Consider the following 57,671-nt stretch of genomic DNA (forward strand, 5'->3'; position numbering starts at 1 on the left):
CGTCAGCGTCCGCCCCCCACACCGCGAGCGCCCGCACCGCGCCAATCTTCGATCACCTATAAGACGGCAGCGTCCGACCACAGACACCGCGCCCGACCCCATCCCGCCCGATCCGCAAAGCCCTGACAAAAACGACCGAAAACCACAAACCGCGCTTCAGGCCACTGTCGCCCGCCTGAAGCGCAGACAAACGACGCTCACAAGCCAATGGGCGCGCGCCCCGTGCGCAGACGGCGCGTTATTTGCTGAGGACCTGCACCGCGTCAAAGCATTCCAACACCGGCGCGCCGAGATACATATGGTCGGAGCCCTTGGCCCCGGAATGCGCGGCCCGAAACGCTTCGGATTTGGTCCAGTCCTTGAACGCGGCCTCGCTCTCCCAGATCGTGTGAGAGGCGTAAAGGACGTGATCGCCGGCCTCCGGCCCCTTGAGCAGGGAGAATTGCACGAACCCTGGCACGGACTTGAGATGGCTGTCGCGGGTTTTCCAGAGCGCCTCGAAAGCCTCTGCCTCGCCGGGGGCGACCTTGAAACGGTTCATCGTCAGATACATGGGCTCTCCCTTGTCACGGTGCTGCGCTATGCCCTATCTGAGCTGTGGCAGGGCAACCAGGCGTTTGGAGGAAAGCCATGCAGATTTTCGCAGGTCTCGGCAATCCCGGATCGCAATATGCCGGCAATCGGCACAACATTGGTTTCATGGTGCTGGACCGGATCGCGGAAGATCACGGCTTTGGTCCATGGCGGTCAAAATTCCAAGGCCAGGTCAGCGAGGGACGGCTTGGCCGTGAGAAGGTCCTCCTGCTCAAACCGGAAACCTTCATGAATCGCTCCGGCCAGTCCGTCGGTGAGGCGCTGCGCTTCTACAAGCTCGATGTGGGCGCGTTGACCGTCTTCCATGACGAGCTGGACCTCGTCCCTGGCAAGGTGCGGGTCAAAAAGGGGGGCGGTCATGCGGGTCACAACGGATTGCGGTCGATTCACCAACACGCAGGGCCGGATTATGCGCGCGTCCGGCTCGGCATCGGGCATCCGGGACGCAAGGAGCTTGTTGCGGGCTATGTGCTGCATGATTTTGCGCGCGGTGATCAGGATTGGCTCGACGATGTCCTGCGCGGCTGCTCGGACGGCGCGGCGGCGCTCGCGGCTGGCGATGCGGGCGGATTTCAGAATGCCGTTGCCTTGCGCGTGAACCCGCCCCGCTCCGGGGGTGGCGCGCAGGGCAGGCCCGGCGCTGCCCAGACGGCGCAAGCCAAAGAGCAGGCGGCAAAGGCGACGCCACAGGCCAAGGACACCAAAACGCCCGACACGGACACAAAACCTCAAGAGGCGGCCGCGTCTGACGCGCGCTCGGCGCTGCAGCGGCTTGCGGACAAGTTCCGTTGAAAGACGCGTGTCCCAGACAAAGGCGACAAAGAGACGGGTGGGCCAGATGCTGAGAAAGATCCTTGCGGCCGCGCTCGTGCTTGGCCTCGGTCTCGGCGGGCTGGCGGTGTGGCAACAGGAAAGGCTTCTGCGGCTTCTGGCGGTCACGACGCTTTTTGACGAAGACCGGATCGTCGGAAATTTCAGCGCCATGGGCACGCTGTTCGAGACCGTGCCGATCCCGGTATCCGGTCCGGTCACGCGGTTGCCGGAGGGGACCCCACGCCCCATGCCGCCGGATTGGCCGGCCTTTGTTGAACGGCGCGCGGTGACCGGAGCGATTGTGCTACGCGACGGGCGGGTGGTTCATGAAAGCTATCATCTGGGGACCAACCCGGAGGATCTCCGGATTTCGTGGTCCATTGCGAAAAGCTATCTGTCCGCGCTGATTGGCGTGCTGCTCGAAACCGGGGCAATCACGAGCCTCGACGACCCGGTAACGGCCTATGCACCCGCGCTCGAAGGCAGCGCCTATGACGGGGTCAGCATCCGCAACGTTCTCCAGATGGCGTCGGGTGTGGTATTCGACGAGGATTATCTCGACTTTTGGAGTGACATCAACAAGATGGGCCGCATTCTTGCACTTGGCGGCTCGATGGATGCATTTGCCGCCGGGCTGGACGATCGATTCACCGAAGCCGGGACGGAATGGAAATACGTGTCCATCGACACCCATGTGCTGAGCATGGTGGTTCGCGGCGGGACCGGCCAGACATTGGCCGATCTTCTGGGCGCCCATATCCTCGGTCCTCTCGGGACTTACGGAACGCCCTATTATGTGTCCGACGGGTATGGTGTCGCCTTTGCGCTTGGCGGTTTGAACCTGACGCTGCGCGACTATGCCCGTATGGGTGAGATGTTCCGGCTGGGCGGGATGTTTCAGGGCCGCCGGATCGTGCCGGAAACATGGGTTGCCGTTTCGACCGTGCCCCAGGCACCAACCGCGCCGGGAAAGATCCGCTACGGGTATCAATGGTGGATTCCCCATGATGCAAGGGATGGAGAATTCCTTGCGCGCGGGGTCTATGGGCAATACGTCTATATTGATCAACAAAGCGCCACGGTCGTCGCGCTGACCGGGGCAGATCGGGCCTTCCGCGCCGAGGGAGCTTTTGACGATGCCGTGGAGATGATGCGCAAATTGGCTCGATCGGAGTAATCGCATGATGGAAAAGGACAAACCGGTCAATGCCTTGGGCGGCGCTCTTCAACCGTGCTCAAGCGACCCTGTAACCGGGTTTTTCCGGGATGGATTCTGCAACACCTGTGATGCCGACCGCGGCAGTCATACGGTCTGCGCCGTCATGACCAAGGAGTTTCTGGCCTATTCCAAATATGTCGGGAACGACCTGTCGACGCCGCGCCCCGAGTTTCGGTTCCCCGGCCTCAAACCCGGCGACAAATGGTGCCTGTGTGCATCGCGCTTCCTGCAGGCACACGACGAGGGCTGCGCCCCTTTGGTTGACCTGACCGCCACCCATGAGCGCGCGTTGGAAATCGTGCCGCGCCGGGTTCTGGACTTGTACAAGGCCGACTAATCGCGCCCAAGCGCACGCGATCAACACCTGCCGTTACATGTCTTCAACGCTGTGATGCACGGCGCCCTTATCGGTGACACGCCGAGAGGATTCAGTGCGAAAAAATTCGCGGATGCTTACACTTTCTCAATCTCTTGAGACATATTGTGTGGTCATCAAAGCATTGAAGCAAAGTGTTCGACCAAGGCCACTTTTGTCTTTGTTCTCATGATTTTGAGGACCGAATGTCATAGAATGTGATCCGCCGCGACCCTTGAGGTCGCGGCAATTCACCAATTATCGCTTGTCTTTTTACAACATTGCAGCACCAAAACGATGCTGACTGGATTTGGACCATGAGCCTTAAGCCGCATGAGCCGCAGCTCAGTTCCGGTGCGATCAGTGCGCGCCCAGACTTGCCATGAAACCGTTGACGGAACGTTAGCCCTCTTGTGGCCCTACCCCACCTTGCCGTTTGCGGCTCCACCACCCGGCAGCGCGGCGCGATGGCCGGAACGCGGTGCCTGAATGCCGGGAAACCGCCCCCTATCAGCGCGGGACCATGCGACCATCGTTGATGGCGCGCCTCTCCCATGGCGCGACCTCGCATCGACCTGCTTGGGCGCTTGAGGCAAGCTAGCGTCATTTCCTTGCCGAACCGTCAACACCTGGCGCAGCGCGCGCGGGCTGTCGGCATCGGTCTGGCCAGATCCGCGCCCGGTTGCGTGAGGCCGCATGGCACAATCTGCGCCAACAAGCCGAATACGAACCTCGCTCCGTCAAGGCACAGATCAGACCGGCATGCGCATCACGCGCAGGACCGGCCTGTGATGTCACCCCATCTCCACGCCAAGATGTTTGGCCACGGTGAAGATGTCCTTGTCTCCCCGTCCGCACATGTTCATGCAAATGATGTGATCACGGGGCAGATCCGGCGCAATTTTCATGACGTGGGCCAAGGCGTGGGACGGCTCCAGCGCAGGGATGATGCCTTCGAGGCGGCAGCATTCCTGGAACGCGGCCAGCGCTTCGCGATCGGTGATGGCGACATATTGCGCGCGCCCGATATCGTGCAGCCAAGCGTGCTCCGGACCAATGCCGGGATAGTCCAGCCCGGCAGAGATCGAGAAGCCTTCAAGGATCTGCCCGTCCTCGTCCTGCAAGAGATAGGTCCGGTTGCCATGCAGCACGCCCGGGCGCCCGCCGGTGAGCGACGCGCAATGCTCCATCTTGTCGTTGACACCCTTGCCGCCCGCCTCGACCCCGATGATGTTGACTTCCTTGTCGTCGAGGAACGGATAGAAGAGACCCATCGCGTTGGAGCCTCCGCCGATTGCGGCGATGATCGTGTCAGGGTTGCGGCCCTCGGCCTCGTGCATCTGTTCACGGGTTTCCTTGCCGATGATCGCCTGGAAATCGCGAACCATGGCGGGATAGGGGTGCGGGCCGGCGACGGTGCCAATGCAGTAGAACGTATCGCGCACATTGGTGACCCAGTCGCGCAGCGCGTCGTTCATCGCATCCTTGAGCGTGCCGCGCCCGGAGGTGACGGGCACGACCTCGGCCCCGAGTAGCTTCATGCGAAACACATTGGGCTGCTGACGTTCGACATCATGCGCGCCCATGTAGACCACGCATTTCAGGCCGAATTTCGCACAAACCGTCGCGGTGGCAACGCCATGCTGGCCCGCGCCGGTTTCCGCGATGATGCGGGTCTTGCCCATGCGCCGCGCGAGGATGATCTGCCCGAGCACATTGTTGATCTTGTGCGCGCCGGTATGGTTCAGCTCGTCGCGCTTCATGTACACCTTGGCACCGCCAAGCTCTTCGGTCAGGCGCTCGGCAAAATAGAGCGGCGAAGGCCGACCCACATAGTGCTTCCACAGGAAGTCCATTTCCTTCCAGAAGCTCTCGTCCGTCTTGGCATGCTCGTATTGCTGTTCGAGCTCCAGGATCAGCGGCATCAACGTCTCGGACACAAAGCGCCCGCCATGGATGCCAAACCGGCCTTTTTCATCCGGGCCGTTCATGAAGGAATTGAAGAGATCGTCGGCCATGGTGCCCCCCGTGTGGATCGGTTCAACCGGGTTAGCGGAGCGGCGCGGCTGGGGCAAGGGGGCCACGCGCCGATCCGGCGCATCCCGCGAACAAACCGGCGTTATCCGAGCCGCATCACCGCTGCCCCACCGCGGCGCGTTCCAGAGCAGGATAACGCGCGAGGAGCGTTACCCCCCGCGCCACATTGCAGACCATGAGCGAAAGCCAAAGCCCGTGATTGCCGAACGGCTCAAGAAAGAGCCACAGACAGGCGAGGTAGATCAGCGCCGACAATGCCATCATGTTGCGCATGTCCGCGGTGCGCGTGGCCCCGATGAAGATCCCGTCGAGCATCACAAGCCCGAGGATCAGCACCGGCATCGCGATCATCCACGGCAAATAGTCGCGCGCCGCCTGCTGCACCTCCGGGTCCTTTGAGATGATGTCCACAAGCCATGGACCAAAGAGCGCGAAACCCGCCGCCATGACCAGACCCGTCACAAGCGCCCAGAACGTTGTCATGAGTGCCGCGCGACGCAGACGCGCCACCGCTCCCGCGCCGAACGCCTTGCCAACGAGGGCTTCGGCCGCAAAGGCGAACCCGTCCATGGCATAGCCAACGATATGCACAAATTGCAAAAGCACCTGATTGGCCGCAAGGGTCACGTCGCCAAAGCGTCCGCCGACCAGAAGGAAAGAGACAAAGATCACCTGCAACAAGGCGGAGCGGATCAGGATGTCGGTGTTCACAACGGCCATGCGCTGCAACCGCGCGCCATCAAAGACACGCGCCCAGTCCCGCCACGCCGGGGTGCGGAACGCTGCCCGGCACAGCCACAGCCCCATGACCAGCCCGGACCATTCGGCAATGAACGTGGCAAAGGCGACGCCGTCCACGCCCCAGCCGAATTCCAGCACAAAGAGCAGGTCCAGCGCCACATTCATGCCGTTCATGAAAAGCTGAAGCACAAACACGTCCCGCGTGCGCTCCAACGCCACAAGCCAGCCGGTAATGGCATAGACGGCAATGGCCGCCGGTGCCGACCAGATCCGGATCTGCATATAAGCCCGGGCAAGGCTTTCAACCTCGTCAGAAGCCGGGGACACCGCAAACGCCCCGAGAAAGATCGGCATCTGCAGCACGATAAGGGCCAATCCCCCGGCCACGCCAATCATCAGGGATCGGGTGAGCAGAGCGGACACTTCTGCATCGTCCCCCTGCCCCGCTGCCTGCGCGGTCAACCCCGCGGTGCCCATGCGCAAGAACCCGAAAATCCAGTAGATCGCGGTCAGCACGATTGCACCGACGCCCACAGCGGCGATGGGTTCGGGCGCGGGGATCTGGCCGACAACGGCCGTGTCCACCGCTCCGAGCAGCGGAACCGTCATGTTGGCCAGCAGGATCGGCATGGCCACACGGAGCACCCGCGCATGGGTGACGGGGTCGACGGTGTCGCGCCCGGCGAGATCTTGCTCGGAGGGGTTCATCGGCGCGATTGCCCCCACCGGTCGCAAGCACACGCGACAAAGAGGAGCGGAACGAGTCTCACGATTTGAGCGGCATCAGGAAATGCGCCTTGGCCTGTGCGAAGGGGCGGTCGCGGTTGTCCTGCCACGCTTCCGCCTGCACGGAGGCGTATCGCCGCCCCGAGCGGGTCACGCGCGCCCGTGCATAGGCATCGCGCGGCAGCCCCGAGCGCAGGTAATCCACGGTAAAGTCAATGGTCTTGGGCAAGCGCGGCAGATCGCCCGCCGCCAGCCGTTCCAGATCGAGCACGCCGGTTTCGATATCTTCCCACAGCCAGAACCAGTTGAGAGACATGATCGCCGTCATTTCCAGAAAGGCGGCCGTCACCCCGCCGTGGATCGCGGGCAAAATCGGATTGCCGATGAGCTTGTCGTCAAACGGCAGGATCGCCGTCAGCTCATCCCCGCGCCGGTCGAACTGCACCCCGAGATACTGCATATACGGCACGCTTGACACCAACGCATTGAGCGCGGCATCGCGGCGCTGCTTGACAACCTGCACGGGTTCGGGGCGTTTGCGGACCATCCGATCAGCCTCCTTCCACCGTAAACGCACCTGTGGCGGTCGCCACGGGACGGCTTTCATCTTCGTCGAAGGCGGTCGCGCGCACAAAGGCCACGGAACGCGTGATGTGGTAACATTCCGCGCGCGCGGTGATTGTCTGCCCCGGTTCGGCCGCGCGCATGTAGTCGATCCGAAGATCGATCGTGGCAGTGCCCGCTGGCGAGCGCGGGTGGCTCATCACCGCTGCGCCACCGCAGGTATCCATGAGGGCCGAAACCGCGCCACCATGTATCACCTTCGTTTCCGGGTCACCGACAAACCGTTCGTCATAGGGCATGCTGATCACCGCGACCCCGTCCCCTATTTCGGAGACGCGCATGCCAAGCGCCTTCGAATGCGGGATGGTTTCGATGAATTGCCGGGCGATGCGGGCCTTGTCGGGGGTCATGGGCGTGCCTTGGTTGTCGAAAACGGAGCGCGATGCTGATCCGGACAGCGTGACCGCAGTCTTGCGTCACAATTCAGCCTACGGCAAGCGCCGAGCGCCGCTTGCCCTTGCGGAATGCCGTGCTACGATCTGGGCAAGCGGGGGGAACCGATGAGCGAAACACGTCTGAGCTTCAAGGAAATGTGCACGCGGTTCGACGTGACGCCACGGACATTGCGGTATTATGAATATATCGAGTTGCTACACCCCGAAAAGCAAGGCCGCTCACGGTTTTACGGGCCGAGAGAGATCGCGCGCATGACGCTGATCCTGCGCGGTCGGAAATTCGGATTTCAGCTCGAAGACATCCGGCAATGGCTCCTGATCTATGAAAAGGAAGGGAGCGAGGCGCAGATGCGCGCGTGGGTGGAACTGGCCGATCGTCAGCTTTCCGAGTTGGCCGAGCAGCGTCGACAGATCGATGAGGCCATGGACGAGCTCCGCGGTTTGCGCGACGAAACGGCCCGCGCCCTCGAACTGGGCTGATTGCTCCAAAAGTGCAGCCCAGCCTCGATTTTTTGCTGCCGCTGCAGACTGATGGTCGATGCCCTTTGGCCTGCGGGATCGCCGGCAACACCCGAGACGAGGGACGCGCGGCGCAGAGCCCAGCGCGTGAACGACCGGACAGGCCGCGCTCGCGTTTGAACCGATTCCCCATGTGATGATGTCCACACCGCCCGCCCTTGGGTCAGGAAAACCAGACCCGACACGCGCGGCGGGCTCAAAGCGCTTCGAAAGAAAATATCACCCGAGCCCGGGTTACCTTGATTGATCTTACGTCAACATGAAAGTGACGTGACGTATGAGTTACGTCAACGGAAATTCCCATTGTAAGACTGGCACATTCACCGCAACTCACATGCACCAAGACGGATGTGAGGAACCGAACATGAAAGACGATCAAGTGATGACGATCCGGGAAATGTGTGACGCCTATGACGTCACGCCGCGCACCTTGCGCTTCTACGAGCAGAAGGAACTGCTCTTCCCGGTCCGAGAGGGACAGAAGCGATTGTTCACGCGCCGCGACCGTGCGCGTCTCAAGCTGATCCTGCGTGGCAAGCGGTTTGGCTTCAGCCTCGAAGAGATCCGCCAGCTGCTCGACCTGTATCACGTGGGCGATCAGCAACAGACGCAGCTTGCCCAGACCTACGAGATCGCACAGCAGCGGCTGAACGACATGGAGCGTCAGCGCGATGAGCTCATCATCGCCATCGACGAGCTCAAGGAACAGATGAAATGGGGCGAGAAAATGATCGCCTCGATGAACCAGAAACAGGCTCAGGCTTCCTGAAACGCTTGAGCCCCCACCACGACAGAAGACGTTTGGGAGGCCTTTGATGCCCAGCTACACCGCCCCGGTCAAAGATCAGATCTTTGTTTTGCACGATGTTCTCAAGATCGCCGAGCAGCAGGACGTGCCCGGTTACGACGAGCTCGACCGCGAGACCACCGAAGCGATCCTTGAAGAAGCCGCCAAACTTGCCGAGAACGTGCTGGCGCCGCTCAACGCGGTTGGCGACGAGCAGGGCTGCACGCTGGAAAACGGCGTTGTGCGCACGCCGAAGGGTTTCAAGGACGCTTTTGACCAGGTGCGCGATGGCGGCTGGACGGCGCTGGATTGTGATCCGGAATATGGCGGCCAGGGCCTGCCCTACCTGATTTCCACGGCCGTGGGTGAATATTTCTCGGCCGCCAACATGGCTTTCAACATGTATCAGGGCCTGACGCATGGCGCCTATAATGCAATCCACGCGCACGGGTCGGACGAGCAGAAGGCGACCTACCTGCCCAAGATGGTGACCTGTGAGTGGGGCGGGACGATGAACCTCACCGAGCCCCATTGCGGCACCGATCTGGGGCTGATCCGGACCAAGGCCGTCCCGCAGGAAGACGGCAGCTACCAGATCACGGGCAACAAGATCTGGATCTCGGCCGGTGAGCACGACATGTGCGAAAACATCATTCATCTCGTGCTGGCGAAACTGCCCGACGCGCCGGAAGGCGTGAAGGGGATCTCTCTTTTCATCGTGCCGAAATTCCTTGTCAACGAGGACGGATCGCTCGGCGCGCGCAACAGCCTGTCCTGTGGCGGGCTGGAAAAGAAGATGGGCATCCACGGCAACGCGACCTGCGTGATGAATTATGACGGCGCGACCGGCTATCTGGTCGGAGAGCCGCACAAAGGCATGCGCGCGATGTTCACCATGATGAACGAGGCGCGGCTCGGCGTTGGCCTTCAGGGCTATGCGCAGGGTGAGGTCGCCTATCAGAACGCGCTCGGCTTCGCGCAAGAGCGGCTCCAGGGCCGGGACGTGACGGGTGTGGCCGCGCCGGACAAGCCCGCCGACCCGATCATCGTGCACCCCGATGTCCGTCGCAACCTGATGGACCAGAAGTCGATCACCGAGGGCGCGCGCGCTTTCACGTTCTGGGGCGCGTCGCTCATCGATCGCTCGCACCGCGCCGGTGACGATGCCGCAGAAGGCCTGATTTCCCTGCTGACGCCGGTCATCAAGGGCTTCCTGACCGACAAGGGCTTCGAAACCGCGGTTCTTGCCCAACAAACGCTGGGCGGGTCGGGCTTCACCCGCGAGTGGGGCATGGAGCAATTTGTGCGTGATGCGCGGATCACCATGATTTACGAGGGCACCAACGGCATCCAGTCTCTCGATCTGGTCGGGCGCAAGCTTGGTCAGGACGGCGGCAAGCACGTGATGGCCTTCTTTGAGCTGGTGAAGGGCTTCATCGCCGAGACCAAGGGCAAGGATGCGCAATTCGATGCGCAATTCATCGAACCGCTCAAGGCTGCGTCGAAGGATCTTCAGGCCGCCGGGATGTATTTCATGCAGAACGGCATGAAGAACCCCAACAACGCGCTTTCTGGGTCGTATGACTTCATGCATCTCTTTGGCCATGTCTGTCTTGGGCTGATGTGGGCGCGGATGGCGCTTGCGGCGCAGACCTGTCTGGACGAAGGTGCCTCTGACGTGGCGTTCTATCAGACCAAGATCGCGACGGGGCGGTATTACATGGCCCGGCAATTGCCGATGACCGCGACACATCTGGCGCGGATCCAATCGGGCGCGGAGCCGGTCATGGCCTTGGATGCCGCCAATTTCTAGGAACGGGCGCAACCGTTCCCTGCCCATGGCGGCGCCGGCGCTCAGAAACCGGCTCTGCACGACAGCTCAAAAGGACCGTGATGCCGAAACGATTCCGTCTGACCCGCCGCTTTCCCGTTGCAATGACCGAGGACGGCTATCGCGTCTTGCGGCGGTTCGCCCATGAGGCAGGGTTGGACGAGGGCGAGGCACTCTCGTTCCTGTTCGAACATTTCGACAGCGTGACGGATCAGGAAACGCTGGCGGTGAAGTTGAGACAGTTCAACAGCGATCTCGACGCCCGCAAACGCTAAGACCGGGGAGGCATGCCATGCCAAGAGACTGGATGACGGATGAGCATACGATGCTCGCCGAGATGACAGCCAAATTCATTGAGACCGAATGGGCGCCCCATTTCGAAACCTGGCGAAAGCAGGGTGAAATGGACCGCAGCATCTGGGCACAGGCCGGGGCGCTTGGGCTGCTCTGCCCGTCCGTGCCCGAAGAATTCGGTGGAGCGGGCGGCGATTTTGGGCATGAGGCGGTGATCTTGCTCGAAGCGTCGCGCGCGAATCTCGCCTCCTGGGGCCACGGCATCCATTCGGGGATCGTCGCGCATTACGTGCTGGCTTACGGCACCGAAGAGCAAAAGGCGCGGTGGTTGCCGAAAATGGTGTCGGGCGACCTCGTCGGCGCGCTTGCGATGACGGAGCCGGCCGCTGGGTCCGATGTGCAGGGGATCAAGACCCGCGCGATCCGGGACGGCAATGTCTACCGCTTGTCCGGGCAGAAAACCTTTATCACCAACGGGCAACACGCCAACCTGATCATCGTGGCCGCCAAGACCGACCCGGCCCAGGGCGCAAAAGGCACCTCGCTTGTGGTTGTCGAGACCGAGGGCGCCGAAGGCTTCACGCGCGGTCGCAATCTCGACAAGATCGGCATGCACGCGTCCGATACGTCGGAGCTCTTTTTCGACAATGTGCCGATTCCGCCGGAGAACATCCTTGGCGGCGAAGAAGGCCGTGGCTTTTACCAGATGATGCAGCAATTGCCGCAGGAACGCCTGATCATCGGGTGTGGCGCTGTGGGCGCGATGGAAGGCGCGGTTGCGCGCACCATTGCCTATTGCAAGGAGCGCGAGGCGTTCGGTGGCCCGCTGACGCAGTTTCAGAACACCCGCTTCCAGCTAGCGGAATGCCAGACCAAGACCACGGTGGCACGGGCCTTCCTTGATGCCTGCATCGCGGAACATCTCGCGGGTGCCCTGACGGTGGAAAAGGCCGCAATGGCGAAATACTGGCTGACCGACACGCAGGGAGAGGTGCTCGATGCCTGCCTGCAATTGCACGGCGGGTATGGGTATATGCAGGAATACGCCATCGGCGAAATGTGGACGGATGCGCGTGTGCAACGAATATATGGCGGCACCAACGAGATCATGAAGGAACTGATCGCGCGCGCGCTCTGATAGGCGACCGGACCTGTCTGGACGGCCGCAAGGCTTCTTCAGGAGTTGACTTGGCAAGATGAAGGGACCGCATATCGAACCCTTGAAAGGCAGCACGGGCAGCAATCGGTCCACCCTCCAGACCTGCGATCCGATCCCATGCGGCCACAGGCAGAAGGAGGGGCTTCACCTTGCACGCCGCGCGGCACTCCAGTCGACGACGCAGAACCAGATTAAGACGAGGTCGGTAAATGACAGGTAAAGGGCACATGAGCGCGTCCACAAAGCCATCAAACAAAGATTTGCGCCCCGGCACGCCGGCCTTTTACCCCCAAGCGGCGCGGATGCTCGGATTGCCCCTCCGCTGCCGCGGATGATGACCGTCCCGGCACATGCCGGAAACACGCAACAAGGAAAGATCAATCGCGATGACCATGACACTCTACTGCTTTGGTGAATCCGGAAACGCTTACAAGGCCGCGTTGCCGCTGAGCCTGTCCGGCCTCGGATGGCGCGCGCAAAAGGTCGACTTCTTCGGCGGCGAAACCCGGTCGGATGCATACCGCTCGGAAGTCAACGAGATGGGCGAAGCCCCGGTGCTTGTGGACGGGGAGACGCGTCTGACCCAATCCGGCGTCATCCAGATGTATATCAGCGAAAAATCCGGAAAGTTCGGCGGCACCACCCCGGAGGAAGCGCGCGAGATCATGCGTTGGGTCTTCTGGGACAACCACAAACTGTCGAGCCAGGCGGGGATGCTGCGGTTCCTGATGAACTTCCTGCCCGAAGACAAGCGCCCACAAGAAGTGATCGCGTTCACCCAAGGCCGGCTCAAGGCCGCGTATACGGTTCTGAACGCACATCTTCAGGGGCGTGACTGGATCGTCGGCACCGGGCCGAGCAATGCCGATTTCTCCTGCTGCGGCTATCTCTTCTATCTCGAGCCCTTTGGGTTCGATCGCGCCGAATGGCCGGAGATCGACCGCTGGCTGGGCAATATCCAGAGCCTCGATGGCTGGAAACACCCCTATGACCTGATGCCCGGATCCCCCGCTGATCGGGCCTGACAGAGGAAATGACGATGACCGAAGCCTATATTTACGACGCCGTGCGCACACCGCGTGGCAAAGGCCGCAAGGATGGCAGCCTGCATGAGGTGACAAGCCTGCGCCTGTCCGCGCTCACCATGAACGCCCTCAAGGACCGCAACGGGCTCGAAGGCCACGCGGTCGAGGACGTGATCTGGGGCAATGTCACCCAAGTGGGCGAACAGGGCGGATGCCTTGCGCGCTCGGCCGTGCTGGCCTCCGATCTCGACGAGTCGATCCCCGGCCTGGCGATCAACCGCTTTTGCGCCTCAGGCATGGAGGCGGTGAACCTGGCGGCCAACCAGGTGCGTGGTGGCGCGGGCGCGGCCTATATCGCAGGTGGGGTCGAGATGATGGGGCGCGTTGCCATGGGCAGCGACGGCGCCGCCATTGCCGTCGACCCGAGCCTTGCGATGGAGAGCTATTTTGTTCCGCAGGGTATTTCGGCCGACATCATCGCCACCGAATACGGCTTCTCGCGTGATGACGCCGACATGCTTGCCGTGGCCTCCCAACAGCGTGCCGCAGCAGCATGGGCGGACAAGCGGTTCGAGAAATCGGTGGTCCCGGTCACGGATCGCAACGGCCTGACCATCCTCGACACGGACGAATACATGCGCCCGGGCACCGACATGCAGAGCCTTGGCGGGCTGAAGCCGGCTTTCAAGGACATGGGCGAGACCATGCCCGGTTTCGACAACATCGCGTTGATGAAATACCCGCATCTCGAGCGGATCAACCACATCCACCACGCCGGCAATTCATCGGGCATCGTCGATGGAGCGGCGGGGGTGCTGATCGGCAACGAAGCGTTCGGACAGGCCTATGGCCTCACGCCGCGCGCGCGCATCAAGGCCACCGCCAAGATCGGGACCGACCCGACCATCATGCTCACCGGGCCGGTGCCGGTCACCGAGAAAATTCTCGCGGAAGCGGGCATGAGCATTTCCGACATCGACCTGTTCGAGGTCAATGAGGCCTTCGCCTCGGTCGTTCTGCGTTTCATGCAGGCCTTTGACGTCGATCATGACAAGGTCAACGTCAATGGCGGCTCCATCGCGATGGGCCACCCGCTCGGGGCCACCGGCGCAATCATCATCGGCACGCTTCTCGATGAGCTTGAACGCACCGGCAAGGGCACCGGCCTTGCCACCCTGTGCATCGCATCGGGCATGGGGGCGGCCACCATCATCGAACGGGTCTGAGCCCACATGACAACGGCAGAGCAAAATGCTGAAGCGTTCAGGATCGCGAAACGCATCCTCGACTCCACCACCGCCTGTTTCCTGTCAGGCGATGCGGAGCAGTTCGCGGATCATTTTGCCCTGCCCCAGCTTCTCGGCACGGTCGAGGGCTCGCGGCTCGTGAGGACGCGCGACGATCTGATCGAAACCTTCGGAAAAGCGCGCGAATACTTTGCCAACCACAGCATCGTGCGCATCGAGCGCGAGGTCGAGACCGCGCTTTTTGACGGGCCCGATCTGATCCGGCAGTCTTATCTCAGCCGCTACTTGAGCGGCAGCGACAGCGTGGAACAGAGGTTTTCCAGCTACTCGGTGCTGCAACGGCTCGGAGGTCAATGGAAAGTCGTGTCCAACCTGTTGGCGATGCAAGACCGCCCTGCCCATCAGCAGGTGATCTTGGGTGCGAAAAAGCCCGATGCTGTGACCTTTGACAACACCACCAAGCCGCCATCTCACGTTGCCGAGATCTTTCAAAACCTGCTCGACGGGTTGACCGAAGCCTATATGGAAGGCGATTTTGACAAGCTGTGCGCGCGGGTCCAGTTCCCGCTGTTCATGCAGATGCCGGAATACTCCATGGTGATGCCGGACCGGCGGGCCATGCGTGAGGACTTCGAGCGCTATCGCTCCGAAATTGCCATGCTCGGCGTGACCGACATCATTCGCACGGTCAAATCCGCCGACATGCTCGGAGATGGCTGCATTCACGGCGTTTTCCGCAGTTACGTGCTGTCGGACACGGTGCTGGCACGGCCGTCCTATGTCTCGGCGATGACATTGCATCAAGGAGACGACAAGCGCTGGCGCGCCGCGACGATCCTGCACCCGATGGGTCATTTTCTGCGCGACCACGCCGGCCCCACGGGCCGGCCAAGGGCAGGGAGGACAGACAAGCATGACGTTTGACGAGACCGAATTTGCAGCCTTCCTTGACGATATCAGCAGGCCCTTCCTCGAGCGTGACATCACGCGCTGGCGCGCCCGGATGATCCTGCCGTTTTCGATGGTCACGGCAACAGGGCCGGTTCTGCTCGAGACCGAGGCCGATGTGGAGCGCAACTTCAATCTCTACCTCACGGCCAGTGACGTGATGCACCTGACGAATGTCGTCCGCGCACCGCTCTCGGCGGAGCTGTGTTTCGACGGCACCGTGATCGCGACCTACAAGACCGAACTCATCAGCAATTCGCAACGTGTGACGGCGCCCTATACGGCGTCGGCGCTGATGCATCCAACATCGGACGGCTGGAAAATGTCGTCCATCCTCAATGCAAGAGGCCACCATGACTGGACCGGCCAGCACCCACAAATGACGGGAGACAAGACATGACCGATTTCACAATGGAAACCGGCAGCGACGGCGTAGCGGTGATCACGTGGGACGTGGACGGCAAATCCATGAACGTGCTCAGCCTGGAAGGCCTGGAAACGCTGGACCGGCTGATCGACGACGCGCTGGCCGACGAGGCCGTCAAGGGCATCGTGCTCACCTCGGGCAAAGACAGCTTTGCCGCTGGCATGGATCTCAACATCATCGCCAAGATGAAAGACATGGCCGGAGACGACCCCGCACGCGGCGTGTTCGAGGGCGTGATGGACATGCATCGTGTCCTGCGCAAGATCGAGCGCGCGGGCATGGACCCCAAGACGAACAAGGGCGGCAAGCCGATCGCTTCCGCCCTGCCGGGCACGGCGCTTGGCATCGGGCTGGAACTGCCGCTTGCAACGCATCGTATCTTTGTCGCCGACAACGCCAAGGCCAAGATCGGCCTGCCGGAGATCATGGTCGGGATCTTCCCCGGTGCCGGCGGCACGACCCGGCTCGTCCGCAAGATGGGCGCGATGGCGGCCTCTCCCTTCCTGCTGGAAGGCAAGACGGTGGAGCCCGCCAAGGCCAAGGCTGCCGGGATCGTGGACGAGGTCGTGTCCGATCCTCTGGCTGCGGCGAAGGCGTGGGTGCTTGACGCCAAGGACGCCGATTTGCTCAAGCCGTGGGATGCCAAGGGCTACAAGATGCCCGGTGGCGCCCCCTATCACCCGGCCGGTTTCATGACCTTTGTCGGGGCTTCCGCCATGGTCAACAGCAAGACCAAGGGCGTCTATCCGGCCGCCAAGGCGCTCTTGTCCGCCGTCTACGAGGGCGCGCTGGTGCCGTTCGATACCGCTCTCAAGATCGAAGCGCGCTGGTTTACCTCCGTTCTGATGAACCCGTCCTCCGGCGCGATGATCCGGTCGCTTTTCATCAACAAGGGCGCGCTGGAGAAAGGCGCCGTGCGCCCTGCTGACGTGCCTGATCAGCAGGTCAAGAAGGTCGGCGTGCTCGGCGCGGGCATGATGGGTGCCGGCATAGCGCTGGTTTCTGCGCAGGCCGGGATCGATGTCGTGTTGCTCGACCGCGATCAGGACGCGGCGGATCGCGGCAAGGCCTATTCCGAAACCTATGCGGCCAAAGGTGTGAGCCGAAAGAAGATCACGCAGGACAAGGCCGACGCGATGCTGGCCCGGATCGAGGCGACCACGGCCTATGAGGCGCTTGCCGATTGCGATCTGATCGTCGAGGCGGTTTTCGAGGACCCCGCGGTGAAGGCCGAGGTCACCAAGGCGGTGGACGCGGTCACAAACAACGACTGCATCTTTGCAACCAACACGTCGACCCTGCCAATCTCGGAGTTGGCAAAGGCGTCCAAGAATCCGGAACAGTTCATCGGCATCCATTTCTTCTCTCCTGTAGAGAAGATGCTTCTGGTGGAGATCATTCGCGGGAAAGCCACCGGAGACCGGGCCGTCGCCAAGGCGCTCGACTTCGTCCGGCAGATCCGCAAGACGCCGATCGTGGTCAACGATGCGCGCTTTTTCTATGCCAACCGCTGCATCATCCCCTACATCAACGAAGGCATTCGCATGGTGAAGGAGGGCGTGGCCCCCGCCCTGATCGAGAATGCCGCCAAGATGGTCGGCATGCCGCTTGGACCGCTCCAGCTTGTGGATGAAACCTCCATTGACCTCGGCGCCAAGATTGCGCGCGCAACCAAGGCCGCGATGGGTGATGCCTATCCCGATGAGGCCGTGGACGAGGTGATCTTCTGGATGGAGGCGCAAGGCCGGTTGGGCCGCAAAGCGGGCAAAGGCTTTTACGACTATGACGAGAAGGGCAAACGACAGGGGCTCTCGCAAGCGGTCGCCGCTCAATACCCACAGGCCGCCACCCAGCCCGAGCTTCTCGAGGTGCAGCACCGTCTGCTCTTCGTACAATCGCTCGAAGCGGTGCGCGCGCTGGAGGACGGCGTGTTGATGGATATCCGTGAGGGCGATGTGGGCGCGATCCTCGGATGGGGCTTTGCGCCCTGGTCGGGGGGGCCGCTGAGCTGGCTCGACATGATCGGCGCGCCCTATGCCGCCGAGCGCTGCGACGCCTTGAGCGCAGCCCATGGCGCGCGGTTTGCCTGCCCGGACCTGCTGCGCGACATGGCCGACAAGAACCAGAGCTTCTACGGCAGGTTCGGCGAGACCTCGGCGGCCGCCTGACCGGCCTCTCCGGGCGTCGACACCGGGCGCGGCCTGTCACGGGCCGCGCCTTTTCGCATCTGGGCCTTTCACCGCGCGGCGTGCTTTTGTAGCCTTTGCGCACAGGCAGAAGGGGGAGCGTGATGAACACAGCCGAGTGGCTGGAGCGGTCTGCCGCGAGGGCGGGACCGAGTCCGGCTCTGTTTTCCGGTCAGATGCCGGTTTGCGATTATCACGGGTTTCGGGACAGGGCCGCGGCATTCGGGGTCTGGCTTCGCGACAACGGTGTTAATCCGGGCGACCGGGTGGCTCTCTTTTCGCGCAATACGCCCAACTACCTGATCGCGCTATACGGTCTCTGGTATGCCGGTGCGGCCGCCGTGCCCATCAATGCCAAGCTGCACCCGCGCGAAGCGGCCTGGATCCTGAACGATGCCGGGGCTTGTTGCGTGTTTGCATCCGAATTGGAGGCGGCGCGCCTGAGTGAAGAGGCGCCCTGCCCGGTGCACCGGCTCGACGATCCCGGTTTTGAGGCAATCACGCGAGGCGCAGGACCGGCGCCGTGTTCGCGGAGCGCTGAAGACCTCGCCTGGCTTTTCTATACCTCCGGCACGACCGGCACACCGAAAGGTGTCCAGATCACCCACGGCATGATCACCGCCATGTCGCTCTGTTACCCGGTCGACGTTGATCCCGTCTCGCCCGCGGATGGCGCGTTTTACGCCGCTCCGATGAGCCACGGGGCGGGTCTTTATGCGCCGATCCATGTGCGTCAGGCGGCACGCCACATCGTGCCGCTGTCCGGCGGCTTCAATCCCCAGGAGGTGCTGGAGGCAGGTCGGACGCAAGGACCATTGTCGATGTTCATGGCACCAACCATGGTGCAGCGCCTTGTGCACGCGGCCGAGGCAACCGGTGCGGACGGCACCGGGCTGCGCACAATCGTCTATGGGGGCGGGCCGATGTATCGCGCGGACATCGAGCGCGCGGTGGCGGTGCTCGGTCCCCGCTTCGTTCAGATCTATGGCCAAGGTGAATGTCCGATGGCGATTTCTGCCCTGTCGCGCGAGGATGTTGCCGACAGGACGGGCCCGCGATGGGCAGAGCGGCTGGAATCCGTTGGACGTGCGCAATCCGCCGTATCGATCGCGATTGGCGATGCGGAGGGGCGGATATTGCCGCCAGGCTCGATCGGAGAGATCATGGTCCGGGGCACACCGGTCATGACGGGCTATTGGAACAATCCGGATGCCACGGCCCGAACGATCCGCGACGGATGGCTCATGACCGGTGATGTGGGGCGGCTCGACGCGGATGGCTATCTGACACTTCAGGACCGCTCCAAGGACGTCATCATCTCCGGCGGCACCAATATCTATCCCCGAGAAGTGGAGGAAGCGCTGTTGCATCACCCCGGGGTCGTGGAATGCGCGGTGGTCGGCCAGCCTTCCTCGGAATGGGGCGAGGATATCGTGGCCTTCGTTGTCGCAGAAGAGGCCAATTCCGTCTCCACGGAGAGCCTCGATGCGCATTGCCTTGCGCGAATTGCGCGCTTCAAGCGGCCCAAGCGTTACCGCTTCGTCACCTCTCTGCCAAAGAACAATTACGGCAAGATCCTCAAGACCGCGCTGCGTGCGCAGCTTGAAAACAATACATAACGCTCGACTTCCAGAGCGCGCCACTGGACCGGCATCGCGATGGGTCGCGCCTCGGTCGCCGTCGTTCGCCGGTCCGGGAGATGTTGAAATGTCTGTGCCGGGGCGTGCCTGTGATCGGGCAACTGCGGTTCGGATGGTGTCAGTGCAATCCACCGTGGGCGTGGCGCCAGTCATCACCGTGTTGCGCGTGCGGGAGGTGCGAAATGACCGGGGCCGAGCAGTAGGCTCAAACCAAAAGCGCCCCGCCCCAAGAGCACGGTCAGCCGCCTAAGCGCTTCGGCTGTGGTTCAAGGGAACGATATCGCCGTCCGCCCTCCGGCGGAACCCTTGGTCGGCGACGGGGACCGCGACATGGAACACAGTGCCGCGCGGTCCGGGCGACGATGCGCTCACTGTCCCGCCCCAACGCTCGACAAGTTTGTTCACCAGAGCAAGCCCCAGACCGGTGCCCGACTCTTCGGATTTGGGCCCGAGACGTTCAAAGGCCGAGAAAATCCGTCTTTCGAACCCGTCCGGAATGCCCGGCCCGTCATCAACAATCTCGATTTGGACCATGGTGCCGTCTTGCTTTGCGTGCAGTTCGATCCGCCCGTGCGGCTTGTCATGGTGCTTGATGCAGTTGGAAAGCAAGTTGCGCATGACGATGTCGAAGGCCTCGGGCGCCGCGGTCACCTGCGGCATCGTTTTTGGAAGCGCAATTTCAAAGCCTTTCGGCGGGCTGATTTGATCAAGTACACCTTGAATACGAGGCAGCGGGTCGAAACGAACAGGTCGGTCGGCATCATCCTTTTCAAGTGAATAGCTGATCAAATCGTTCATCAAGCGTTTCAGCGCGGCATTTGAGCGTTGCACCAAGGCCATGTTCGCCAGTGCATCGGTATGCTTCCCGGCGCTCATGTCTTCCTGCGCCATCTGCAAAAGCAGATCCTGTTGCAGAAGCGGCGATTTCAAATCGTGCGCCGCAACAATCGAAAAACTGCGCAAGCGGTCGTTGACCTGTTCCAGAGCCTCGCTCTGTTCGCGGATTTTCTGTGCTTGGGTTTCGACCCGGGTGATATCCTTGCGCACCGCGGCGACATAATCGCCGCCAATCGGGAATTCGCTGAGTTCAAAGACGCGCCCGTCTGCAAGCTTCAGATGACGGGTGGTTTCTGTACCCGAGAGCGCGTCGCGCACCATCGCTTCTGCGCGGGCGCGGACATTCCTCGTCGCACCGGCCTCGGAGGGCTCTGAACCGATGAGGGTCGTGGCGATGGTCTCTGTCATGGTCTGGCCCGCCTTGAGCGCCTTGACCAGATCCGGGCAGGACCGGATCGTGCCGTCGTTCCAGTACACCGGGCGCAGCGCGGTATCGAAGATCACGATGCTCATATCGATACCGTCCAGCGCATCGACCAGCAGGCGATTGCGCTCATGCGATGCAAAGGCCCGCCGCGCCGAACCGCGCACGCGAACCAGACTGAGCAACGCCCCGATGACCAGCACCAGGCTGACAACGGCAATCGCCAGCATGCCTAAGACGCGCGTATCGCCCAGCAGACTGCTTGGCTCTCCAAACCAGCGGGCTTGCAGTGCGGCCACCTGCCTGTCCGTCAGCCGGTCCGCAATGGCGCCATCGAGCGCGCTCAGCAGCGCGGGACGCGCCGGAGACACAATAAACCCCCGCGCCTGTGCCGCGAGACTTGGTTCCAGCGGCATGACCAGCGTGTCGAGACCATGGTTCCGAAGGATCCGGAGAAACCCGTTGGTTGGCGCAACAACGGCATCGACCTGCCCGGACAGAAGCGGCAGCAGCGATGCGGTCAAGCTGTCTTGCAATACGATTTCCGCGAAAGGCGTTTGTCCGGCGACTGTCAGGCCATAGGAACCGCGGGTCGCGGCGATGCGCCTGCTTGCGAGGTCTTTTGCTTCCAGAACCGGCCCACCCTTCAGAACGAAAGCCGATGTTGTGAAAGCCCCAATCGGCTTGGTGAAAAGCCCCGCATCCCGCCGAGCCTCCGTCAGCGCATAAATCGTCGTCAGCTCCACTTCTTCCGCGCGCAAGGCTTCGAGCACCGCACCCGGATTGGCGTATTCCCGAAATGTGATGGTGATGCCAAGTTCGCGCGCAAGCTCGCGCGCGATATCGATGGAAAACCCGTCCGCTTGCCCGTTTTCATTGGTAAAACTGTAGGGAGGGAACGGGTTGTAGCCCATCACCACGCTCTCGTCAGACGAAGCTGTCTGCGCCTTGAGCGCTCCCGGCACGATGGCGGCTGCCAAAACGACCAGACCCAAAACCAATACTCTGATCGCTCTCACACCATGCCCCACCCGGTCACGACCCGAGCCCGGGCCTTTCTGTTCCTGTCGGCACAGGCTAAGCTTCATAGCTTAACGTCCGATAAATGCGTGCATGGTTGCGTCCCAGCGCAGGTTACCCAGCTTGCTTCCGGGCCGATGCATCATTCGAAGAAGGCCCCGCTGACATGCAATTTTCCGTCGTGCCCCTCGTTTTGAATATCGTGCTTACGGTGCTCTTCCCGCTGTCCTGGGTGGCGCCGCTGTTGCACACCGGCCTTCTTGAAAGCTGGCAGATGCCCGGCTGGCTCGGCGGTGGAACGCTCTTCGCCCCGGACACGATCACGGTGCTTTCGGGCTTGCAGAAACTCTGGGCGACCGACCTTTTTCTTGCATTGGTGGTGACGGTCTTTGCCCTTGTGGCGCCGATGCTCAAATGCCTTGGGATGGCGCTGATACAAACCGGCTTGCTGTCGCGCAGAATGCTGCCTGCACTCGGCGTTCTTGCCAAACTCGCGATGGCGGACATCTTTTTGATTGCGCTCTATGTCGTGATCGCCAAGGGGATCGGGATCGGGGTCATCATACCGGGCTGGGGGTTGTACGTGTTCACCGGCGCCGTTCTGGGGTCGTTTGCAGTCAGCTTTCTGGAAAGCCGCCAGCAGAAGCCGCCGCGTCACCCTGCCGATCCGACAGCGTAGCCCCCCGGACAACCCGAACGCCAACGCGCTTTGTTTGCAGGAAAAACACGCACAGGAGCGGCGCGGACGTCATCGACTCCAGAGATCGCCACCACCGCGACCATGCAGTCATTTCGCAGCTTGGCAGCGATCGTATTGGCTCCAAACCGTGAGTGCTTGAATGTTCTTCGGCTCGATCGAAGCCTCGCGGGATCTCGCTCCGATCTTTTTCGTTCCGCATGGCAGGACACGGGTGAGATATGATCTTCGGTATCCTCGAAGCCTGAAGTAAGCCTGACCGACGACCAGTCCGCCAGCGCGAAGCCCGGTCGCCTGAGTCTGTGCCGGATTGGGTTCCTTGATCGGCGCGGTTTTGAGCCGGGCGTTCGAAACCGCACAGCAAACATGCAAAGGATCGCGGTGTCATTCTGCGATGCAGCGATTTTGACGGGAAAGGTCAATTCCCCTTTGTGGCGAGAGAGCCGTGAGGTCATGGTTGTGACAGGTGCGCAACGACGCTCCGCTGACTGACGCACAAGCAGGGAGCGCCCAGCGACATGGGCACCCCCGAGAAAAGCCGCGCGACCACTCCGCCACTCCTCCCGGCGGGTCTGGTCGGCGGCTTTTTTCGTTCGCGAACGCCGGTTGGCCCCCAAACTTGTCCCGAAGAGAAAAAGCGCGTCCTGCCATAACGCGCTTCTCGCGCTGTCGCCCCCCCGAGCGCGCACAAGCTAGCATTGGAGAAACGCCCCCCTTTTGGATGGTTCAAGCTGACGGATAGGGTCGCGGCTCTCGAATGCCCTCAATCACGGCGGCTTCCTCGACGCAATTTTTTGTGCCCCGTGAGGCGCAGCCAAACGGGAAGGACCTGCGTCACGGGGGATTACGGACAGCTTTACGACGCGCGTATGCAACGCGAACAGCGGCGCACCGAGATCATGAGACACGACACGGAAGCCCATATCATCAAGCCGATTTTCAGGAATCTGAACGGCAACGGAACCACCGTCTCGCACGAGGTCTGCAAAGAATTGCTACTGCATATTTCCAACGTGGACGCCGCCAAAGCACGCGATCAGCGCGGCGCTCCTCGCCCCGGCGGTCGAAGAAATCGCGGCCGAGGGACGTCCCTTCAACATGGGTATGCGGTTCCGGTCGCCACGCATATCCATAGGCCGTGTTGCTGGCGCACCGCACAGGGCTTGAGTGTCACGACGTTGCGCGGGGGCACGGGTCTGGCCGGATAAGGGATTCCGCGTCCGGATGGGATCCGGCCACTTAATCTGACCGAACAAATGGTCCACCGCTGGAAGAACAAAACCGGTGGCATAGGCTTGGTTGGATATACAGGGCTTCAAGCGCCTACAGAATGCGAAGCATCGATTGCGCAGGGCTGGTTCTGACCTGACGTGGGACAGGCTTATCTTGGCGGGAGCGGCAAAGGGAAACGTCTGAGCCACGGGCGTCGCAGCACCTGAATTGACCTTATCCGCAATCAGTGAATAACGCGGAACGCCGTGGGTGCCGCGTTTTGAGGCGGTATCGATCCGTGCATCGCAAGATGCCCGTTGGTCGCTCTGATCACGACCTTTTGGGTGCCGGATGCAATCGCGGCAACCCGACACTCAGGCCGATCCGGCGCTTGTCGAATTGCAGCATTGCCGCCGGCTGCTGGCGGGCAAGTGAATGACAAACGGGTTGGAAGCTGGTGGCGGCGAGAGGGACGGACAGGCCCATCCCGGCGGTTCAGTGGAACGGAGGCAACAGCCAAGGCAAGGACGGCTTTGGCCGAACGATGGATCCTGCGTCGGGCATCGGCCAGCGCAGCCCGATCACATGACAAGTCCGATATGATCGACGATCCGGCGCACTTCCTGCCGCTGCGGGAATGGGAAGCTGGCTCTTTGGCCAAGGGCGCGTCTTTGCAGGAATGCAACCGTCCCGGCGGCTTCGCACCATGACACCGGGAACACCACCCTCAACTGCGCCGCCTTGACCACATTGCCATAGTTTATTCATGGAAAACGAATATCATCAACATTTAATCGCAGTAAAACTCATGGGTCTTACGCATGGACATCACTCTTATCAAAACGTTTCTTGCCGTGGCCAACACTGGTTCGTTTGTGGCCGCCTGTGAGCAATTGTTCGTCACCCAGTCCGCGGTCAGCCTGCGGATACAACGGCTTGAAGACAGCCTGGGCCATCCACTGTTCGTTCGCTCCAAAGCAGGAGCGGTTCTGACACCGGAAGGCACACAGTTCGAGCGCTATGCGCTCGGCATTCTGAAACTCTGGGAGGAAGCCCGCCAGCAAATCGCCATCCCCCAAGGATACACGCGCGCCATATCCATCGGCGCGCAATACTCGCTCTGGCACAGGATGGGATTCCAGTGGCTGGACGCCATGCAGATGGGGATGCCGGAACTGAGCGTGCATTGCGAATTGGGCACGAGCGACCGCATCATGCGGTTCCTCGTGCATGGCGTAATCCACGCGGCTTTGCTCTACACCCCGCAACTGAGGCCCGGATTGATCGCCGAACCGGCACTCAATGACGAATTGATTCTGGTTGCTTCCTGGCCTGGGGCAACGCTCGACCTCGGTTCGGCATATGTGTCGGTTGATTGGGGCCCGGAATTTACCCACGCCCTCGCAATTGCCCTGCCAGAGCTCACCGATTCCGGTCGCTCGATGGCGTTGGGTAGCCTGGCCATGGACTATGTTGTCAATCGCAAGGCCGCGGCCTTCCTGCCTGCCCGGTCTGTCAAACGACACCTTGATGCTGGTCGTCTGCATATCGTGGCCGAAGCGCCACGGTTTCCCTACCCGTCTTGGGTGATTTGGCGCGAAGACATGCCTGGTGATCTGATCGATCTCGCACGCCGAACTCTGGCCAGCGTGATACAAGATGCTGAAAACGAACAGGCAATTTACGTCGATCGGATCGACCCGATCGACAGGGCTGACACTGTCCTGCAGTCAAAGATTACAAATGAGTAATACTCGGTTTATCTACCATTATTATAAATTTTTGCCCGGCAAACAGACGTAGTAAACCAATCGCAAGCAGAGATGCTCCTGATCAATCGGCCCTCATTCCGCAGATCAGTTCACCTGGTTGGGAAAGGAATACTTCATGAACGCAATCTCCAAAATCGGCGTCAGCACGCTGGCACTTGTCGCGATGTTGTCTGCATCCGCCGTGTCTGCACAGCAGCTCGTCGGTGGCGACTCCGTTGCCGCCGACCGCAACGAAGACCTGCGCGAAGCGATCGAGGATGACGCAGAGCGCGAGTTGGACCGGTTCGGCAACGAAGGCCGTCCACAGGGCTTTGACGGCTCGGTCGCAGTGCGGGCCATCGCGTCGAAAGGCAATACCGACAGCTTCGACATCGGCATCGGGTCTGACCTGAACTATGTTTGGGGCCCCAACGGTATCGAGCTTCAGCTGAACTATGCCTATGGCGAAGACGACGGCAAGAAGACCGAAGAAAGCCTGTTCTACGGCCTGGAATACACCCGCGACTTCAACCCGATGGTGTTTGGCTTTGCCAAGCTGCAGGGCTCAGTTGACGAATTCTCCGATTACGAAACGGACACGTTTGCAAGCTTTGGTTTGGGATACCGCGTGTTCAACGAGGCAACCCGTCAATGGTCGGTTCAGGCCGGACCGGGCTACCGGTTCTCGGAATTGTCGGACGTCACCCGTGGTGACATCAGCGAGGGCGCGTTCGGCCTCAGTTCGGACTACGCGCACAAGCTGACAGACACCGTGTTCCTGACCAACGACACCGATGTGATCTGGTCGGAGTCGGACACCGTGGTGTTCAACGACCTGGCCCTGAACGTGTCGATGACCGACACCGTCGCCCTGCGGACAAGCGTTCTGACCGAATACCACTCGGAAGTGTCCAAAGGCGTGAAGAACACCGACAACACGTTCGGCGTGTCGCTGGTCTACTCGTTCAACTGATCCACAGACGATCCTCATGTGAACTCGGGGCGGAGCAATCCGCCCCTTTTTTGCCTTTGACGCTTGGAAAACAATCCTTAACCGGCCCTATCGCGGGTCAAGGTGCAGCAATGCAGCAGCGTAGTCTGATGCCTCGATATCCCGCCTGACTGATATCCGGTTCTCATTCGGAGCCCCGATATCTGCGCGTCTGTGGTGAAAGTCCGGTTACCGCCTGCTTTACCGGAGCGCGCAACGCGGGGCAGCGACAAGCAACCCTCGATCTTGAGACCTGGATGATGGGTCGATACCCGTCGTCATTGGCCGAATGGACCCGGGATCGGGGTGAGTATTCGGTCCGGAGTCTTCTATCCTTGAATCAGCGACCGACAGGCTGAGCACCAAATGGAAGCGGTTTACAGGTTCCGAAAAATCGACCGGCAGAGATCGCTTTGTGCCGCGGTCGCAGCGAATTTGCACACATCGCGGTGGACGGTCCTGCTTTGGCCGAAGGGCGCGCGGGAAAGGCGCGCCCACAGGCGTCGCGCGCAATGCCGTCGCTGGATGCGCGTATCGCATGAAATGTGGCGCGGGCGTTTCACGGTGGTTGGCGGGGGCGTCAATCGGGTTTTTCCACGCCGGTTTCGCGCATGATGCTGCGCATCCGCTCTTCCAGTTGCCGCGCCCAGGCCTCCTGCCGGGAGATCACCGCCGCCATGTAGGCGGTGTTTTCGGTCGGGGGAATCGCGGGGTCATAATGCTCGGCACTGGCGAGCATGCCTTCGCGGTCCATGTCGTGGAAAGCGGCGACCATGCGTTCGGCCTGATCGCGGCTGTAGCCCAGCGCTTCGATGGCCGACCGGCTCATGCGCAGCGAGCTGTCATAGGTTTCGCGGATGATGTCTCGGCAGCCTTCGAACCACAGGTCATAGACGTGATTGCGGTCCACCGCCCGCGCCACAACATGACAGTCCGGATAATGATGATGCACGTAGCGGACCAGCTCGGTGATCTGCGCCTTTCCGTCGATGGCGATCACGAAGAGCTTTGCCTTGGCGATCCCGGCAGCATGCAGCATGTCCGGACGGGTGGCATCTCCGTAATAGACCTGGATGTTGAAGGCCTTGAGCATCTCCAGTTGCCGGGCGCTGAAATCAATCACGGTGCAGGGCAGCCCGGCGCCGCGCAAAACCCGGCTGACGATTCCGCCAACGCGGCCATGGCCGGCGATGATGATGTCGCCCGCGGCCTCGATCTCGTCCATCGGCGTATCATCGGCGGGCACGTAGCGCGGCGCGATCACCTTGTCATAGAGGATAAACAAGGCCGGCGTCAGCAGCATTGACAGCGCGACCACCAGCATGAGTTGATCCGCGATGGCCGGCGGCAGCGCGGCGCTCGCCAACGTGAAATTGACCAGCACGAAGCCAAACTCCCCCGCCTGCGCCAAGCCCAGCGCAAAGAGCCACCGGTCGCTGCCGCGGATGCGGAACACCACGGCCAGCGCAAAGAGGATCGCGGCCTTGAGCACGATCAGCCCAAGGGTCAGTCCGAGGATCGTCAGAAGACTGCCAAAGAGCAGTGCGAAATTGATCCCCGCCCCAACGGTCATGAAGAACAGGCCCAGAAGCAGACCCTTGAACGGGTCGATGTCGCTTTCGAGCTCGTGGCGGTATTCGCTGTTGGCCAGCACCACACCGGCAAGGAAGGTGCCTAGTGCCGGCGAAAGCCCGACGAGCGACATCAAGAGCGCGATCCCCACGACGATCATCAAGGCGGTCGCCACGAAAAGCTCGCGCAGCTGTGCGGCGGCGATGAAGCGGAAGATCGGGCTTGTCAGATAGGATCCCGCGCCGATCACCGCCGCGATGGCAAGAAGAGTGACGAGCGCGGCGGCCCAGCCGGGCAACCCGTCCACGAGGCTGAAAGAAGCGTTTTCGCCGTGACCGTCTGATGGCGCGCCCGCATGGCCGTTGCTTGCGGAACCATGGGCCAGGTCGGCGGCATGGGCCCCGAGATCGGCCAGTTCCGGTATCGCAAGCAGCGGGATGATCGCCAGCATAGGGATTACCGCGACATCCTGCGCCAGCAGGACCGAGAAGCTCGATTGGCCGCCATCGCTGCGCAGCAAGCCTTTTTCTCCAAGCGTTTGAAGCACGATGGCGGTGGAGGACAGCGCCAGAACAAACCCCGCCGCAAGACCGATTGTCCAAGGCTGCCCGAACGCCATCGCGACGCCGGTCACCGCCAGCACCGTCAGCACCACCTGCCCGCCGCCAAGCCCGAGAAGCCGCGCGCGCATGGACCAGAGCTTGCGTGGTTCGAGTTCGAGGCCGACGATGAAAAGCATCATCACGACACCAAACTCGGCAAAGTGCTGGATCGACACCACATCCACGCGCAACACCGTCAGGATCGGGCTGATCAGGATGCCCGCGATCAGGTATCCCAGCACGCTACCGAGCCCGAGACGTGAAGCGATGGGCACCGAAAGCACCCCTGCGGTGAGAAAGACGAAAGCGAGCAACAGGAAATCTGTCATGGCGAAAGGCCTTTTGACGGGTGGCGATCGGGGTGGCGATCAGCGGATTTCGTTACCGTCGCAGACCGGAGGGAAAAGTAAAGCGCGCGCCTGGCGAACGCATATCTCCGCATGACCAGGGCGCGGGACGCGCTTGCCCTGCCCTGACCCTGAGGCGCATCGGGTCACGCGTGGGGAGCTACAAACGCGGCAAGCGGTCTGCACATGCAGGTTGGGCTGCGTCATCCGGGCGACATGGCTGCGGATTGGGGACTTGGTGCCTGTTTGCGGTGTCTGCTTGGGGCACCATCCGGTAGAAGGGTGACGATGAAGGACGACGCCATTCCCCTGATCCGCTGGAGCACGCAGGCATGCCTGGCGGAAGTGCTGGATTGCCTGCGCACAGGCGGCCCCTGCGTCGTTGTCGCGGACCTGGAGGGGCCAGCCGGCGGGCGGGTTTCGGAAGCGGTGCTGAGCGCTGACGAACACGCGCGGGCCGAGCGGTTTCGCGTGCCCCATGCGCGCGCCAGCTTTGTCGGGGCGCGCAGCCTCGTGCGGCAGGTGCTCGGGTCCTATTTGGGCGTCGCGCCGGGGCGCCTGCTTATCGACGCCCCGCAGAACCACAAGCCGACCCTTCCCGACACGCCGTTTCTGGATTTCAGCCTGTCACATTCGGGAAACTGGGTCGCGCTGGGCCTCTATCCACACGGGAGGATCGGCCTCGATATCGAGTTGGTTGCGCGCGGCACCGGGGTCGATCCGGCACGGATGATCCGCATGATCGGCACGGCGCGCGAGCGCGCGGCGGTCGACTGCTGCGGCGACGCGGCGGCGCGGATGGCCCTGTTCCTCGAAATCTGGCGCAGCAAGGAAGCCGTGCTGAAAGCCGCGGGGCTGGGGTTTTCCGGGGATCCGACGACGCTCGAAACGCTGGATGGCGCGGGACGGCCCGTGCGGGAGATCGCCTTTGACGGGGTGCCGTGGCGCATCGAAAGGCTGGCCGGGGCAGATATACCGGCGATCACCGTGGCGCGTGCGCCGTAAGGTGCACCGTGATACGCGGCGGCACGTTGCGTGCGCTGCCATGCGGGGCCGGCTGGACGTGGGAAGCTGGCGCGATGCTGCGCGCGCCCTGCCGGTCAGGATTGCGGCGTGCGCGGCCGCGGATCGGAGGCCAGCAACAGGACAAGGCCGAGGATGGGCGTAAGCGCGATGGAGCCAAAGAAATAGCCCCAGAAACCGAGCTTCCGCCGCACGCCAAACAGGGCGATGAGCAGGCACAGCCCGAGATAGATCATTGGTCCCAGATGCATTTGGCGTCTCCCTTGCATGGCCGGTGCGCGCCGCGCGATGCGACTGGTCATTCCGCGATGGGGTGGAACCGGCCGTTGCGCGATTGTTTCAGCTGGACCGCCCGGTCGGTGATATCGCCATCGGGCGTGAAATCATACGAACCGTGAAGCCCTTTCCATCCCTTGACGGCGCGTAGGATGGCGGCGGTTGCGCCGGCTTCGATTGTGCCCGCCCGCTCCCATGCGTTGGACAGAAGCATCACCGATTCATAGGCCTGCACTTCGACGAAATCACCGACATCGATCCCCGGCGCCGTTGCCGGGCCGGTGATGCGGGTCTTTGCGCCATTGGTATCTGGATCGCCACCGACGGGAAGCAGCGACGGGATCACGACGCCATTGGACAGGTCCCCCGCGATCTCGAAAAACGTATCCACCTCGATGATCGGAAAGCCGACAATCGGGGCATCGACGTTGCGGCTGCGCAACGCGCGCACAAGCCTGGCGGTACCGGTGACATCATCGGCGATGAGGATCACCGAGTGGTCGGCTTCCTCCACATCCGTCACAAGCTCGTGGAAATGGCGGGCGCCGTCTTCGTAGGAGCGGTAAAGCGTGATCCGGGGAATGTCGACGCGGTTGCGCGTGCTGTTGTCGACCCTGAAGACGGAGGACAGATAGCGCGCCATGTTCTTGCCCGCCTCCGTGCGCGGGGTCAGCGCAACGATGTTGCGATAGCCACGGTCGTTGACAAAATCGGCGATGTGATTGGCGATGTCGTCATCATCGGGCACGAGGCGAAGCACGCGACGGAACCCGTGTTCCGAGAAATTCGGCCGCGACACGGTTGGCGCGAGATAGAGCAAACCGGCCTCCTCGTAGGCAGCGGAGGCGCGGATCGCCTCGCTTTCGCCCCGGTGGCCGACCACCGCGAGAATGCGTCTGTCCTCGGCAACGTCAAGATAGGTGGTCTCGTCCTCATCATTCTGAGGAAACTCGATGAGGTTCAGCGTCACGGTAACATCGGCGCCGGAGTCGTCACGCACGGTGACGCCCCCGTCTGCGTTGATCGCCGCGACGGCGGCGCGCAGACCCTCGAAGAAATCCGGGTCATCGGCCGGCCAGACACCGGCGATATGGACCGGCGACACCGGATCCAGCCCTTGGGCGAGGCGCTGCTGGGCAAGGCGGTCATAGACGTCCTGCCGCTCCCAGAAATAATAGCCCGCGATCAAGCCGATGATCGCGAGAAACCCCATGAGCGGGCGAAAGCGGAGTTTTTCACCGCGCGCCAGCGACCACAAGAGACGCAGCCCGATGGTCAGCCCGATGGTGGTGACAACAAGGTAAACGGCGTAGATGAACTTATCCATGCGCGCGCCCCAACGGGACGGGCGCCGCGCGCGCGGCGATCTGGCCGGGGCCGGGATATGCCGGGCGGCCTGCCGGCATCATTCCGCGCTCAGGATGACGGGCAGGCCTTCCTTGCCATTGCCCATGATGATGACCTTGGCGTTGTCAGACCCGGCGATGGTCTCGGTGGCGCGCACGCCCTCCCAGATCAGCATGTCGTCGGTCAGTGTCTCCGAGATGATCGTGTTGTAATCCGCAAAGCCTTGCGCCTCGATGCGTTTGCGCTCCGCCTCCTGACGGGCGGTGCGCAGCCGGAACACAAAGGAGTCGGCCACATGCTGCTGTTCGATCTTGAGCTCGATCGCGGTCTGCACCGGTTCGGGCAGCGTGATGCGGCGGATGATCACATCATCCACGTTGACATAGTTCTGCGCCGTCTCTTCAAGCGCGAGCACCACGGCATCCTGGATCACGTCGCGGCTGCGGGTGTAGAGCTCTTCGGAGGAAAGCGCGCCAACCGCCTTGCGGACGGTGGCCTCGACTTCCGGGATGACAACCTTGTCCATGTATTCCGGGCCGACGTCGCGATGCAGCAGCCCAAGCAGCGCCTTGTCCGGCGCGAAGCGGATCGACACGAGCAGCGTCGCCATCAACCCCTCGTCGGTGAGCACGGTCATGGACCGCTCGGTCTCCTGGAGGCGGACGTCATAGACATACAGCTCGTCCCACGGGAAGATGATCTGAAGCCCCTCGCCATACACTTTTTCGGTCACGGTGCCGCCAAAGAACCGTTTCCACAGAACAGCACGCTCCCCGGGGCCGACATTGATGAAGGTTTCGGGGATGAAATAGATGAACAGGGTCACGCTGAGCAGCAGGCTGGTGATGATCTGGGGGGCATAGGATCGCATCAGGGCCATTCACTCCGTCACGGGGCACGGCGTGCGACACCGCGCCTCGTTACTCACAGGGCGCCCGGCCACAGGGTGTGCGGCCGGCCACCTTTCACGGGGCAACACGCCGCGCTCAGCTCGCCGGACTGGCAGCGGCCTCGTCGGCTGCGGACGACGTCTTGGAGCCGCGACGGGTCATCCGGGAGACCTGTTCCTTGCCCCTTGAATAGAACTCTCCAAAGGACTCCTTGGCATTCTCGGCGCTGAAATCCTCGATATCGCCGCCTTTGGCGAAATGGCCCGACATGACATGTCCGACCGCATAGGTGGAGGCTCCCGAGAGGATGGAGGCCGCACCCGCCCCAACGGTCCAGCCGATCACCGGGATCGATTGCGCAAGGGAGAACAATGGCAATGCACCTGCCGCCGGCACGGAGCCACCGATCAGGGCGGCGATGATGCTGCGCGCGCGGCGCTGCGAATAGTCGATATCGTAGAGTTCGGCGAGGCGCTTGATCATGTTGAGCTGCACCGCCGCAACCCCGGCAAGGTCCACAAGCGGAATGGGCACCAGCCCCACGCCGGACGCCGCGATCACATGGCGGTCGATGATGGCGCGCACCTCCATCGGGTTGACCTCGATCGCTTGCGTGCTGTCGTCGCTTTCGGTCGTTGTATCAGCGTCGGTCTTGGACGTTTTTGCAGTCGCCATTTTTGTGTTTCCTCATCAAATCGCCTGGCCGAGACCGCAGCGAACCCAGTTATTTTCCTATCACACTCGCCCTTTGCGGGAAACAAATATCTCCCGAAACACTTAATAATTGTCACCCACAACCGTCGGTTATCCCGTCGCCGCCCGCGCGGCGACCATTTGGCCATAATCGAGGCGCAGGACCGCATCGGCGCAGTGCAGGTAGGCATCATCATGCGTGACCGCGATCACGGTTTTGCCCTCGGCGCGCAACTCCGCCATGAGCGTTTCGTAGAAATACCGCCGGAATTGTGGATCCTGATCGGCGGCCCATTCGTCGAAGATGTAGACATCCCTGTCCTCCAGGATCGCAACGATCAGCGCCAGCCGCTTGCGCTGCCCCGTCGACAGCGTTTGGGTCGAAAAGCGCCCATCGGCAAAGGACACCTTGTCGCCCAGTTGCATCTTGTCGATCAGTGCGTCCACCCGCGCCGGATCACTGTCGTGGTAGCCATAAAGCCTGTCGAAAAGGTGAAAATCGCTCATGATCAGCGAAAAGCTGCGACGCAGACGCGGCAGGTCAGCGGTCTCCACCGACCGGCCATTGAGCGTCATGGCGCCGTCCGAGCGCTGGTAAAGGCCGCAGATCAGCTTGATCAGCGTCGATTTCCCGCTCCCGTTGCCCCCAACCACAAAAAGCACCCTGCCCTTTTCGATGCTCAGATCGATGGGCCCGATGGCAAAGCCCGCGCTGCCGTCGGGTTCGCGATAGGCGTAGCGCACCCGCGAAAGCGTGAGCCCGTCAAACGGTTCCGGCTCGGCCAAAGGCGCACCGGTCACGCTTTCGGGCTCCGCCCCGGCATCGAGTTCGGCTTCGAGCTCGGACAGGCTGGTCAACGCGGCATTGGTCCGCCCGATCACGGGGATGATGTCCAGAAAACCGGCCAGATACCCGATGATGAACAGCACCACCGCGGTGATTTCCAGCACGTCGAAAGCATAGACATTGGTCATGCGCGGGATCACGAAGACAATCGCCGCGATGATGATGTAGAACACCCCCTGGATGATCGCGCGCGACTGGATATAGACGCGGGTCGGGGCTTCGGCCATGGCGCTCGTCTCGGCCACCAGCCGGTCATAGGCAGCATGCAGATCGGCGCGGCGCCGGTCGTTGAGCTTGACCTCCTTGAAGCCGAGAAAGGTCTCGGACACCATTTCGGAGATCTGGCTTTCGCGCGCAATCAGCGTGCGCGCGGCGTTGCGGCTGTCCTCGTTGCGCATGTGCCGGTAGACCGCCACCAGCACCAGCCCGACAAGCACGGAACCGAAGGCCGCCGGTGAGATGGTGAACAGGTAGGCAAAGCAGAACACCAGCATGAACATGGATTGCAGCCCGTAGACGATGGTGTCAGAGGCCTGGATCACCTGCCCGATATTGCGCGAACTGCGCGTGATCACGTCGCTCTCGCGCATGGTTTCCACGGAGGATACCCGCGCCTTGAGCAGCTTGTCGACAATGCGCAGCCGTTGCTCGGTCATGGCATCGTCAAACAGCATCTTGCCGCCGATTTCCGCATGCATCTTCGTATAGAGAAACAGGGTCAGGCACGCGATGAACAGCAGAAATTGCTGCGTCGCGCTCTCGCTCGAATAAACAGCGGCGGCACCGGCATTGATCAGAGCGACAAGCGCCGCGTTGGCCGCACCGGAAATCAGCGTCAGCACGACGATCCACCGCAGCGTGGCGGCATCCTTGGTGCGCAGCAATTGGATCAGGGGCACGCGGTTCGTCCTTTTCAGCAGACGCCACGGGGACCGTGCGCCGGGAGCGTCCTGCGCCGCCCCGGGCGAAGGATGCGGCGCTCGGCGCGGGAATGTGCCGACGCCTCGGGGCATCCGTCGGGCCTCGGTATCGGGCGGCGCTTCACGCCATTGCCCAAAACTGACCGGTTTCCTGCATCCGATCAATGCTTTGCAGCATCGCGAGGTCAATCTGTGACGCGTCGCGCACGATAAACGGCAACCCGGCATCGGTCATCTCTGCCTTTTGCCAGCACCAGGGCTCCTGCGACGGCACGCCGATGAAGCCGGTGCCGACGGCCCGCGCATGGGTGGCGGCGAAGTTCACATCGTCGATGAAGAGCGCTTCGGTCGGGGCGACACCAGCGATGTCGTGCACGATTTCCTTCATTCCGGGGCGAAAATCATTGGTGCAGACATAGGCTTCGAACACATCGGCATGCGCGCCAAGCTCGCGCCGCATGTAATCTTCGTCGAGCCCGCCATAACAGAGCAGCCGGACGGGAAGTCGCGCGAGCAGCGCCAGAAGCGCCTCCGCCCCGTCAGACAGGCGCAGCGGGTTCTCCGCCAGATAGGCCTCGCGCAGGGCAAAATAGCTCGCCGCCATTTCCTGATGGGTCTTGCCCTGAAGATCGTCGGGCAGGTCACCATCGAATTGCGAGAGCATGAACTGCACCGCTTCGCGCCGGTTGCGCGAGAGCATCCCGCTTTCGAGCGTGCGGGTGTATTCGAGGCCGTAATAGTCGCAGGATTTGCGCAGCAGCGGCGCAAAGGTATCAACCAGCAGCGGGCCGTCGAGGTCAACGGCGATCACCTTGAGCGTGCGAAGCATGGCGGGCGGTCCTTTCTAAGTCGTTCGGTTCGGCTGGCGCTGGTCGTCCCAATGCGCCTTGAGCGTTTCGGTTACGCTGATGACACGGCTCGCGAAGGCGCCGAGCAGCGCGCCCGTATCTGCCCGTTCAAGCACCCCGCGCAGGTTCAGCATCGTGGCCCCGCCCAGCGAGACGGGCAGACAAGGCTCGGTGCGCAGGAGCACCGGTTCTGCGTCCGACACCGCGCGATCAAGCGAGAGGTCGATCTGTTTGAGCAGGCCAATGGCAGGCGCCTGCGGGCCGGTCTCCGGTGCCAGCGGCAGCAGCCTTGGCGCCGCTCGGGTGAGCTGGCGGACGGCTTCGGCAAGCACCAGCCCGTCGACACCGTTGCCCGGGCCATTGGCATAGAACGGTGCCTTGGCCGACAGGCTCAGACGCGCCAGCAGCCCACCCTCCTGCGCCCGCAGCCCCGCCAGCAGCACGTTGGCGGGGTTTGTCTTGTTGACCCAACGCCGGTTTGTCCTGCGCCCGGCAGGCCAGTCGCCTGATACCGGCGGGGCGACAAACGGGCCAAGCATGCAGACGAGCCGCGCCTCCGCCACCACGCGCCCGTCCTGGACGACGCGGGCGCGGTATTCGTTTTCGGGGTCGCCCGGAACCTGGCCCGTTTCGACCCGCGCCTGTGCGGACAAGCTGCACAGATTCGGAAACTTGAACCGCAGGCTGGTCAGGTGGATCGCCTCCGGCGCCGCTTCGCGATGCCGAAAGAGATGCAGGGCCTTGGTCAGCTGGCACATCGCCTCGGAGAGATGCATGCCCGAGACATGATCGAGCGGATGGTCGAAGAAGAAAGGATGCGTCTCATCCACCACAAGCTCTGCCCGCGCGGCGAGCGGATCCCGCGTTGTCAGCTGCAACCGCGTGATCACGCGGTCCGCCGGGTCGGCCCTGAGCGAGGCGCCATACATGTCGAGCCGCACGGTCGCCCGTTCCGGCTCGGGTTCCTGCGTGGGGCCCCGGTTTGGCGCGGCAGCGTTGCCCGGCGATGAAGCCGGGTCCGGCGCGTCGGAGACCGGGTTGCGCAGGGCGGCCGGGGCCGGCTCGCCCGCAGCGACGGGCGCGGGGCTCTCCGAGACAACCGCACAGAGCGCCGCGACGGTTGGCGCTTCGAGCATCGCATTCCCGCGCCCTTCAAGCCCCCTGTCGGGAAGCAGTGCCACGATCCGACTGGAAATTGTCAGAAGCCCGATGGAGTCGATGCCGATCTCGGCAAAGCCCGCATCCGGTGTGAGCGTGTCCGGTGCAACGGCGAGGAAATCGGCGATCACGTCATGCACTGTCCGGTCGCAAGAGCTCAAGAGCTGCGCATGCGCCCCGCTCGGGGTTGGCGACGCCCCCGCCAAGGCGCGCTCGGTCTCGGCGCGCCCCGTGTCGGCAGGCGTTGTTTCAGTCTGCGCAGGGGCGGTCGGACCAAGGCCAGTCCGATCAAGAGCCCTCCGCTCCGTGTCCGTCTGATCCGGGTCGGTGTCATGGAGAAGGGCCTGCTCGGGATCGGTCTGGTCCGAACCGGAGCGCATGCGCGGTGTGCCCTGCGCACCCGACGCGGCTGCGCGTGCGACCCAGTAGCGCTCCTTGGCGAAGGGATATGTGGGCAGCGCGATGCGACGGGGCGGCATTGGCCCATAAACCGTCTTGGACAGAGCGGACCAGTCAAGGTCCAGCCCCGACACCCAGGCCCCCAACGGACGCTCCAGCGCGCCGTCCTGCATCCACCCCGCCGCAAGGGTGGCCAGCGCGTCAGCGTCGAGCCAAGGCGCGACACGCGTCTCCACGGGATCCCCCCACGAGACCCGGTGCGCCTGCTTTCCGGCACGCAGCGCGCGCAGCGTGTCGAGAAAACCGCACCAGTCCTGCGCAACAAAGCCAACACGGAACGGATGGGCATCGCGCCCCACCTGCAGCGTATGGGCCACGCGGTGCAGCAAGCCGTGGTCGCCGCTCTCCGCCCGCTCCTCGGCCCAATCGCACAGCCGGGCAATTGCCGCGTCGCGCTGCTGGCGCGTGCGGGCAGAGAGCATGATCAACGCCGGGCCGACCGGCGCGGGGGCGACGGGAGGCGCGCTTGCCTCCTCGACCAGCACATGGGCGTTGACCCCGCCAAAGCCGAAGGAACTGACCCCCGCAAGGCGTGGCATGGGACTCCCATCCGCATCGGTGGGTTGGGACCAGGGCTGTGTCTCTTGCACGAGGAAGAAAGGCGAGTCTTCGAGATGGACAAGCGGGTTCACGCTGTCGCAATGCAGATTGCCGGCCAGGGTGGCATGGCGCAGCTGCAGCACCACCTTGATCAAGCCGGCGATCCCCGCCGCCAGTTCCAGATGACCGATATGCGATTTGAGCGCCCCGATGGCGCAGCGGTTCCGACTGGAGGCATCGGCCGGAATGCCAAAGGCGTCCTTCAGGGCATCGATCTCGATCGGATCGCCCAGCGCGGTGCCGGTGCCATGCGCTTCGATGCAGGTGATGGTTTCGGCCCGGACACCGGCCTTCGCAAAGACCTCCTTGAGCAGGGCGGATTGAGAGGCCGGGTTGGGGGCGGTGAGCGAGGCCGCACGTCCGGCATGCCGCACCCCGGAGCCACGGATCACCGCGAGCACGTCATCGCCATCGGCCAGAGCGTCGGTCAGACGCTTGACCGCCACGAGGCCGATCCCCTCGCCGCGCGCATAGCCATCGGCACCGGCGGCAAAACTGCGGCAACGCCCGCCCCGGGACAACATGCCCGCAGCGGCAAAGGCCACATGCAGGGTTTCATCCGGCATGGCGTTGACCCCGCCTGCGATGACGAGGTCGCTTTCCCCCGTGCGCAGCGACTCCAATCCGCGATGCAGCGCAACCAGAGAACTGGAACAGGCGGTTTCGATCGGTTCGCTCGGGCCACGCAGATCGAGCATGTGGCTGATACGGTTCGGGCCGACGGAGGCGACATTGCCGGTCACCCAGCGCGGATCGGTGGTGCGCCCGGCGCGCGCAACCATGGCGCTGTAGGAGGAGGCGCTCAGTCCGACAAACAGGCCCGTCTTGCTGCCCGCAAGGCTGCGGGGGGCGTGGCCACTTGCTTCGAGAACGGACCAGACATGCACCATGAGAAGGCGTTGCTGCGGATCCATCACCTCGGCCTCGCCGGGAGAAAGACCGAAGAAGGCCGGATCAAACGCATCGAGATCGTCGATGAACCCGCCCCAATGCACATTGGTGCGGCCGGGCTGCACGCGCGGATCGCCGTCGATCGCCTGCCAGTCCCAGCGGTCGGGCGGCGGCCGGGTGATGGCATCGCGCCCGCAACACAGATTGTCCCAGAACGCCTCCAGCGTCGGCGCGCCGGGAAAGGCCCCGCTCATCCCGATGATGGCAAAGCCGTCTGGCGCAGGGCGCTGCTGCGTCGCAGGCATGACAGCGGCCCGCGACAGTTGCGGATCGGGCCGGCGCTCTGCCCGCGCGGACGGCTCGGGCGCGGACGGTTGGGTGGCTGACGGTTGGGAGGCTGACGGATGAGGCGCGGAGGGATGGGGCGCGAAACGCCGGGGTTCGGACCCGGCGCCGACCCCGGAATCCGCTGGCGGTTCTTGAGGCGTGATAACAGCTACGGCCCGCGCTATGTGTTCGGCGATCTGGGAGATCGTGGGCATGGCGTAGAAGGCGCTGGCGGCGATATCGACACGGAAAGCCTGAGCGATGGCACCGGCAAGCTCGGTATAGCTGATGGAATCGAGACCAAACGCACTCAGCTCTTCGGTCGGGTCGATGTCATCGGGTGAGAGTTTCAGCAAATCCGCGATCATGCCGCAAAGCGCATCCGCTACGGCATCGGAATCGGGCGCCGCGGTCGGGCGCGAAGGCGTCGGCCTTGCGGCTTCTATCGGAGTCGCCACCGCACCCGCCGCGGCGTGGGTCACGGCCGGGGAAAGCCGTGCGGCCAGGGCGCCCAGTGTCGGACATTCGAAAAAGACGGTCGGGGAGAGGTCGACGGCAAGCGTGCCATGCACGCGCGTGGAAAACTCCACGAGGCTGATCGAATCGAGACCGTATTCGGCGAAATCGGCATCTGGATCGATCTCTTCGGGCGGAACGGCGGTGAGGTCGGCGACAATGGCGGTCAAGGCCTCGGTGACGGTGCGCCTATCGAGACGGGTGCCGGGTTCTGGCTGTTCGCTCGGTTCGGGCATCAGGCTCTGCGTCTGTTCCCTCGCGGTGCCCGACGCGTCTGTCGCCTGCGGCACCCATTGGGCAAGCCGATCCGGCGCTCCCTTGAGCACGACCACCTGCGCGGCGCCAGTGGCCCAGGCGCGGTCCAGCGCATGGAACCCGTCCGCCGTTGCCAACGGGCTCAGCCCGAACCGGGTTTCCTGCATGCGCAAGGTCGGCCCATCGACCTGCATGCCACCCTGCGCCCAGAAAGGCCAATTGATGCTGAGCGCGCGGCCGGGGCGCCCGGCCGACGCGTTCCGTTGCGCGACGAACCCGTCCATCCAGCCATTGGCGCAGGCATAGTCGGCCTGCCCGGGATTGCCGAACCGCGCGGCGACGGATGACAGGCAGAAAAAGAGCTTCAAGGGCATCGCGGCAGTGGCGGCATCGAGCGCGCGCGTGCCGGCAATCTTGGGGGCCAGCACGGCACGCATGGCCTTATCGCCGCGCGCGGTCAGCAACCCGTCATCGGTCAGGCCGGCCGCGTGCACAACACCGGTGAGCACGCCAAACCGATCCGCGAGCCCGCCAATGGTGGCGTCGAGCGCGCCCTTGTCACAGACGTCGCAAGCGGCGTAGTGCGCCCGCGCGCCAAGCGCCTCAAGCTCCGCCAGAAGTGTCCGGTGGCCCTCACCGAGCTGCGCCCGCCCGAGGAGGAGGAGTGTCGCGCCTTGACTGCGCTGCGCGATATCGCGCGCAAAAAGCGCACCGAGACCGCCCGCCCCGCCCGTGATGAGGTAGACGCCAGCCTCATGCCACGGACACTGCCCGTCCGCCGTTGGCACCGTGTCAAACCGGACCGTTTCAAGCCCGCCCTGCCCGGCGCGCAGCGTACAAAGATCGGGGTGAGCGCGCGCGGCATTCAAAAGCGCCACGGCATCCGGTGTGGCCATGCCGGAGGGGATTTCCACGCATTGGGCGAGGGTTTGTGGCCATTCGGCACGCACCGTTTGCATCAAAGCGCCAAGCGCCTGCGTCAGGGCCGGGTCGTCCACATCCGTCACGATTTGCACCCCGCCGAGCGCGCGGCCGCCCTCGCGCACCGCGTCGCGCAACATGTCCCGCACAAGGCAGAGCATCGGCGCGGGATCGCTTGCCAGAGCGCCGGGGTCGGCGCGCGCGATATCGGTGCCCGCTTTTGCCGGACCGGAGAGCCCCGCGGCGGTCGCGTCAATCAGCCGATGGACGCCAGACGGTGCCTCGCTCCCCCGGAGAGGCACCCTGCACCAGACCGGACGATAGAGCGCAACGCCATGCGCGCGACGGAGATCGGCATTGATCTGCTCCGACGGAAATCGGTGCCTGCCACTGAGCGCGGGCGCGGCAGGATGAGCGGCGGCACGCGGCGCAGAGCCGGGCAATGGCGCGGTCACAAACCCCGTGAGAGCCACGCATACACGGCCCGCGTCATCGCACAGGAACACATCGGCCCCGCCGCCCGCCCCGCGGGCGCGCACGATCACCGTGACCTGCCGCGGGACGGGCGCAAAGATGTCGACCGCCCCGATGCGCACCGGAACGGACGGTTTGAGCGGACCCGCCCCGTCGGCAAAGCTCAGGGCGAGCGTGCTTTGCAAGGCCGCGTCAAGGATGTTTGGCGGCAGCGCCATATTCGGGCCAAGGCGCGCATCAGGCACCGATTGGCGCACCGTCGCCACCACCAGATCCGGGCTGACGGACGCGTCGGTGATGGCCTTGTGGGTTGGACCGTAATCCAGCCCGAGCGTTTCGAACCGCGCGTAGATCTGCTCGGGTGCAACGCTCTGGGTTGCCTCCGCCCGGAGCGCCTCAATCGGCATGGCTGGAGCCGCCGTGCCGGGCGCGCCCCTTACACCCTGGCCGCGCGCATGCACGATCCGCTTGCCGTGCTGCTCCGAAACGATCGCGAATTCCACACCCTCCGCTGCGGGAGACAGGCACACCCGCAATCCCGCCGCCAAGGCCTTCAGATCGACCAGGCGTTCGAATGTCACGGCGCGCAGGGTAAGCCCGTCACCGCCGCCCTGTGCCGCGATGGCCGCCCGCGCCAGTTCAAGATGTGCGGCACCCGGCAGCACGGGCTGGCCCTGCAGCATATGGTCGGCCACGAAGAAAACCTCCGCATCGATGATGACCGGATAGACGGTGGTGCCCCCCTCCTGAACAGGCGTGCCCAGCAGCGTGAGCCCGGTCTCATGCGCCATTGTCTCCGAAGGCGCGTGGGTATCTGGTCCGGGTCTGGGCGCTGTGACGACTTCGGGAATGACCCAATGGCGATCAAGGCGCATGGCGCTGCCCGGCATGGCAAGCCGCCGTGGCAAGGGTCCCGACCGGTATGCCAACCATGCCACCGCCGCGCCCGCGCACCAGGCCCGTGCGAGGCTCTCGGGGGTCGCGCCCGGCGTCGGGGCGGCGGGGGCATCGCGGCGCGCGGCTTTCGCCTCGTAAACCGACGCGTCATCGCCTGCCAGCCAATCCGCCAGTTTGCGGCGCAGGTCATCGACATCCGTCGCGACAACGGCAAGGCGGTGACGGCGCGCTGCGCGTCCGGTCTGAAGCGTATGGGCAATGTCACGCAGTGCGGCGTTGCGCGCCTCCGCTCCATCGAGCCAATGGACGAGATCGGCAACACTCTGGCGCAACCGGTCGCGAGAGAGCGCCGAAACAACGACGGCCTCCGGCGTCGCGGGCTGATGCCGGGCAGGATCTTGCCCCCCAACGGGGGGTTCCTCAAGCACCACGTGGGCATTGACGCCTCCGAAACCAAAGGAGCTGACCCCCGCGCGGCGCGGCACCTCGTTGCCCCGCAGATCGTGCAGACGCGGCCATGATCGGGTGCTGTCGATCAAGACAAAGGGGCTGTTCGCGGTCTCGATGAGCGGGTTGACCCGCGTGCGGTGCAAGTCTCCGATCAGGGTGGCGTGCCGCATCTGCAGCACTGTCTTGACCAGACCGGCCAGACCAGCGGCCATTTCCGTGTGGCCGATATGCGTCTTGACCGAGGACAGCGCGCAGCGATGTGGCGCGACGGTCCGGACGCGGCCCTCCGCGGCTTGCGCAAAGCCGCGGCACAGCCCGTCAAATTCCACCGGATCGCCCAGCGGCGTACCGGTGCCATGCGCCTCGATGGCGGTGATCGTTGCCGGATCGACGCCCGACTGGCGCAGGGCGTCGGCAATGACCGCGCCCTGAGAGACGGCGTTCGGCGCAAAGAGCGACACGCTGCGCCCGCCGTGATTGATGGCCGAGCCCCGGATCACCGCCAACACGGGCTGCCGGTCGGCCTGCGCGGCGGCCAGCGGCCGCAGCAGCAGAGCGCCGGTGGCCTCGGCCCGGACATAGCCGCTTGCGCCATCGGAAAAAGCCATGCACCGGCCTTTTTCCGACAACATGCCCGCGCGGGCAAAGCTGATATGCGCATTGGGTGTGAGGATCGTGTTCACGGCGCCGATGATCGCCGCGTGAGCGCCTGCGCGGATCGCCTCGACAGCCTTGTGCAAGGCGACGAGACTGCTTGAACAGGCGGTCTCGACCGGCTCGGAAGGCCCGTGCAGGTCGAGCAGCGCGCTGATCCGGTTCGGCGCAATGGAACCGACCATGCCATTGGCGGTGCGTTCCTCGAGCACGATCCCGGCCTGCGCGGCGCGCGCCGCATAGTCACTGGCCGCGGTGGCGAGATAGACGGCGGTGTTTGTCCCCGCAAGGCTCTCCGGTGACAGGCCGGAGGCCTCGATGGCCTTCCAGACATGGGTCATCAGCAGCCGCTGATGCGGGTCCATCAGCTCTGCATCGCGGGGAGAGATCCCGAAGAACATCGGGTCAAACCCCGCAAGGTCGTCAAGAAAGCCGCCCCAGCGCACATTGGTCTTGCCCGGCTCAGTCCCGGGGTCGCCCGCGATGGCGCGCCAATCCCAGCGATCGGGCGGGATCTCGGAAATTCCGTCCCGGCCCCGCTGCAGGTTGGCCCAGAAACTGTCGATATCGGGCGCGCCGGGAAAAGCCGCGCTCATCCCGACAATCGCAACGCGCCCATCGTTTGACGGCGCGGCGGATCCGGCTACGATCGCAGGGGCGGCAAACGGCTCGGCAATCGGTGCGGGAACGGGAGCGGCGGCAAGCGGCTCCGCAATTGATGCGGGATCGGGAGCGGCGGCAAACGGCTCCGCAATTGATGCGGGATCGGGAGCGGCGGCAAACGGCTCCGCAATTGATGCGGGATCGGGAGCGGCGGCGCGTGTCTGCGGCACCTGTGCGCCGAGGTGATCGGCAACCGCGTCCAGCGTGGCGAAAGAAAAGAAGATATCCGGCGTGACGGGGATTCCGAAGCGCCGGGTGCACTTCTCGGCCAGATCCGTGAAGGAGATCGAGTCGAAGCCGTAATCCACCATCGGCTGCTCTGCGGACACTTCGGCGGGATCGATACGCAGCGTCTGCGCCACGAGATCGAGGAGCCCATCGCGGATCGCGGATGCCTCTGCACTTTGTTTCTCCGCCTCAAACGGTGCTGTAACGGGCTGACCGCGGGGATTGTCCCGCGTTTCGCGCGAAGAGGCTGGCATCGGTGCAGCATCGCGCATTGGCCCCGAGACCGCCCCGCCATCGAGAGTTTCCGCAATGCGCCGAGGGTCGCCAAACCCTACGATGGCCTGCGCACCACCGGAGGCGGCGATGGTCTCGAGCGCGTCCAGCCCCGCGCCCGCGGGCATCGGAGCCAGCCCGTAATCGCGCCACATCGCGGGGCCTGCGCCCTCCGGAAGCGCCATGCCGCCCTCCGCCCAGAAAGGCCAATTGACGGACAGGCTACGCCCTGCGCGCCCTTGTGCCGCGCGGGCGGTCATCGCGCCGTCCAGCCAACCATTGGCAAATGCGTAATCGAGTTGACCGGCATTGCCGGTCAGTCCAGCCAGCGAAGACGTGCACAGGAACAGGGTCAGCGGATCTTTGGCGGTGACCGCATCGAGGGCTTCGAGACCGGCGATCTTGACGCCCAGCACGCGCGCCGCATCGGCGGGGGATTTGCGCAGCACGGATTGGTCGTTCAGCACGCCTGCGGCATGGATCACGCCGGTGATCGGACCATGCGCCCTGCGGATCTCGGCAACCACGCGGGCGAGCGCGTCGTGATCCGTCACATCCACGGCGTGATAGTCGAGGCGCCCGGCGACGCGGTCCGCCAGACGGTCGAGCCCCTTGGGCGCGGTCGAGCGCCCAAGCAGCGCCACCCGCGCCCCGGCCTGCAAAACAGCCTCTGCCAGCCGCTGTCCGACACCCCCGGCGCCACCGGAGACAAGGACGACGCCAGAGCCCGGCCAGAACGGCGCGGCTACAGCCTCAGAGCCGGGCACATCGAGCGCCGCGATGCGCCGTGTGGTGCGTTGACCGGCGCGATACCGGATGATCCGGTCGTCGCTTTGCGCGTCGGCTCTCAGGGTTTCGCCAGTGATGGCGTCATCGCTTTCGATGAGCTGGACGCGGCACCGGGGTAGGTCTTGTGCGATGGACCCGGCCGCACCGGCAAGCGCCGCAAGACAAGCCGGCGTGGCTCCACCGGAGAGCACAAGCTGGATCAGATCAGGCGGGTTTGGCGCCGCCCAGAGTGCCTGCACCTGCAAGATCAGCCGTCCGAGCAGCGTTGCGGCCTCGTCGGCCGTGCGCGGAGGGACAGCACTCAGCACATGGTCGGCCTCAACGCCTGCCCCATCGCCGGGCACCCCCACCGTCAACACGGCGCTGCGCGGCGCGTCGTGCACGCGACGCCGCTCCGTCACAGGCCAGACCACATCAAACAGCGCCAGCCCATGCGACATGCCCGGCGCCTCTGGTGCGCCACCCGGCGCCGCGGGAACACCCCAGAAGCGCGTCCGCGCAAACGGGTAGAGCGGGAGCGCGACGCGGCGCGGGGCAGCGCCGCTCGGCGCGGGCCAGACCACCGCCTCTCCGGCGCACCACCGGCGCGTGGCGTCCCCGAGCGTGTCTTCCGTCGGGACTGACCCGTCCGCTTCTCCCGGCACCGGACGGCCCGCTGCGATGGCACGCAAACCGTCGACGGCATGGACACGGTCGCGGGCCACAAAGCCCGCGCGTTCGGACAGGGCCTCGCGTCCGGCGCGCAGCGTGAACGCAATGTCACGAAGCGCGGCCGTCCCCGCCTCAAGACAGGCGGCAAGGTCACCCGCGATGGTCCTGAGCTGGTCCCGGGACGCGGCGGAAAGAACAAGCGCTTCCGGCTCCTGCACGGGCTCGCGCGCCGGATCGGCCCCGAGGCGCGCGGGGGCGTCTTCGAGCACCACATGGGCATTGGCCCCACCGGCGCCAAAGGAACTGATCCCGGCGCGGCGGGGTGTGCCCTGCGCGGGCCACGCCACGCAGTCTTGCGGCACCTCGAACGGGGTGTCTTCGATACTCAAGCGCGGATTGAGAACGGCGGAATGCAGGCTTGGCACGATGGTCTCGCGCTTCATCTGCAAAAGCACCTTGGTCAGCCCGGCAATGCCCGCCGCGCTCTCGCAATGGCCGAGGTTGGACTTGATCGAGCCGACGTGACAGCCCGGATTGCCCGCCAATGCCCGCGCAAGACCGGCAATCTCGATCGGATCGCCCAGCGACGTGCCGGTGCCATGCGCCTCGACATAGCGCAGCGACGCCGGATCCACCGCCGCGTCACGCAATGCCGCGCTGATCACGGCGGCCTGTGCGGCAGGGTCCGGCACGGTATATCCATTGCTGCGCCCGCCATGATTGAGGGCCGACCCCTTGAGCACGGCCCAGATCGCATCGCCATCGGCGCGCGCCGCATCCAACGGTTTGAGCACCACCGCGCCCACCCCTTCGGAGGGCACGTAGCCATCCCCGCCCTCTCCAAAGCTGGTGCAACGCCCCGTGGTGGACTCGAAGCCTCCGCGGCCCATCATCAGGTATTTGTTGGGATGCAGCGTGAGATTGACGCCACCGGCAATCGCGGTGGTGCAGTCCCCGTTTCGGATTGCGCGCATGGCGAGATGCAGCGCCGAGAGCGAGGCAGAGCACATGCTGTCCACAGCGAGGCTGGGGCCGCGAAAGTCAAAGAGCCAGGACACCCGATTGGCGATGGAGGCAGGGCTTCCCGACAGGGCGACCGGGTTGCCCCGCAGCGTCTCTTCCACGCCAAGAAGCTGATATTCCTCATACATCACGCCAGCAAACACCCCAACATCCCCCATCTCGCGGAGGGATTGCGGCGTGTGTCCTGCGTTTTGCATCGCGTGGTAGACGGTTTCGACAAAGAGCCGTTCCTGCGGATCGGCCTGCTCCGCGTCAGCGGGCAGAATCCCGAAGAACCCCGCATCGAAAGCATCCACATCATCGAGGAACCCGCCCCAGCGGCTGCGGGTCTTGCCCGGCGTGCGCGTGGGCGCGTAATGGGGCGCATGATCCCAGCGCGTGGACGGGATCTCGCTGACGCAATCCTCTCCGCGACGCAACACCTCCCAAAGGGCATCAAGATCGGGGGCCTGCGGATAGCGCCCCGCCACGCCGATGATCGCGATATCCTTCGACGGGGCGTCGCGACGCGCCGCCGCTTGAGCGGGTGCGACGGCGCGGTCCGTAGCGGTCCGGGACGCCGCAGCCGCTACGGCGGAGCGGGCGGCAGAAGGCGGCCCGGCAAAGGGCGGAGGGGTGTGGGGGGGCGCGAGATCCAGGCGGGGCAGCGTTTCGAGCTGCGCCGCCAGCGCCCGCAGCGAGCGGTGCTCGTAGAACAGCGTGGCTGAGAGCGTGCCGAACACCGGCGCGAGCCGATCACAAAGCCGCAGGATCATCACCGAGTCGAGCCCGTAGCCGTCAAGCGGCGCATCGAGATCGATCTGTGCGCGCTCCAGCTTGAGCGTCTCGCAGAGCGCCGCCGTGAGCACCGCCTGCACGGTCTCCCGCCCATCCTCTGACGACGGCTCAGGGCGTGCATCGGGCGCAGCCTCACGCTCGGCAGTCGGGGCCGGTTTGCTCCATGCCTCGAAATCAGAGCGGGCATCGGCGCGGTCCACGGACAGCGCCGCCTCGGTGGTCACATCGGCCGTGTCTTCTCGCAACCAGAAACTGTCCTGCGCGAAGGGATAGCCCGGCAAGGCCACGCGGCGCGGTTTGTCCGCCGCCCAGAACGCGGACCAGTCAGGATCGATCCCGCGCAACCAGAGATCGGCGACGCGCCGCCAGTCCCGAGCGGTGGCCCATCGCTGCATCATCGCCTGCATGTCGGCATCGGCTCCGGATGCTTGCACGGGCAGCGGCGCCTCGGCTTCTGCCCGCGCATGGACGCGCAGCTGTGCGCACGCATCCGCCAGCGTTTCGGCCACAAAAGCGAGGCGGCACGCCATGGGATCCCGACCGGTCTGCAGGCAAAAGGCCAGCGCGCGCAAGGATGGCGGATCGCTTTCCAGCGCAGCACACAGATCCGCTGCCCTGTCGCGCAGCGCCCGCCCGTCACGGGCCGACAGCACGATGAGTTCCGCCCCCATCGGCGCGACAGGATCGTCCGGAAGCGCCGGCGGGTCGGACAGGATGACATGCGCATTGGCACCACCGGCGCCAAAGGAGCTGATACCGGCAAGGCGCGCGCCTGCATCGCTGCGAGGCCAGCGTTGCACGTTGCGCGCCAGAGAGACCGGCCCGTGCTCGAGGTCGATTTCGGGGTTGACCGCGTCCAGATGCAGCCCCGGCACGATCGTCTCATGACGCATTTGCAGCAAGACCTTGGTCAAACCGGCAATCCCCGCCGCGCTTTCGCAATGGCCGATATTGGATTTCACCGAACCCACCGTCAGGCTTGGCGCCTTGCCAAAGGCGCGCGCCAGTCCTGCAATCTCGATGGGATCCCCAAGCGGCGTTCCCGTGCCATGCGCCTCGACATAGCTGACCGCTTCCGGCGACACCGCCGCATCGGACAGCGCAGCACCGATCACCTTGGCATGCGCCGCGGGGCTGGGGGCGGTATAGCTGCGGGTGCGTCCCCCGCTGTTGAGCGCCGTGCCGAGGATCACCCCGTGCACCGCATCGCCATCAGCGATGGCCCGGGACAGCGGTTTGAGCAGCACCGCCCCGACGCCTTCGCCGCTGACCATGCCGTCCGCCATTTCCGCAAAGGGGCGCGCCCGTCCGGTCGGCGACAACATGCCCAGATCAGCGAGCGTTTCGAGGTGTCGGGGATGCGCAACCACATTGACCCCACCGGCGATGGCGGTGTCGCAACGCCGCGCGCGCAAGGCCTCCACCGCAAGATGGATCGCGGTCAGCGAAGACGAACACGCCGTATCCACGGCGAGGCTCGGTCCCGTGAGATCGAGCAGGTAGGACACACGGTTGGCAATGGACCAGAAGGCCGCACGCGTCGGGTAGTGACCGTTCATGGCGCCAACGAAGACGCCGGTTTCCTGACCCTTGCCGAAGCGCTCGGGCGCGTAGCCGGCCTGTTCGATGACATTGTGCGCTATTTGCAGGAAAAGCCGCTCCTGCGGGTCCATGCGTTCCGCATCCGCCGGGGCGATACGGAAGAACAGCGGGTCAAACCGGTCGACCCCGTCGAGAAAGCCCGCCGGGCGCGGAATGCCGTTGGACTCCGCGGGCCACGGGCGCCCGTCGCTCGGCGCATCGGAAACGCAATCACGCCCGGAACGAAGCGCATCCCAGAACGCGGGCAAATCCGCGGCGTCGGCATAGCGGCCAGCCAGCCCGATGATGGCGATGTCGCGGTCCTCGGCGGCGACCGCGCCCGCCTGAACAGGGCTGGCCATGGGCTCGAAGGACGCTTGGGCCTGTCCAGAGACCGGCACATGTTCAGCTTCGGCCGCGCTTGTGGCAGCGGGGGTCTCGGCGGCAGGCCCCTGCGTGATGTCCGGCGCCGGGGGCACGGGTGGCGCGCTTTGCGGCGCCGGGTCTTGCGGCGACGAACGGCCCAGCGCTTCGCGCAGATGCTCCGGCGCGGTTTCAAGAAGGTGATCTGCCAGCGCCCCGACGCTGTCCATTTCGAACAGGAGCGTTGAGTTGATCTGCGGGAAATCCGCACGCATCCGGTTGACGATCTGGAGCACGAGGATTGAATCGACGCCGTAGCGGGCAAGCGAGACGGACTCCTCCATACGGGATGCCGGCACGTCGATGGCCTCGGCGATCACACCGCGCAACCAGTCGCAGGCCTTGGCACGATCCACGGGTTGATCAGCAGCGTCCGCGGGCAACGGCCCTGACGACGGATGGGGCGGGGTTTCGTCAACCGGGACAGCGGTCACGGAAGGCATGGTCGCAGCGGGCATGGTCGCGGCAATCGCGGCGACCGGCTGGCGCGGCAGCACCGTCCGGTGAGGCGGCGCCGCGCGCGCTTGCCGGATCACCCCGTCACTGCGCGCGCCGATGATCTGCTGACCAAGCGGAAGCGCGGCCCGTGTGGGAAAAGACACCGTGTCGAAGCCCTCGATCGCCAACGCGCTGCGCCACATCTCCGGCGAAAGCGCCGGCGTGCCCTGAAGCCGCATATCGGCGTCGTCAAAAGCCCACCAGCCATCAAGCAAGCCGAAGGTCACATGGCTGAACAGCACGTTTTCGGTCAACTCGTTGATCAGGATCAGCCCGCCATGACCCAGCGTTGCCTTCACATGGCGCAGGCTCGTCAGGATATCCGGCGTGGCATGCAACACGTTGGTGGCAATCGCGATGTCGTAGGCGCCCTCTGCGATGCCCTGGCCGGCCGGGTCTCTCCCGATGTCGAACACCCCTGTCTCAAGATAGGGTGTCGTCGGACCAAAACGCTGCTTGGCATGGATGAGGAAGGAGCGTGACAGGTCGGTATACCTGTATTCGGCGATATGCGCGGCATAGGGTGCGAGCCGCGCAAAGACCCGGTTTGCTGTCCCTCCCGTGCCGGCGCCGATCTCGATCAGGCGCAGACGCACGCCGGGCTCCGCCGCCACGCGCTGCGTCACAGCCTGTTCCAACACGTCGCACAGCGCCGCGTTGAAATAGTCCACGACACGATTGCCGTTATAGACCCCGCTCACGAGGTCGAGCGCGCCGCCCGGGAACATCACCGCCGTGGCCTCCGCCTGCCCGGTCAGAATGTCGGGCAACGCCCGCAGCATCGCATCGGCAAGGGCAACATGGGGACCAAGGTCCGCATCCGCGCGCAGCGGCGCGACGGCCTGATCCCACCGGCCAAGCGCCGAGTCCAGGGACGGGATCGGCAGCGCGCCAAGCCGATACGCGCCGTCGAGATGGCCCGCGCGTTGCAGCGCGCGCCCGGTCTCTGCGATCCAGCGCGGATAAATCGCCGGGGCGCCCGCGGGGGCGGCATCGCGCAGCCCCGTGGCATCGATCACCCCGCATGCCTGCAACGAGGCTGCAACGATAGCCGCCATATCGGCATCGAACCGCGTCATCTGCTGCCCCACATGTCCGACGATCTCGGCTACTCTGGTGTCCTGCGGCGGGAGGTGAAGTGCGTCGGTCATATCGGGCAGCGGCTTTGCCAGGTGGGCGGCAAGATCCGGCCATTCCCCGGTCAGGGCGCCGCTTTCATCGAGGCTGACAAGCGCGGCCTGACCGAAGTCTGACAGGAGCAGCGCATCTAGCGCCTGCATCGCCGATCGCGCGTCGAGCCCGGCGAGCCCATGTGCGGCCATTCGGTCGCGGTACGCCTCTTGCGCGACGATGCCCACGCTGTCCCAATAGCCCCAGTTCACAATCGTGACCGGAACACCCATCCGCGCCCCTGCCTGACATGCGAAATGGTCCGCAAAGGTGCAGCCAGCGGCATAGTTGCCTTGACCCGGCATGCGCGCAAAAGACTGCACGGAAGAAAAGAACAGGACGAAATCGGGCTTGTCCTGCGCGAAGGTGTCAAAGAGCGCCACGGTGGTGTCGATCTTGGCCGATGCGGCGCGTTCCAGCGTATCGGCATCCATGCGCGCAACGGTGGCATCGGCAAGCGTGATCGCGGAATGCACCACGCCGGAAATGCGCCTGAACCGCGCAAGGATCTCGCCCCGCGCGGCTGCCATGGCAGCGGGATTGCGGGCATCGGCCTGAATGTAGACAGGTCTTGGACCGGTCGCGGCGATGCGGTCCTGTGCGGCGGCAATGGTGGCATCGACCGGACTGCGCCCGAGCCAGACAACCTGCGCGCCCGCGTTTTCCACGACATGCTCCGTCCAGATCTGGCCAACGCCACCCGCACCGCCGATCACCACGTGCACACCACCCGGTGCCGTGGCACCCGACGGCGTGGCGAGGCGATCGAGGCTCAGCAGGCCCTGACAGAGCCAGACCCCGCCGCGATGAGCAAAGACCGGCGCGTCGAAGGGCGCGGGCAGCGCAAAAACGGTATCAAGCGGCAGAGGGGTTTCGCCGTCCCCATCGGCGATGCGTACCGTCCAATGTGGGTATTCCCGCGCCAAAGCACCAAACAAGCCGGCCAGTCCCGCCGCCACCGCAGGACCGGTCTCGCCCCGGCCGGTCTCGAAGGTGCCATCGGTCCAGATCAACCACGTGAGCGGCCGCGCCTCACCTCCTGCGCGGATGATGCCCTGAACGAGATCGAGCGCATCATGCAGCAAATGCTTTGCGCGCGTCGCGACATCCCGCGTTGTCAGGTCATCGTCTCCTGCGTCCGGGCGCAGCACGATCAACGGCGCGTCGGTCATGGCCTGCATCGGCTCGGCCAATCTGCGCGCGGCGGGCCATTGTGCCCGCAGCGCGTCCAGTACCTCGGCATCGCCCCCATGAAGGGACACGCTGTCAAAGCGCGGCGTAGCATCTACGGGTGTGAGCTTGCGCCAATGCGGGACAGCGCAGGTCAGCGGCGCGTCGTCCGGCAAAGCACGGGCGGTGACACCGCGGATCTGGACCAAAGGCGCGCCCGGACGGCTTTCCGCAAAGAGATCGGCATGCAGATGTGCCAGAGCGCCGTCGGCGAGCCTCCGGGGCGCGTGCAAAACGGCGCGCATGACACGGCACATCGGTCCGTGCAGGCGGATCAGATCTATGCTGAAAGGAACCGTGCCGGACTGGGTGGTTGCATCGAAACAGGCGGAGGCCTGAATGGCCGCGTCAAGCAAGACCGGATCAACGGGCATGACCGGGCCGTCAGGACGCGTGAGGTCAAACGCCGCTGCGGTTGTGTCGCCGCGCCCGGCGCCCAGCGCGCGCAGAGCGGGGCCATGGACGATCCCGACCACTTGCAAGCGCGCGTAGCAGGTCTCGGCTGTCATGGCTGCGCCCGCACCGGGCGGGACCAGCGGCGGAACAGCTGTCTGCGCTGCCGGTCCGATCTCCCCCTGGGCGAGGCGCGTGCCATGCGCATGGACCGCAAAGTGGGCACCCCGGTCATGCCGGTCGAATTGCACGGTCAGCGCCGCCAGCGCAGCACTGTCAATCGGTTTGATCCACGTCAGGTCGGTGATGTCGAGCGGCTGGTCGGGATCGCTGCCCGACAGCGCTCGCCATGCAGCACTGGCGATCGCAGGCACGGTCATCCCCGGAAGCATCGCGGCACCCGCCACCTGATGGTCGCGCATCAAGGGGTTGTCTGCGGGGATGATCACCGCAAAGCGCGTTTCATCGAGCGGCGCAAGCGAGAAAAGCGCCGGCGCGGTTGCGTCCGTCGAGGGGATCGGTCGGGTGGCGTCCTGCGGCAGGGGAGCCGTGGCCCAATGCGTGTCGCGCTCGAACGGCGTGCGCGGCAGCGGAATGCGCCTGGGCCTGTCGGCGGCGAAAACGCGGACTCCTTGCGGCATCCCGCCCGAGAGATACGCGCGCACCGCCTCGGCCCCGGCCTCATCCAGACCGGTTTCGTCCGGGCAAAGGCATCCCGTGTCCCCGAGAGACACGCCCGCAGACCGCCCCGACAGCCACTGCCGCAGATCGCCCACAAGCGTTGAGACCTCCCGCGCGGCAAAGGCAATGCGCTTTTCAAGATGGGCGCGCCCGTCCATCAACGTGAAGGCAATATCGCCCAGCGCGGCCGAGGGTGTCGCCTCGCACCAATCCGCAAGCGCTTCGACCAGACGATGCAAGGCCGTGTCGCTGCGGGCGCTGATCAGGATCGGATAGCAGGGCCTTGTGTAATGTCCGGACGCCTGCGCTGGCGCATCCTCGATCAGCACATGGGCATTGGTGCCGCTTGCCCCGAAAGAGCTGATCGCGGCGCGGCGCAGAGGACCCTGTGGCCAATCGGTGGTCCGTGACAGCACGCGGAAGGGGCTGCCTTTCAGGCCCACGCGGGCGTTGGCGCGGATGAAATTGCGGTTGCCGGGCAAGGCATTGTGCGACAGCGCGAGCACCGCCTTGTGCAGCCCGGCGATCCCGGCAGCGAATTGCGCATGGCCAATCGCCGTCTTGACCGACCCAAGCGCGCAGCGCCCTTCCCCGGTCTTGCCGTAGACCGCGGACAGCGCCTCGAATTCGATCGGGTCCCCGAGTTGCGTGCCGGTGCCATGGGCCTCCAGCAAGCCGATTTCCGAGGGGTCGACTCCGGCCCGCGCATAGACGCTGCGCATCAGCGCCGCCTGAGACGTTGCGCTCGGGGCGGTGATCCCATTTGTTTGGCCGTCGTGGTTGAGCCCGGTTTCGGTGATCACGGCATGGATCGTGTCGCCCGCCGCCAGCGCATCGGCCAATGGCCGCAAGAGCACCGCGCCTGCGCCTTCGCCCGGCACAAAACCGTCCGCGCGGGTATCGAAGCTGTGGCAGCGCCCCTCGGGAGACAGCATGCCCGCCTTGCTGGCCGACAGGTATAGCTTTGGCGTTGCCTGCACAAAGACGCCCCCCGCGAGCGCCATGTCGACCTCGCCTGCGCGCAAGGCGGCGCAGGCGGCATGGATTGCCACCAGCGAGCTGGAACAGGAGGTGTCCAGCGCCAGCGCCGGCCCCTTGAGATCGAGGTAATAGGCAATGCGCGCCGGGATCACCGACGCCATGTTACCCCAGAGCGATTGCGCCGTGGGCCGGGCGGGAAAGAGATCCTGGTAGTCGCCCGCACAGCAGCCGACATAAACGCCGCAACGGCTCCCGGCGATGCCGGCCCCCGCATGTCCGGCATGTTCCAACGCATGCCAGCACTCTTCGAGGAAGATCCGCTGTTGCGGGTCCATGTGGCGGGCCTCGGACCCGGAAATGTTGAAGAACAACGCGTCGAAATCCGCGATCCGGTCAAGAAAGCCGCCGCGGCGGCAACGCACGCTGTCAGGCAGCGGCCAGCGCGCCACATCGGTGGTCATGTCCTCGTCGGCACACAGCCTTTGCCAGAAGGTTTCGAGCGTGTCCGCACCGGGATAGCGGCCGCTCATGCCAATGATCGCAACCGGCATCGGCGCGTCGGGATTGGACCGGGCGGCTGGCAATGTGGACGGGGTGGATTGCTTGGACAGGTCGGCTGCCGCACGAGACGGGTCCGGTTCGGGCGGCCCCGTCGGATCGGGCTTGACCATGGGAGCGTGTTCGGCGGTGCTGGCCGCCTGCGCCGAAACGGGGGCCGGTTCCGGCGCGGGCATGCTGCTGGCAAGATGGGACGCGAGCCGCGCGATGGTGGCGTGCTCAAACACAACGGTCTGGTCAAGATCGGTGCCCAGCGCCTCGTTGAGTGCAAGAACGAAGCGCCCGCCGAGGATCGAGTCCAGCCCGTAATCGGCGAATGGCTGCGTGTCTGACACGTCACCGGGGTCAAGGTCCATGACAGCGGTAAAAACGGTGCGGATTCTGTCCGGCAAGGCCCCCGGGTCGGTGCTGGTCGAGGCTTGGTTCTCGCTTTTGAGCGCCACGCCATGCGTTGGGTTTGGCGGTTCCAGCTGATCGCGCGCAGAGCGTGTTGGGGGACTGTCCGCGCGGTCGAGATCACCCATCCAGAGTCGCCGTTCCTGAAACGCGGTGCCGGGCATGGACAGCGGCGGCGACAGCGCGCCAAACGCGCTCCAGTCCACCGCAAGGCCTTGCGTCCAGAGCGCTGCGAGCCGGTCAAGATCGCGCGCTGCGATCATCTCTGCCAGCGCGTCTTGCACCCCGGCATCGGCGTTGAGCGCACGCAGGGCCGAACGGTCTTCGGGGCTCTCGCCTGCAGAGGCCTGATCGGGGATGCGCCATGCTTCGAGCGCGTCTGCCAACTCCGCCAGCGTCGAGACGACAAAGGCTGCACGCTGTGCGAACGGCTCGCGCCCGGTGCGAAGCGTTGCGCAAACGGCGTGGAGCGGCACGTCGCGGATCCCGGTCCCGGTCCGGTCTGCGTCCAAGGCATCGAGCGTGGTGGCCAGCGAAACCTGCCCCTCTGGCGCCAGTCGCCGCAGCTCCTGGGCACCGAGGCCCAATTCAGCCAGCGGCACGTCGCCGGGGATGTCATGCGGGTCCAGCCCGAGCATGGCCGCCACCTGTTCCCTGGCCCCCGGGCCCGCGCTGCGCAACCAATCGCGCATACGGCCGATCTGATCCGCAAGACCAGCCTGCGTGGGTGCAGAGAACACTGCAAGATCGCGCAGATCTGCGCCGGAGGACATCTGCAATGTCGCAGGCGGCGTCTCATCCGGACGCAGCAGAACACAGGCATTTGCGCCACCCGCCCCAAAGGAGCTGACCGTCGCCATCATGGCACCCTGCCACGCATATCCATGCGACACCGGCAAAAACGGCGTCTGCGCAAAGTCGATTGCGGGGTTGGACGGCGCGCCATGCAGCGACGGCACGATCCAGCGATGGCGCATCTGAAGCAGCGTCTTGATGATCCCGGCCACGCCGGCGGCGGCCTCCAGATGGCCGATATTGGTTTTGACCGAGCCCAGCGCACAGGGGGCCTTGCGCGTCCCACGGGCAGTTTCGGCGAACGCGGCGGTGAGCCCTTCGACCTCGATCGGATCACCGAGCGGCGTGCCCGTGCCATGGGCCTCGACATAGCCGATCGCCTCCGATGTCACCCCGGCGCGATCGAGCACCGCTTGCACGACCTTGCGTTGTGCGCCCGGGTTGGGCACCGTGTAGCCGTTCGTGCTGCCGCCATGGTTGACGGCACTGGCGGCAATGATCCCGTCAATCCGGTCTCGCGCCGCACGCGCGACGTCCAGCGGCACGAGGACAAGGCAACCGACACCCTCCCCCGGCACGAAACCATCCGCCGCAGCCCCGAAACTGTGACAGCGTCCGGTGAGCGACAGCATCCCGGCGCGGCAAAGCTCCGCGTAGGACGACGGGTGTTGATAAAGGTTCACACCGCCCACGATGGCCGCGTCGCACTGGCCCGTGCGCAAGGACTCGCAAGCCATGTGCACCGCGGAGAGCGAGGCCGAACACATGCTGTCGACCGGCAGGCTGGGACCGCAGAGATCGAGGAAGTAACTGACCTTGTTGGCCACCGAACTGAAGGAGCTGCGCGCATGCACCGTGCTGCCATCCGCGTGGCGGCGCAACCCGAGGCGCCCGTGATCGGCCTTGGTCACACCGGCAAATACACCGACACGCCCGGCAAAGCGGGCGCTCAGATCCGCACGGGTGAGGCCGGCATCCTCGAGCGCGTGCCAGGCGGCTTGCAGGAAGAGCCTTTCTTGCGGGTCCATCTCGAGCGCGTCGCGCGGTGCAATGTTGAAAAAGAGCGGATCGAAATCCGCAAACCCATCGAGAAAT

32 protein-coding genes (1 of these 32 running past the window's edge) are annotated in these 57,671 nt (G+C 64.3%); 18 read left to right on the top strand and 14 right to left on the bottom strand.

The genetic code is table 11. From position 1 onward, the window contains the following. Positions 1-238: 238 nt before the first annotated feature. Positions 239-553: an antibiotic biosynthesis monooxygenase gene (locus J1C49_RS11535; RefSeq protein WP_227445978.1), complete on the bottom strand. Its 315-nt coding sequence runs from the start codon at positions 551-553 to the stop codon at positions 239-241. Positions 554-630: 77 nt separating this feature from the next. Between J1C49_RS11535 and pth the strand changes: the two genes are divergently transcribed. From pth to J1C49_RS11550, 3 genes are read left to right on the top strand one after another with little or no spacing between them, the layout of a single operon-like run. After that, positions 631-1,386: an aminoacyl-tRNA hydrolase gene (gene pth, locus J1C49_RS11540; protein ID WP_227445979.1), complete on the top strand. Its 756-nt coding sequence runs from the start codon at positions 631-633 to the stop codon at positions 1,384-1,386. Positions 1,387-1,432: 46 nt separating this feature from the next. Continuing rightward, the gene (locus tag J1C49_RS11545; protein WP_227445980.1) at positions 1,433-2,584 is read left to right on the top strand and encodes a serine hydrolase; all 1,152 of its coding nucleotides are present in this window, start codon (positions 1,433-1,435) and stop codon (positions 2,582-2,584) included. A gap of 7 nt (positions 2,585-2,591) precedes the next feature. After that, on the top strand, positions 2,592-2,963 hold the full coding sequence (locus tag J1C49_RS11550; protein ID WP_227446033.1) for a DUF2237 family protein: 372 nt from the start codon (positions 2,592-2,594) through the stop codon (positions 2,961-2,963). Between the two features lie 812 nt (positions 2,964-3,775). Here J1C49_RS11550 and trpB read toward each other — a convergent pair. The 4 genes from trpB to J1C49_RS11570 all read right to left on the bottom strand — a co-directional run bounded on the left by trpB (position 3,776) and on the right by J1C49_RS11570 (position 7,459). Further along, positions 3,776-4,999, bottom strand: coding sequence for a tryptophan synthase subunit beta (trpB, locus tag J1C49_RS11555; protein WP_227445981.1), 1,224 nt, complete (start codon positions 4,997-4,999; stop codon positions 3,776-3,778). Between the two features lie 115 nt (positions 5,000-5,114). Beyond that, positions 5,115-6,467 (bottom strand): MATE family efflux transporter, encoded by a 1,353-nt coding sequence (locus tag J1C49_RS11560; protein ID WP_227445982.1) that lies wholly within the window; start codon positions 6,465-6,467, stop codon positions 5,115-5,117. 58 nt (positions 6,468-6,525) lie between these two features. After that, positions 6,526-7,032: a PaaI family thioesterase gene (locus J1C49_RS11565; protein WP_227445983.1), complete on the bottom strand. Its 507-nt coding sequence runs from the start codon at positions 7,030-7,032 to the stop codon at positions 6,526-6,528. A gap of 4 nt (positions 7,033-7,036) precedes the next feature. Further along, complete coding sequence (locus tag J1C49_RS11570) at positions 7,037-7,459, bottom strand: PaaI family thioesterase (protein ID WP_227445984.1); 423 nt, start codon at positions 7,457-7,459, stop codon at positions 7,037-7,039. Positions 7,460-7,609: 150 nt separating this feature from the next. Here J1C49_RS11570 and J1C49_RS11575 point away from each other — a divergent pair, with 150 nt between their 5' ends. From J1C49_RS11575 to J1C49_RS11625, 11 genes are all read left to right on the top strand, one after another. Then, on the top strand, positions 7,610-7,984 hold the full coding sequence (locus J1C49_RS11575; RefSeq protein WP_227445985.1) for a MerR family DNA-binding transcriptional regulator: 375 nt from the start codon (positions 7,610-7,612) through the stop codon (positions 7,982-7,984). Positions 7,985-8,387: 403 nt separating this feature from the next. After that, positions 8,388-8,792: a MerR family DNA-binding transcriptional regulator gene (locus J1C49_RS11580; protein ID WP_227445986.1), complete on the top strand. Its 405-nt coding sequence runs from the start codon at positions 8,388-8,390 to the stop codon at positions 8,790-8,792. Between the two features lie 46 nt (positions 8,793-8,838). After that, the gene (locus J1C49_RS11585) at positions 8,839-10,623 is read left to right on the top strand and encodes an acyl-CoA dehydrogenase C-terminal domain-containing protein (protein ID WP_227445987.1); all 1,785 of its coding nucleotides are present in this window, start codon (positions 8,839-8,841) and stop codon (positions 10,621-10,623) included. 80 nt (positions 10,624-10,703) lie between these two features. After that, positions 10,704-10,916 carry a hypothetical protein gene (locus J1C49_RS11590; protein WP_227445988.1) on the top strand — a complete coding sequence of 71 codons (213 nt, stop codon included), beginning with the start codon at positions 10,704-10,706 and terminating at the stop codon, positions 10,914-10,916. Between the two features lie 17 nt (positions 10,917-10,933). Then, positions 10,934-12,073: an acyl-CoA dehydrogenase family protein gene (locus J1C49_RS11595; RefSeq protein ID WP_227445989.1), complete on the top strand. Its 1,140-nt coding sequence runs from the start codon at positions 10,934-10,936 to the stop codon at positions 12,071-12,073. 407 nt (positions 12,074-12,480) lie between these two features. Next, positions 12,481-13,119, top strand: a complete 639-nt coding sequence (locus tag J1C49_RS11600; RefSeq protein WP_227445990.1) for a glutathione S-transferase family protein — start codon at positions 12,481-12,483, stop codon at positions 13,117-13,119. Between the two features lie 14 nt (positions 13,120-13,133). Continuing rightward, positions 13,134-14,345, top strand: a complete 1,212-nt coding sequence (locus tag J1C49_RS11605) for an acetyl-CoA C-acetyltransferase (RefSeq protein ID WP_227445991.1) — start codon at positions 13,134-13,136, stop codon at positions 14,343-14,345. 6 nt (positions 14,346-14,351) lie between these two features. Next, positions 14,352-15,290, top strand: a complete 939-nt coding sequence (locus J1C49_RS11610; RefSeq protein ID WP_227445992.1) for a hypothetical protein — start codon at positions 14,352-14,354, stop codon at positions 15,288-15,290. Beyond that, positions 15,280-15,714, top strand: a complete 435-nt coding sequence (locus tag J1C49_RS11615; protein WP_227445993.1) for a hypothetical protein — start codon at positions 15,280-15,282, stop codon at positions 15,712-15,714. Before J1C49_RS11610 ends, J1C49_RS11615 begins: the two co-directional genes overlap by 11 nt. Continuing rightward, positions 15,711-17,909 carry a 3-hydroxyacyl-CoA dehydrogenase NAD-binding domain-containing protein gene (locus J1C49_RS11620; protein ID WP_227445994.1) on the top strand — a complete coding sequence of 733 codons (2,199 nt, stop codon included), beginning with the start codon at positions 15,711-15,713 and terminating at the stop codon, positions 17,907-17,909. Before J1C49_RS11615 ends, J1C49_RS11620 begins: the two co-directional genes overlap by 4 nt. Before the next feature lie 122 nt (positions 17,910-18,031). After that, on the top strand, positions 18,032-19,546 hold the full coding sequence (locus J1C49_RS11625) for a class I adenylate-forming enzyme family protein (RefSeq protein WP_227445995.1): 1,515 nt from the start codon (positions 18,032-18,034) through the stop codon (positions 19,544-19,546). Positions 19,547-19,813: 267 nt separating this feature from the next. Here J1C49_RS11625 and J1C49_RS11630 read toward each other — a convergent pair whose 3' ends face one another. Next, positions 19,814-21,823 (bottom strand): transporter substrate-binding domain-containing protein, encoded by a 2,010-nt coding sequence (locus J1C49_RS11630; protein ID WP_227445996.1) that lies wholly within the window; start codon positions 21,821-21,823, stop codon positions 19,814-19,816. A gap of 191 nt (positions 21,824-22,014) precedes the next feature. On the opposite strand from J1C49_RS11630, the gene J1C49_RS11635 reads away from it, so the two are divergent. From J1C49_RS11635 to J1C49_RS11645, 3 genes are all read left to right on the top strand, one after another. Continuing rightward, the gene (locus J1C49_RS11635; protein WP_227445997.1) at positions 22,015-22,527 is read left to right on the top strand and encodes a paraquat-inducible protein A; all 513 of its coding nucleotides are present in this window, start codon (positions 22,015-22,017) and stop codon (positions 22,525-22,527) included. Between the two features lie 2,051 nt (positions 22,528-24,578). Then, entirely contained in the window at positions 24,579-25,508 is a 930-nt protein-coding gene (locus J1C49_RS11640) for a LysR family transcriptional regulator (protein WP_227445998.1), read from the top strand. 136 nt (positions 25,509-25,644) lie between these two features. After that, entirely contained in the window at positions 25,645-26,481 is an 837-nt protein-coding gene (locus J1C49_RS11645; protein ID WP_227445999.1) for a YdiY family protein, read from the top strand. A gap of 598 nt (positions 26,482-27,079) precedes the next feature. On the opposite strand, the gene J1C49_RS11650 is transcribed toward J1C49_RS11645, so the two are convergent. After that, positions 27,080-29,002, bottom strand: coding sequence for a cation:proton antiporter (locus J1C49_RS11650; RefSeq protein ID WP_227446000.1), 1,923 nt, complete (start codon positions 29,000-29,002; stop codon positions 27,080-27,082). 306 nt (positions 29,003-29,308) lie between these two features. On the opposite strand from J1C49_RS11650, the gene J1C49_RS11655 reads away from it, so the two are divergent. Next, positions 29,309-30,025 (top strand): 4'-phosphopantetheinyl transferase superfamily protein, encoded by a 717-nt coding sequence (locus J1C49_RS11655; RefSeq protein ID WP_227446001.1) that lies wholly within the window; start codon positions 29,309-29,311, stop codon positions 30,023-30,025. A 95-nt stretch (positions 30,026-30,120) separates the two neighbouring features. On the opposite strand, the gene J1C49_RS11660 is transcribed toward J1C49_RS11655, so the two are convergent. From J1C49_RS11660 to J1C49_RS11690, 7 genes are all read right to left on the bottom strand, one after another. Beyond that, the gene (locus J1C49_RS11660) at positions 30,121-30,294 is read right to left on the bottom strand and encodes a hypothetical protein (RefSeq protein WP_227446002.1); all 174 of its coding nucleotides are present in this window, start codon (positions 30,292-30,294) and stop codon (positions 30,121-30,123) included. A gap of 47 nt (positions 30,295-30,341) precedes the next feature. Further along, entirely contained in the window at positions 30,342-31,646 is a 1,305-nt protein-coding gene (locus J1C49_RS11665; RefSeq protein WP_227446003.1) for an ABC transporter substrate-binding protein, read from the bottom strand. Between the two features lie 78 nt (positions 31,647-31,724). Next, positions 31,725-32,546: a prohibitin family protein gene (locus J1C49_RS11670; RefSeq protein WP_227446004.1), complete on the bottom strand. Its 822-nt coding sequence runs from the start codon at positions 32,544-32,546 to the stop codon at positions 31,725-31,727. Positions 32,547-32,652: 106 nt separating this feature from the next. Next, positions 32,653-33,231 carry a YcjF family protein gene (locus J1C49_RS11675; protein WP_227446005.1) on the bottom strand — a complete coding sequence of 193 codons (579 nt, stop codon included), beginning with the start codon at positions 33,229-33,231 and terminating at the stop codon, positions 32,653-32,655. 129 nt (positions 33,232-33,360) lie between these two features. Then, the gene (locus J1C49_RS11680) at positions 33,361-34,995 is read right to left on the bottom strand and encodes a cyclic peptide export ABC transporter (RefSeq protein ID WP_370639408.1); all 1,635 of its coding nucleotides are present in this window, start codon (positions 34,993-34,995) and stop codon (positions 33,361-33,363) included. Between the two features lie 142 nt (positions 34,996-35,137). Continuing rightward, positions 35,138-35,845, bottom strand: coding sequence for a hypothetical protein (locus J1C49_RS11685; RefSeq protein ID WP_227446007.1), 708 nt, complete (start codon positions 35,843-35,845; stop codon positions 35,138-35,140). A gap of 15 nt (positions 35,846-35,860) precedes the next feature. Next, positions 35,861-57,671, bottom strand: partial view of an SDR family NAD(P)-dependent oxidoreductase gene (locus tag J1C49_RS11690; protein ID WP_227446008.1) — the 3' portion only. Its footprint extends 1,832 nt past the window's final position; 21,811 of the gene's 23,643 nt are visible here — the last part of the coding sequence; the start codon falls outside the window, past its right edge — the gene reads right to left on this strand; the stop codon is at positions 35,861-35,863.

The organism is Cognatishimia sp. F0-27 (genome assembly GCF_020667845.1).
Classification (GTDB): Bacteria; Pseudomonadota; Alphaproteobacteria; order Rhodobacterales; family Rhodobacteraceae; genus JAFMPQ01.

Bases quoted from the DNA above. Each gene is read 5' to 3' on its own strand.
- J1C49_RS11535 (WP_227445978.1), bottom strand. From the start codon at position 553: ATGTATCTGACGATGAACCGTTTCAAGGTCGCCCCCGGCGAGGCAGAG.
- J1C49_RS11640 (WP_227445998.1), top strand. From the start codon at position 24,579: ATGGACATCACTCTTATCAAAACGTTTCTTGCCGTGGCCAACACTGGT.
- J1C49_RS11610 (WP_227445992.1), top strand. From the start codon at position 14,352: ATGACAACGGCAGAGCAAAATGCTGAAGCGTTCAGGATCGCGAAACGC.
- J1C49_RS11645 (WP_227445999.1), top strand. From the start codon at position 25,645: ATGAACGCAATCTCCAAAATCGGCGTCAGCACGCTGGCACTTGTCGCG.
- J1C49_RS11580 (WP_227445986.1), top strand. From the start codon at position 8,388: ATGAAAGACGATCAAGTGATGACGATCCGGGAAATGTGTGACGCCTAT.
- J1C49_RS11675 (WP_227446005.1), bottom strand. From the start codon at position 33,231: ATGGCGACTGCAAAAACGTCCAAGACCGACGCTGATACAACGACCGAA.
- J1C49_RS11655 (WP_227446001.1), top strand. From the start codon at position 29,309: ATGAAGGACGACGCCATTCCCCTGATCCGCTGGAGCACGCAGGCATGC.
- J1C49_RS11635 (WP_227445997.1), top strand. From the start codon at position 22,015: ATGCAATTTTCCGTCGTGCCCCTCGTTTTGAATATCGTGCTTACGGTG.
- J1C49_RS11650 (WP_227446000.1), bottom strand. From the start codon at position 29,002: ATGACAGATTTCCTGTTGCTCGCTTTCGTCTTTCTCACCGCAGGGGTG.
- J1C49_RS11660 (WP_227446002.1), bottom strand. From the start codon at position 30,294: ATGCATCTGGGACCAATGATCTATCTCGGGCTGTGCCTGCTCATCGCC.
- J1C49_RS11565 (WP_227445983.1), bottom strand. From the start codon at position 7,032: ATGGTCCGCAAACGCCCCGAACCCGTGCAGGTTGTCAAGCAGCGCCGC.
- J1C49_RS11550 (WP_227446033.1), top strand. From the start codon at position 2,592: ATGGAAAAGGACAAACCGGTCAATGCCTTGGGCGGCGCTCTTCAACCG.
- J1C49_RS11625 (WP_227445995.1), top strand. From the start codon at position 18,032: ATGAACACAGCCGAGTGGCTGGAGCGGTCTGCCGCGAGGGCGGGACCG.
- J1C49_RS11590 (WP_227445988.1), top strand. From the start codon at position 10,704: ATGCCGAAACGATTCCGTCTGACCCGCCGCTTTCCCGTTGCAATGACC.
- J1C49_RS11665 (WP_227446003.1), bottom strand. From the start codon at position 31,646: ATGGATAAGTTCATCTACGCCGTTTACCTTGTTGTCACCACCATCGGG.
- pth (WP_227445979.1), top strand. From the start codon at position 631: ATGCAGATTTTCGCAGGTCTCGGCAATCCCGGATCGCAATATGCCGGC.
- J1C49_RS11560 (WP_227445982.1), bottom strand. From the start codon at position 6,467: ATGAACCCCTCCGAGCAAGATCTCGCCGGGCGCGACACCGTCGACCCC.
- J1C49_RS11620 (WP_227445994.1), top strand. From the start codon at position 15,711: ATGACCGATTTCACAATGGAAACCGGCAGCGACGGCGTAGCGGTGATC.
- J1C49_RS11670 (WP_227446004.1), bottom strand. From the start codon at position 32,546: ATGGCCCTGATGCGATCCTATGCCCCCCAGATCATCACCAGCCTGCTG.
- trpB (WP_227445981.1), bottom strand. From the start codon at position 4,999: ATGGCCGACGATCTCTTCAATTCCTTCATGAACGGCCCGGATGAAAAA.
- J1C49_RS11615 (WP_227445993.1), top strand. From the start codon at position 15,280: ATGACGTTTGACGAGACCGAATTTGCAGCCTTCCTTGACGATATCAGC.
- J1C49_RS11685 (WP_227446007.1), bottom strand. From the start codon at position 35,845: ATGCTTCGCACGCTCAAGGTGATCGCCGTTGACCTCGACGGCCCGCTG.
- J1C49_RS11600 (WP_227445990.1), top strand. From the start codon at position 12,481: ATGACCATGACACTCTACTGCTTTGGTGAATCCGGAAACGCTTACAAG.
- J1C49_RS11545 (WP_227445980.1), top strand. From the start codon at position 1,433: ATGCTGAGAAAGATCCTTGCGGCCGCGCTCGTGCTTGGCCTCGGTCTC.
- J1C49_RS11595 (WP_227445989.1), top strand. From the start codon at position 10,934: ATGCCAAGAGACTGGATGACGGATGAGCATACGATGCTCGCCGAGATG.
- J1C49_RS11585 (WP_227445987.1), top strand. From the start codon at position 8,839: ATGCCCAGCTACACCGCCCCGGTCAAAGATCAGATCTTTGTTTTGCAC.
- J1C49_RS11605 (WP_227445991.1), top strand. From the start codon at position 13,134: ATGACCGAAGCCTATATTTACGACGCCGTGCGCACACCGCGTGGCAAA.
- J1C49_RS11575 (WP_227445985.1), top strand. From the start codon at position 7,610: ATGAGCGAAACACGTCTGAGCTTCAAGGAAATGTGCACGCGGTTCGAC.
- J1C49_RS11570 (WP_227445984.1), bottom strand. From the start codon at position 7,459: ATGACCCCCGACAAGGCCCGCATCGCCCGGCAATTCATCGAAACCATC.